The sequence below is a fragment of the Agromyces seonyuensis genome, assembly GCF_009789225.1.
In the GTDB taxonomy this organism is placed as follows: domain Bacteria; phylum Actinomycetota; class Actinomycetes; order Actinomycetales; family Microbacteriaceae; genus Agromyces; species Agromyces seonyuensis.
This window is the reverse complement of sequence record NZ_WSTA01000007.1, coordinates 1-54,755: the sequence shown is the minus strand read 5'-3', so window position 1 is coordinate 54,755 and position 54,755 is coordinate 1. Positions and strand designations below refer to the sequence as shown.

Annotated in this window: 53 protein-coding genes and 2 tRNA genes (1 of these 55 running past the window's edge); 28 read left to right on the top strand and 27 right to left on the bottom strand. The window is 72.8% G+C overall.

Annotation, left to right across the window (positions count from 1 at the left end; translation table 11 throughout):
* The 3 genes in view from GB864_RS02945 to GB864_RS02935 are tightly spaced (at most 8 nt apart) and all read left to right on the top strand, a layout consistent with a single transcriptional unit that may run on beyond the window.
* Positions 1-759, top strand: partial view of an ABC transporter permease gene (locus GB864_RS02945; protein WP_160422859.1) — the 3' portion only. The gene continues 54 nt to the left of window position 1, outside the view; the window shows 759 of its 813 coding nt (coding positions 55-813); the start codon falls outside the window, past its left edge; its stop codon occupies positions 757-759.
* The gene (locus GB864_RS02940; RefSeq protein WP_160422858.1) at positions 756-1,655 is read left to right on the top strand and encodes an ABC transporter permease; all 900 of its coding nucleotides are present in this window, start codon (positions 756-758) and stop codon (positions 1,653-1,655) included. Before GB864_RS02945 ends, GB864_RS02940 begins: the two co-directional genes overlap by 4 nt.
* Before the next feature lie 8 nt (positions 1,656-1,663).
* The gene (locus GB864_RS02935; protein ID WP_160422857.1) at positions 1,664-2,302 is read left to right on the top strand and encodes a helix-turn-helix domain-containing protein; all 639 of its coding nucleotides are present in this window, start codon (positions 1,664-1,666) and stop codon (positions 2,300-2,302) included.
* A gap of 66 nt (positions 2,303-2,368) precedes the next feature.
* Here the strand turns inward: GB864_RS02935 and GB864_RS18105 are convergent, their stop codons facing one another.
* On the bottom strand, positions 2,369-2,731 hold the full coding sequence (locus tag GB864_RS18105) for a hypothetical protein (protein ID WP_202106940.1): 363 nt from the start codon (positions 2,729-2,731) through the stop codon (positions 2,369-2,371).
* A gap of 106 nt (positions 2,732-2,837) precedes the next feature.
* On the opposite strand from GB864_RS18105, the gene GB864_RS02925 reads away from it, so the two are divergent.
* Together GB864_RS02925 and GB864_RS02920 are read left to right on the top strand one after the other, a co-directional pair.
* Entirely contained in the window at positions 2,838-3,218 is a 381-nt protein-coding gene (locus GB864_RS02925) for a cold-shock protein (RefSeq protein WP_160422856.1), read from the top strand.
* A complete protein-coding gene (locus tag GB864_RS02920) occupies positions 3,211-3,855 on the top strand; it encodes a DUF3027 domain-containing protein (protein ID WP_160422855.1) in 645 nt (214 codons plus the stop codon). Before GB864_RS02925 ends, GB864_RS02920 begins: the two co-directional genes overlap by 8 nt.
* A 6-nt stretch (positions 3,856-3,861) precedes the next feature.
* Here the strand turns inward: GB864_RS02920 and GB864_RS02915 are convergent, their stop codons facing one another.
* Together GB864_RS02915 and serC are read right to left on the bottom strand one after the other, a co-directional pair.
* Positions 3,862-4,098 carry a DUF2530 domain-containing protein gene (locus tag GB864_RS02915; RefSeq protein WP_160422854.1) on the bottom strand — a complete coding sequence of 79 codons (237 nt, stop codon included), beginning with the start codon at positions 4,096-4,098 and terminating at the stop codon, positions 3,862-3,864.
* 12 nt (positions 4,099-4,110) lie between these two features.
* Complete coding sequence (gene serC / locus GB864_RS02910) at positions 4,111-5,220, bottom strand: phosphoserine transaminase (RefSeq protein ID WP_160422853.1); 1,110 nt, start codon at positions 5,218-5,220, stop codon at positions 4,111-4,113.
* 127 nt (positions 5,221-5,347) lie between these two features.
* Here serC and GB864_RS02905 point away from each other — a divergent pair, with 127 nt between their 5' ends.
* The 5 genes from GB864_RS02905 to GB864_RS02885 all read left to right on the top strand — a co-directional run bounded on the left by GB864_RS02905 (position 5,348) and on the right by GB864_RS02885 (position 9,181).
* Positions 5,348-6,040 carry an iron-dependent transcriptional repressor DtxR gene (locus GB864_RS02905; RefSeq protein ID WP_160422852.1) on the top strand — a complete coding sequence of 231 codons (693 nt, stop codon included), beginning with the start codon at positions 5,348-5,350 and terminating at the stop codon, positions 6,038-6,040.
* A 333-nt stretch (positions 6,041-6,373) separates the two neighbouring features.
* Positions 6,374-7,273 carry a C40 family peptidase gene (locus GB864_RS02900; RefSeq protein WP_160422851.1) on the top strand — a complete coding sequence of 300 codons (900 nt, stop codon included), beginning with the start codon at positions 6,374-6,376 and terminating at the stop codon, positions 7,271-7,273.
* Between the two features lie 116 nt (positions 7,274-7,389).
* Positions 7,390-7,668 (top strand): hypothetical protein, encoded by a 279-nt coding sequence (locus GB864_RS02895; RefSeq protein WP_160422850.1) that lies wholly within the window; start codon positions 7,390-7,392, stop codon positions 7,666-7,668.
* Positions 7,637-8,131: an HNH endonuclease gene (locus GB864_RS02890; RefSeq protein ID WP_160422849.1), complete on the top strand. Its 495-nt coding sequence runs from the start codon at positions 7,637-7,639 to the stop codon at positions 8,129-8,131. Before GB864_RS02895 ends, GB864_RS02890 begins: the two co-directional genes overlap by 32 nt.
* A gap of 150 nt (positions 8,132-8,281) precedes the next feature.
* The gene (locus GB864_RS02885) at positions 8,282-9,181 is read left to right on the top strand and encodes a CHAP domain-containing protein (protein ID WP_160422848.1); all 900 of its coding nucleotides are present in this window, start codon (positions 8,282-8,284) and stop codon (positions 9,179-9,181) included.
* Positions 9,182-9,258: 77 nt separating this feature from the next.
* Here the strand turns inward: GB864_RS02885 and GB864_RS02880 are convergent, their stop codons facing one another.
* Entirely contained in the window at positions 9,259-10,287 is a 1,029-nt protein-coding gene (locus tag GB864_RS02880; protein ID WP_160422847.1) for a lactonase family protein, read from the bottom strand.
* Positions 10,288-10,494: 207 nt separating this feature from the next.
* Here GB864_RS02880 and GB864_RS02875 point away from each other — a divergent pair, with 207 nt between their 5' ends.
* Together GB864_RS02875 and GB864_RS02870 are read left to right on the top strand one after the other, a co-directional pair.
* The gene (locus tag GB864_RS02875) at positions 10,495-10,806 is read left to right on the top strand and encodes a ThuA domain-containing protein (RefSeq protein ID WP_160422846.1); all 312 of its coding nucleotides are present in this window, start codon (positions 10,495-10,497) and stop codon (positions 10,804-10,806) included.
* Positions 10,807-10,819: 13 nt separating this feature from the next.
* Positions 10,820-10,891, top strand: a tRNA-Arg gene (locus GB864_RS02870).
* A gap of 22 nt (positions 10,892-10,913) precedes the next feature.
* Here the strand turns inward: GB864_RS02870 and GB864_RS02865 are convergent.
* The gene (locus GB864_RS02865) at positions 10,914-11,261 is read right to left on the bottom strand and encodes a LysR family transcriptional regulator (RefSeq protein ID WP_160422845.1); all 348 of its coding nucleotides are present in this window, start codon (positions 11,259-11,261) and stop codon (positions 10,914-10,916) included.
* Between the two features lie 231 nt (positions 11,262-11,492).
* Here GB864_RS02865 and GB864_RS02860 point away from each other — a divergent pair, with 231 nt between their 5' ends.
* Complete coding sequence (locus tag GB864_RS02860; RefSeq protein WP_160422844.1) at positions 11,493-11,849, top strand: UBP-type zinc finger domain-containing protein; 357 nt, start codon at positions 11,493-11,495, stop codon at positions 11,847-11,849.
* A gap of 20 nt (positions 11,850-11,869) precedes the next feature.
* Here the strand turns inward: GB864_RS02860 and GB864_RS02855 are convergent, their stop codons facing one another.
* Entirely contained in the window at positions 11,870-12,565 is a 696-nt protein-coding gene (locus GB864_RS02855) for a DNA alkylation repair protein (protein ID WP_160422843.1), read from the bottom strand.
* Between the two features lie 158 nt (positions 12,566-12,723).
* Between GB864_RS02855 and GB864_RS02850 the strand changes: the two genes are divergently transcribed.
* The 3 genes from GB864_RS02850 (at position 12,724) to GB864_RS02840 (ending at position 16,656) form a co-directional block, all read left to right on the top strand.
* On the top strand, positions 12,724-13,788 hold the full coding sequence (locus GB864_RS02850; protein ID WP_160422842.1) for an agmatine deiminase family protein: 1,065 nt from the start codon (positions 12,724-12,726) through the stop codon (positions 13,786-13,788).
* A complete protein-coding gene (locus GB864_RS02845) occupies positions 13,785-15,506 on the top strand; it encodes an amidase (RefSeq protein ID WP_160422841.1) in 1,722 nt (573 codons plus the stop codon). The genes GB864_RS02850 and GB864_RS02845 overlap by 4 nt, the downstream gene beginning before the upstream one ends.
* A gap of 85 nt (positions 15,507-15,591) precedes the next feature.
* Positions 15,592-16,656, top strand: a complete 1,065-nt coding sequence (locus GB864_RS02840; RefSeq protein WP_160422840.1) for a VanZ family protein — start codon at positions 15,592-15,594, stop codon at positions 16,654-16,656.
* A gap of 49 nt (positions 16,657-16,705) precedes the next feature.
* On the opposite strand, the gene GB864_RS02835 is transcribed toward GB864_RS02840, so the two are convergent.
* Positions 16,706-17,164, bottom strand: coding sequence for a hypothetical protein (locus tag GB864_RS02835; protein WP_160422839.1), 459 nt, complete (start codon positions 17,162-17,164; stop codon positions 16,706-16,708).
* Positions 17,165-17,298: 134 nt separating this feature from the next.
* The gene (locus GB864_RS02830) at positions 17,299-17,643 is read right to left on the bottom strand and encodes a histone-like nucleoid-structuring protein Lsr2 (RefSeq protein WP_160422838.1); all 345 of its coding nucleotides are present in this window, start codon (positions 17,641-17,643) and stop codon (positions 17,299-17,301) included.
* A gap of 211 nt (positions 17,644-17,854) precedes the next feature.
* Here GB864_RS02830 and GB864_RS02825 point away from each other — a divergent pair, with 211 nt between their 5' ends.
* The gene (locus GB864_RS02825) at positions 17,855-18,712 is read left to right on the top strand and encodes a universal stress protein (protein ID WP_160422837.1); all 858 of its coding nucleotides are present in this window, start codon (positions 17,855-17,857) and stop codon (positions 18,710-18,712) included.
* Between the two features lie 86 nt (positions 18,713-18,798).
* On the opposite strand, the gene GB864_RS02820 is transcribed toward GB864_RS02825, so the two are convergent.
* Together GB864_RS02820 and GB864_RS02815 are read right to left on the bottom strand one after the other, a co-directional pair.
* Positions 18,799-19,083: a hypothetical protein gene (locus tag GB864_RS02820; protein ID WP_160422836.1), complete on the bottom strand. Its 285-nt coding sequence runs from the start codon at positions 19,081-19,083 to the stop codon at positions 18,799-18,801.
* 137 nt (positions 19,084-19,220) lie between these two features.
* Positions 19,221-19,697, bottom strand: a complete 477-nt coding sequence (locus tag GB864_RS02815) for an Lrp/AsnC family transcriptional regulator (protein ID WP_160422835.1) — start codon at positions 19,695-19,697, stop codon at positions 19,221-19,223.
* A gap of 125 nt (positions 19,698-19,822) precedes the next feature.
* Here GB864_RS02815 and ald point away from each other — a divergent pair, with 125 nt between their 5' ends.
* Positions 19,823-20,923, top strand: coding sequence for an alanine dehydrogenase (ald, locus tag GB864_RS02810; protein ID WP_160422834.1), 1,101 nt, complete (start codon positions 19,823-19,825; stop codon positions 20,921-20,923).
* A 40-nt stretch (positions 20,924-20,963) separates the two neighbouring features.
* Here the strand turns inward: ald and GB864_RS02805 are convergent, their stop codons facing one another.
* On the bottom strand, positions 20,964-21,266 hold the full coding sequence (locus GB864_RS02805; RefSeq protein WP_160422833.1) for a rhodanese-like domain-containing protein: 303 nt from the start codon (positions 21,264-21,266) through the stop codon (positions 20,964-20,966).
* 79 nt (positions 21,267-21,345) lie between these two features.
* On the opposite strand from GB864_RS02805, the gene GB864_RS02800 reads away from it, so the two are divergent.
* Positions 21,346-25,158: a DUF4011 domain-containing protein gene (locus GB864_RS02800; protein ID WP_419672757.1), complete on the top strand. Its 3,813-nt coding sequence runs from the start codon at positions 21,346-21,348 to the stop codon at positions 25,156-25,158.
* A gap of 268 nt (positions 25,159-25,426) precedes the next feature.
* Here the strand turns inward: GB864_RS02800 and mscL are convergent, their stop codons facing one another.
* The 3 genes from mscL to GB864_RS02785 all read right to left on the bottom strand — a co-directional run bounded on the left by mscL (position 25,427) and on the right by GB864_RS02785 (position 26,905).
* Entirely contained in the window at positions 25,427-25,888 is a 462-nt protein-coding gene (gene mscL, locus GB864_RS02795; protein ID WP_160422832.1) for a large conductance mechanosensitive channel protein MscL, read from the bottom strand.
* 107 nt (positions 25,889-25,995) lie between these two features.
* Positions 25,996-26,274 carry an FmdB family zinc ribbon protein gene (locus tag GB864_RS02790; RefSeq protein ID WP_160422831.1) on the bottom strand — a complete coding sequence of 93 codons (279 nt, stop codon included), beginning with the start codon at positions 26,272-26,274 and terminating at the stop codon, positions 25,996-25,998.
* 55 nt (positions 26,275-26,329) lie between these two features.
* A complete protein-coding gene (locus GB864_RS02785; protein ID WP_160422830.1) occupies positions 26,330-26,905 on the bottom strand; it encodes a 5-formyltetrahydrofolate cyclo-ligase in 576 nt (191 codons plus the stop codon).
* A 51-nt stretch (positions 26,906-26,956) separates the two neighbouring features.
* On the opposite strand from GB864_RS02785, the gene galU reads away from it, so the two are divergent.
* The 4 genes from galU to GB864_RS02765 all read left to right on the top strand — a co-directional run bounded on the left by galU (position 26,957) and on the right by GB864_RS02765 (position 29,924).
* Complete coding sequence (galU, locus tag GB864_RS02780; RefSeq protein WP_160422829.1) at positions 26,957-27,853, top strand: UTP--glucose-1-phosphate uridylyltransferase GalU; 897 nt, start codon at positions 26,957-26,959, stop codon at positions 27,851-27,853.
* Between the two features lie 2 nt (positions 27,854-27,855).
* Complete coding sequence (locus GB864_RS02775) at positions 27,856-28,515, top strand: GNAT family N-acetyltransferase (protein ID WP_160422828.1); 660 nt, start codon at positions 27,856-27,858, stop codon at positions 28,513-28,515.
* A 98-nt stretch (positions 28,516-28,613) separates the two neighbouring features.
* Complete coding sequence (locus GB864_RS02770) at positions 28,614-29,714, top strand: hypothetical protein (protein WP_160422827.1); 1,101 nt, start codon at positions 28,614-28,616, stop codon at positions 29,712-29,714.
* Between the two features lie 137 nt (positions 29,715-29,851).
* Positions 29,852-29,924, top strand: a tRNA-Ala gene (locus GB864_RS02765).
* Between the two features lie 117 nt (positions 29,925-30,041).
* On the opposite strand, the gene GB864_RS02760 is transcribed toward GB864_RS02765, so the two are convergent.
* The 3 genes from GB864_RS02760 to GB864_RS02750 all read right to left on the bottom strand — a co-directional run bounded on the left by GB864_RS02760 (position 30,042) and on the right by GB864_RS02750 (position 33,549).
* The gene (locus tag GB864_RS02760; protein ID WP_160422826.1) at positions 30,042-31,388 is read right to left on the bottom strand and encodes a M15 family metallopeptidase; all 1,347 of its coding nucleotides are present in this window, start codon (positions 31,386-31,388) and stop codon (positions 30,042-30,044) included.
* A 111-nt stretch (positions 31,389-31,499) separates the two neighbouring features.
* A complete protein-coding gene (locus GB864_RS02755) occupies positions 31,500-32,549 on the bottom strand; it encodes a class I SAM-dependent methyltransferase (protein ID WP_160422825.1) in 1,050 nt (349 codons plus the stop codon).
* 64 nt (positions 32,550-32,613) lie between these two features.
* A complete protein-coding gene (locus tag GB864_RS02750; protein WP_160422824.1) occupies positions 32,614-33,549 on the bottom strand; it encodes an aldo/keto reductase in 936 nt (311 codons plus the stop codon).
* A gap of 176 nt (positions 33,550-33,725) precedes the next feature.
* On the opposite strand from GB864_RS02750, the gene GB864_RS02745 reads away from it, so the two are divergent.
* Complete coding sequence (locus GB864_RS02745) at positions 33,726-35,231, top strand: MFS transporter (protein WP_160422823.1); 1,506 nt, start codon at positions 33,726-33,728, stop codon at positions 35,229-35,231.
* Positions 35,232-35,300: 69 nt separating this feature from the next.
* Here GB864_RS02745 and GB864_RS02740 read toward each other — a convergent pair whose 3' ends face one another.
* From GB864_RS02740 to GB864_RS02730, 3 genes are all read right to left on the bottom strand, one after another.
* Entirely contained in the window at positions 35,301-36,770 is a 1,470-nt protein-coding gene (locus tag GB864_RS02740) for an MFS transporter (RefSeq protein WP_160422822.1), read from the bottom strand.
* A gap of 150 nt (positions 36,771-36,920) precedes the next feature.
* Entirely contained in the window at positions 36,921-38,294 is a 1,374-nt protein-coding gene (locus GB864_RS02735) for a M20/M25/M40 family metallo-hydrolase (RefSeq protein ID WP_160422821.1), read from the bottom strand.
* A gap of 115 nt (positions 38,295-38,409) precedes the next feature.
* Positions 38,410-39,543, bottom strand: a complete 1,134-nt coding sequence (locus tag GB864_RS02730; RefSeq protein ID WP_160422820.1) for a helix-turn-helix transcriptional regulator — start codon at positions 39,541-39,543, stop codon at positions 38,410-38,412.
* A 156-nt stretch (positions 39,544-39,699) separates the two neighbouring features.
* Here GB864_RS02730 and GB864_RS02725 point away from each other — a divergent pair, with 156 nt between their 5' ends.
* The gene (locus GB864_RS02725) at positions 39,700-41,073 is read left to right on the top strand and encodes an FAD-binding oxidoreductase (protein ID WP_160422819.1); all 1,374 of its coding nucleotides are present in this window, start codon (positions 39,700-39,702) and stop codon (positions 41,071-41,073) included.
* A gap of 63 nt (positions 41,074-41,136) precedes the next feature.
* Here GB864_RS02725 and GB864_RS02720 read toward each other — a convergent pair whose 3' ends face one another.
* Complete coding sequence (locus tag GB864_RS02720) at positions 41,137-41,784, bottom strand: NADPH-dependent F420 reductase (RefSeq protein ID WP_336603845.1); 648 nt, start codon at positions 41,782-41,784, stop codon at positions 41,137-41,139.
* A gap of 155 nt (positions 41,785-41,939) precedes the next feature.
* On the opposite strand from GB864_RS02720, the gene GB864_RS02715 reads away from it, so the two are divergent.
* Positions 41,940-43,034 carry an LLM class flavin-dependent oxidoreductase gene (locus GB864_RS02715; protein ID WP_160422817.1) on the top strand — a complete coding sequence of 365 codons (1,095 nt, stop codon included), beginning with the start codon at positions 41,940-41,942 and terminating at the stop codon, positions 43,032-43,034.
* A 43-nt stretch (positions 43,035-43,077) separates the two neighbouring features.
* On the opposite strand, the gene GB864_RS02710 is transcribed toward GB864_RS02715, so the two are convergent.
* From GB864_RS02710 to GB864_RS02705, 3 genes are read right to left on the bottom strand one after another with little or no spacing between them, the layout of a single operon-like run.
* Entirely contained in the window at positions 43,078-43,959 is an 882-nt protein-coding gene (locus tag GB864_RS02710; RefSeq protein WP_160422816.1) for an alanyl-tRNA editing protein, read from the bottom strand.
* A gap of 24 nt (positions 43,960-43,983) precedes the next feature.
* Complete coding sequence (locus tag GB864_RS18100; protein ID WP_202106939.1) at positions 43,984-44,160, bottom strand: hypothetical protein; 177 nt, start codon at positions 44,158-44,160, stop codon at positions 43,984-43,986.
* Between the two features lie 39 nt (positions 44,161-44,199).
* Positions 44,200-45,366, bottom strand: a complete 1,167-nt coding sequence (locus GB864_RS02705; protein WP_160422815.1) for an acyl-CoA dehydrogenase family protein — start codon at positions 45,364-45,366, stop codon at positions 44,200-44,202.
* Positions 45,367-45,439: 73 nt separating this feature from the next.
* Here GB864_RS02705 and GB864_RS02700 point away from each other — a divergent pair, with 73 nt between their 5' ends.
* Positions 45,440-46,738, top strand: coding sequence for an MFS transporter (locus GB864_RS02700; RefSeq protein WP_160422814.1), 1,299 nt, complete (start codon positions 45,440-45,442; stop codon positions 46,736-46,738).
* A 117-nt stretch (positions 46,739-46,855) separates the two neighbouring features.
* Here the strand turns inward: GB864_RS02700 and GB864_RS02695 are convergent, their stop codons facing one another.
* The 3 genes from GB864_RS02695 to hrpA all read right to left on the bottom strand — a co-directional run bounded on the left by GB864_RS02695 (position 46,856) and on the right by hrpA (position 53,169).
* Entirely contained in the window at positions 46,856-47,698 is an 843-nt protein-coding gene (locus GB864_RS02695; protein ID WP_160422813.1) for an aldo/keto reductase, read from the bottom strand.
* Positions 47,699-47,715: 17 nt separating this feature from the next.
* Positions 47,716-48,927, bottom strand: a complete 1,212-nt coding sequence (locus GB864_RS02690) for an MFS transporter (protein ID WP_160422812.1) — start codon at positions 48,925-48,927, stop codon at positions 47,716-47,718.
* A gap of 276 nt (positions 48,928-49,203) precedes the next feature.
* Positions 49,204-53,169 carry an ATP-dependent RNA helicase HrpA gene (hrpA, locus tag GB864_RS02685; RefSeq protein WP_160422811.1) on the bottom strand — a complete coding sequence of 1,322 codons (3,966 nt, stop codon included), beginning with the start codon at positions 53,167-53,169 and terminating at the stop codon, positions 49,204-49,206.
* Positions 53,170-53,232: 63 nt separating this feature from the next.
* Between hrpA and GB864_RS02680 the strand changes: the two genes are divergently transcribed.
* Positions 53,233-54,066: an aldo/keto reductase gene (locus GB864_RS02680; RefSeq protein WP_160422810.1), complete on the top strand. Its 834-nt coding sequence runs from the start codon at positions 53,233-53,235 to the stop codon at positions 54,064-54,066.
* Positions 54,067-54,755: the final 689 nt, after the last annotated feature.

Sequence of the window (54,755 nt, the reverse complement as noted above, 5' to 3'; positions counted from 1 at the left end):
GTGCTCATCGCCGTGTGGTGGCTGTTCTCGATCCTGGCGTTCCAGGAGCAGGCGGGCACGTCCTTCAACCCGGTGCCCTCGCCGGCGGCCGTCTTCGATTGGCTGTTCGTGCAGGGCAACATCGCGGGGGCGTGGTCCGTCTTCCAGCCCACGATCACCGCCGCACTCATCGGGTTCGCATGGGGCAACGCGCTCGCGCTGCTGCTCTCGGCGTTCGTGCTGGTGTTCCCCCGCAGCGAGACGGTCGTCACCCAGGTCGCCGTCGTCACCTACTGCCTCCCGGTGGTCGCGGTCGGCGGCATCTCGATCGTCATCCTCGGCGGCGCCAAAGTGCCGGGCGACCCGAGCGAGACGGCGATCTTCCTCGCCGCGCTGTCGGTGTTCTTCACGACCGTCGTCGGCGCCGTGGGCGGATTCAAGTCCGCCGACAAGGCGAGCCTCGACGTCGTGCGGGTCTACGGCGGCAACCGCTGGACCCAGCTGGTCAAGGTGCGCCTCATCGCCGCGCTGCCGTCCATCCTCAACGCGCTCCAGATCGCCGTGCCCACGGCGTTCCTCGGCGCCGTGCTCGGCGAGTACATGGGCGGCATCGACCGCGGCGTCGGCCCGACGCTCATCCGCCTGCAGGGCCAGCTCGACTCGGCCGGCGTGTGGTCGGTGTTCCTGCTCACGGCCGTCGTCGCCCTCGTCGGGTACGGCATCGTCGGCCTCATCGCCAAGCTCGTGACCCCCTGGGTCTCGGGAAGGAGGACCGCATGAGCGTCCTGACCGCGCCCTCGCGGGCCGTCCGCTCGCGCGACGACACCCGGCGCGCCCTCCGCGCCGACCGGTCGCGCGCGGTCCTGCGCACGCTCGGCTCGGCGTCCCTCAACGCGCTCATCACTTTCGTCGTGGTGATCGCGCTCTGGCAGGCCGTCGTGAGCTTCACGGGCATCTCGCCGTACGTGGCCAAGGGACCCGTCGACGTCTTCCAGTTCCTCTTCGTGACGGAACCGGGCGCCGCCGCCGACGACACCGCGGCCGCGCATCGCGCCATGATGCAGCCGCTCATCGCCCAGACGCTCTCGGACGCCGCGATCGGCTTCGTCGTCGGCATGGTCATCGCGATCCTGCTCGGCGTCGCGTTCAGCCTGTCGAAGACGATCGAGGCGGGCGTCATGCCCCTCGCGCTGCTGCTGCGCACGATCCCGCTCGTGTCGATCGCGCCCGTCATCATCCTGATCACGGGGCGCGGCACGCCCGCGTCGGTCGCGGTCATCGGCACCATCGTCGTGCTCTTCCCGGCGCTCGCGAACGTGCTGTTCGGCCTCAGTCGCGCGAACCCCGAGAGCCTCGACCTCGTGAAGGTGTACGGCGGCAACCGCTTCGTCGCGCTCCTGAAGGTCAGCATCCCGGGCGCGCTGCCGTCGCTCTTCGCCGCGGCGCGCGTCTCCGTGCCGGGCGCGGTCACGGGCGCGCTGCTCGCCGAGTGGCTCTCGACCGGTCAGGGCATCGGCGGCATGATCCAGAAGTTCAGCGCGTCGGCGAAGTTCGACGAGCTCTGGGCCTCCGTCGCCGTCATCACCCTCCTGACGCTGCTGCTCTACAACCTCGTGCAGATCATCGAGGACCTGGTGCTCGCCCGCATGGGCATGGTGCCGACGAAGCAGGGCTGAGACGCGACATGACGAGCACGAGCCTCCCGGACGGCGAGGTCGCCCCGGTCCCCGTCGTCGTGGACGACGAACTCGCGGGTCGGCGCTTCGGCGCCCACCTGCGCACGCTGCGGCGGCTGCGCGGGCTCACGCTCGTGCAGCTCGCCGCGGCCACGGGACTCTCGCACCCGTTCCTCAGCCAGCTCGAGCGCGGGCTCGCGCAGCCGTCCATGTCGACGCTGCGCCGCCTCGCGGTGGCCCTCGGCACGAGCCCCATCGAGCTCGTCGCCGCGGGCGAGGCGGATCCCGCCGACGGCGGCGCCCGCATCGACCTCGTGCCGGCCGCTCCAGCGGACGGCGCCATCGCCGACTTCGCCGAGGGCGAGGGCCGGATGCTCGCGCACGGCGACCGCCCCTTCCGGCCGATCGAGTACCGCGGGGAGAACGCCGAGCCCGGCGAGGTCTTCCGGCACGCGGAGGACGAGTTCCTGCACGTGCTCGAGGGCGTGCTCGTCCTCGAGCTCGACGGCGAGGTCCGCGAGCTCGGCGTCGGCGACTCCGCCTACTTCGCCGGCGGCGTCGACCACCGCTGGTGGAGCGAGCGCGGGCCGTACCGGCTGCTCATCGTGAAGCAGCGCCCGTCGCTGCCGGCGCCCGTCGCCCGATAGCACCGTCTTCGCGAAGCGCGCCGCGCCGGGTATCCGCGCCGTGGAGAACGGGCCGAGAAGCCGCGCTCAGCGGCGCTTCGGCGAGTTCTTCTTGCGGCTCGAGCCGCCCTGGCCGCGGTTCGCGCTCTTGGCGGCACGTTCGGCGTCGGCCTGCGCCGTCGTGGCGGCGGCCGCCTCCTTGCGCCGGCGCACGGTGCTCGTGATGAGCAGGGCGATGAGCAGCGCGAAGGCGAGCGGCAGCCCGAACCACGGCAGCATGATGACGACCGGCCAGACCCCCGTCATCGCCCAGCCGTCGACCTCGGCGTTCACCGACGAGCCGATGATGACCGCCACGAACGCGAGGATCGACACGCCGATCGTCGCCGCGACCATGTAGGCGAGGATGCGCTCGACGCGCGAGTCGGAGACGGGACGGGTTTCACTCACCCGCCAAGGATACGCCGACGGGCTCGGGCGCCGGACGCCCCGGTAGAATGGGTATTCCTGACCCGCGCGCTCCGGCGCGACGATCGTGAACGAGGTACGCCGCAACATGCCCACTGGCAAGGTCAAGTTCTTCAACGAGGACCGGGGATTCGGGTTCATCTCGGGCGACGACGGCGCCCAGGTGTTCCTGCACGCCTCGGCCGTCCCGGCCGGTGTCACGGTCAAGCCCGGAATGAAGCTCGAGTACGGCGTCGCCGACGGCCGCAAAGGCCCCGAGGCGCTCTCCGTGCGCGTCCTCGAAGACGGCCCGAGCGTCGTGAAGCTGCGCCGCAAGGACGCGAACGACATGGCCGTCGTCGTCGGCGACCTCATCACGATGCTCGACGCGCTCTCCGGCGACCTGCGTCACGGCCGTTACCCGGCGAACGACAAGTCCCGCCGCATCGCGGCGATGCTGCGCAAAGTCGCGGACGACTTCGATGTCTGACGAGACGGCGGCGCCGGCCGAGCGCGGCGCCGATGAGGCCGAGGCGGCCGAGGCCGGGGCGCTCGCGGCCGAGACGGCCGACGTCGTCGACGAACCGCCCGTCGAGGCGGAGGCCGCCCCCGACGAGGTGCTGCTCACCGCGGTCGACGTGGCGCGCGAGGCGCTGCACGCGATCACGGCGCCCGAGAGCGTCGGCGAGCCCGTCGGCCACACCGTCGAGGGCGAGCACCTGCTCTCGCTCCACTTCGCGACGAACCTCGCGGGTTACCCCGGCTGGCACTGGACGGTCACGCTCGCGCGGCTGCCCGAGGGCGACCCCCAGGTGCTCGAGACCGAGCTCGTGCCCGGCGAGGGCGCGCTGCTCGCGCCCGCGTGGGTGCCGTGGGCCGAGCGCATGGCCGAGTACCGCGCGCAGCAGGAGGCCGCTGCGGCCGAGGCCGCCGCGCGCGGCGAGGAGCCGCCCGCCGACGAGTTCGCGGACCACGACGACTCGGACGACGACGACTCGGACGACGACGACTCGGACGACGAGGATGACTCGGACGACGAGGATGACTCGGACGACGAGGATGACTCGGACGACGAGGATGACTCGGACGACGAGGATGACTCGGACGACGAGGACGACCGGGACTGAGCCGGCTCAGCGCTCGCTGCGCAGCAGCAGCACCGCGAGCCCGACGAAGCCCAGCACCACGCCGACGATCGCGGCGGTGAGCCACCAGCCGAGCCCGTCGGCGTCGAGGGGACCGTAGGCGAAGCCGGCGACCGTCGCGGCGAGCATCCAGAGCAGCGTTCCGACGGCGACGGGCACGCGCACGTCGACCCGCGCCGGCTCCGGTGCGGGCCGGCGCGTCCCGTCGACGTCGAGGAAACCCATCAGGGCGGCAGGCTACCGGCGTTCGAGGACGTAGTCGAGCGACGCGATGAGCTTGCGCACGTCGTCGGGGTCGATCGCGGCGAAGGTCGCGATCCGCAGCTGGTTGCGGCCGAGCTTGCGGTAGGGCTCCGTGTCGACGATGCCGTTGGCCCGCAGGGTCTTCGCGACGGCGGCGGCGTCGACCGAGTCGTCGAAGTCGATCGTGACGACGACCTGCGACCGGTCGGCCGGGTCGGCGACGAAGGGGGTCGCGATCTCGCTGCGCTCGGCCCAGTCGTAGAGCAGCCCGCTCGACTCGGCGGTGCGCGCGGCGGCCCAGGCGAGTCCGCCATTGCCGTTCAGCCACTGCAGCTGCGACTCGAGCAGCAGGAGCGTCGTCAGCGCAGGCGTGTTGAGCGTCTGCTCGAGACGCGAGTTGTCGACGGCCTGCTTGAGGCTGAGGAAGTCGGGGATGTACCGACCGCTCGCCGCGATGGTCTCGATGCGCTCGATGGCCGCGGGGGAGAGGAGGGCGAACCAGATGCCGCCGTCCGAGGCGAAGTTCTTCTGCGGGGCGAAGTAGTAGGCGTCGAACTGGGTCGGGTCGACGAGCACGCCGCCGGCGGCGCTCGTGGCGTCGATGACGGTCAGCGCGCCGGCGTCGCCCGCGACCCGCGTGACCGGGGCCATGACGCCCGTCGAGGTCTCGTTCTGGGGCCAGCCGTAGAGGTCGACGCCCGCGACGGCCTCGGCGCTCGCGCGGGTGCCGGCGGGGGCCGTGCGCACGTCGGGGGCCTCGAGCCACGGCGCGCCGGCGGCCTTGGCGAACTTCGAACCGAACTCGCCGAAGCTCGCGAGCTGGGCGCGCTGCTCGATGAGGCCGAATGCGGCGGCATCCCAGAACGCGGTCGAGCCGCCGTTGCCGAGCACGACCTCGTAGCCGTCGGGGAGCGAGAAGAGCTCGCCGAGGCCGGCGCGGACGCGGCCGACGAGCTGCTTGACGGGCGCCTGCCGGTGCGACGTCCCGAGGATCGCGGCGTTCGCGACGAGGTGCTCGAGCTGCTCGCCCCGGACCTTGGACGGCCCGCAGCCGAATCGGCCGTCGGCGGGCAGGAATTCGCGCGGGATCTCGATCGTCGACATGCGCTCGATTCTACGACCGGCGCTCGAACGGGCGACGCCGCGTGACGCCGCCCCGCGGCGGGCGCGACACGCCCGGGCGCGCGTCGCGGCTTGCTAGGCTGGCAGGACGCTCGGACGGAGGAATTGCGTGACGGATCTGATCGACACGACGGAGATGTATCTCCGCACCATCCTCGACCTCGAGGAGGAGAACATCGTGCCGCTCCGTGCCCGCATCTCCGAGCGGCTGGGGCATTCCGGCCCGACCGTCTCGCAGACCGTCGCCCGCATGGAGCGCGACGGACTCGTCGTCGTCTCCGGCGACCGTCACCTCGAGCTCACGCCCTCGGGTCGGGCGAAGGCCGTGCACGTCATGCGCAAGCACCGGCTCGCCGAGCGGCTGCTCGCCGACGTCATCGGGCTCGAATGGGAGTACGTGCACGACGAGGCCTGCCGCTGGGAGCACGTGATGAGCGAGCAGGTCGAGCGTCGACTCATCGACATCCTGGGCGGGCCGACGGAGTCGCCGTACGGCAACCCGATCCCCGGCCTCGAAGAGCTCGGCGTCGAGCCGGCCGAACCGTTCCTCGACGGCGTCGAGAACCTCGTCGCCGCACTCGACGGCGAGACCGCCCCCGTGACGGCCGTGCTGCGCCGTCTCGCGGAGCCGGTGCAGTTCGACCCCGAGTTGCTCGCGCAGTTCAAGGAGGCTGGCATCCTGCCGGGGGCGACGGCGACGTTCACCGGGCGCGGCGCGTTCATCCACATCGCGGTCGAGGGTGCCGAGAGCGGACTCGAGGTGCCGGTCGAGGTCGCCTCGCACCTCTTTATCGCGCGCTGATCGCCGCGCCGGCGCCTGGCCCCGACACGGCTCGCTCCTGGCTCCCACGCTGAGCGGTGCATCGTTTCATCGCTTGACCGGGAGTTCCTGAGCGAACGTCCGCCGGGCGCGGCATCGGCGCTAGCTGGGAATCCCGTGCAAGCGGCACCCCTCGATTGAGGATTCCTCCGAGGGCGGGGCTATCGTCGTCGAGTTCGCGGAACAACCCGACGCGGAACGCGACCGAGGCGCCCCCTTGCCGTCCCTCGGTCAGAGGAACACCGATGCGCAGTGCGCGCGGAACGGCGAGGCGCACCGATCCGGTGTCGTCGCGGGGGCGACGGAGGTCCCCCCTTGCAGAACCCGATCACCCAGGATGAGCGCGCCCTCGAGTCGCTCGCCGTTCCCGCCCGGACGGGCCTGCCCGTCCCAGTCCGCAGCCAAGGCGACTTGGCCGCGGTCGTGCCGTCGCGCTCCGCGCGTCGCGCTCGAACCCGTGCCCGCGGTCGCGGTCGTCTCGCCGGTCTCGCCGTCGCCGCGGCCACCACCGGCATGCTCGCGACCGTCGCGGTGCCCGCCTACGCGGCCGGCCCCGTCGACCCCGCGATGCGCGGCATCGACCCCGCGGCCGCCGCGATGAGCGTCACGGCGCTCTCGCGCGAAGCCGCCCAGACGCTCGACGTCGAGGACACCGCCGCGATCGCCGCGGAGTCCGGCGAGGGCTACGCCGTCGTCGACGGCGACACGATCCGCGCCCAGGAGGCCGCCGCGGCCGCTGCTGCGGAGGCCGCCCGTCAGGCCGAACTCGCCCGTCAGGCCGAAGCCGCCCGCCAGGCAGAGGCCGCGGCCGCCGCGTCCGCAGCGGCGACGGCCGCGTCGTCGTCGTCCGCCGTCTACGCGGCCCCGTCGACGAGCTACAGCGTCAGCGCGGTGTACCAGACGGCGCTGCAGTACCAGGGCGTGCCGTATCTCTTCGGCGGTGCGACGCCCGCGGGCTTCGACTGCTCCGGCTTCGTCAGCTACGTCTTCGCCCAGTACGGCATCTCCATGCCGCACTCGGTGACCGGCATCGCGGCCATGGGCACGCCCATCTCGATTTCCGAAGCCCAGCCCGGCGACCTGATCGTGATGGACGGTCACATCGGCTTCTACGCCGGCAACGGCAACATCCTCCACGCGCCGTACGCCGGTGCGAGCGTGCGCGTGCAGGCGCTGTGGACGAGCGCCTATTCGGTCGTCCGCATCAACGGCTGAGGTGCGAACGGCGGACGAACCGGGCATGTCTCCCGGTCGTCCGCCGCGCGCCGCATCTTCCCCTCGGCGCCGTTCCGGCATAGCCTGAGACCGATTCCGAGTACCGGAGGGGCGAAATGGGGAAGGCGCAGGGCATCCGTTCCAAGGATGAGCGCGCGCAATTCCGCCATCGTCCGGCGCAACGCTTCGGCGTGCGCCACCCCCGACGTGCTGCAACGGGCACCGCCATTCCGGCGGTGCCCGTTCTGCGTTTCCGGGGACCGGAGTGCGCGGCGACGGATGCCCGGATCGGCATCGCGGCGCACGGGATCGATCGCCCGTTCCGCGGCTGGAAGCCATCCAGCACCGATCGAAAGGCACTGCATGCGCACCCTCGTGCTCAACGCCGGATATGAACCGCTCGCGGTCGTCTCGTACCGCCGCGCGCTCCTGCTCGTCCTCCACGGCAAGGCCGTGGTGCTGCAAGCGGCCGGACGGCCGGTCTGCTCGGCGAGCGGCCAGTGGGATCGGCCCTCGGTCATCCTGCTGACCCGCTACATCCGGCAGGTCCACTCACGCACGATCCCGGTCACGCGGCGCGGGGTCCTGCGCCGCGACGAGCACCGGTGCGCATACTGCGGGAAGTCGGCCTCGACGATCGACCACGTCCTGCCCCGCTCGCGCGGCGGCGCCGACTCGTGGGAGAACCTCGTCGCGTGCTGCCTCCGGTGCAACAACGTCAAGAGCGACCGCACCCCCGCCGAAGTCGGCTGGGAGCTGCGCACGACGCCTGGGGCGCCCAACGGGAGATCGTGGCTGATCGGCGGTTTCGAGCGTTCCCAGCCGGAGTGGGACGAGTACCTGGAGACGGCCGCCTGAGCGTCTACCGCGCGGGCCCGCTCGAAGCGGATCCGCGCGACGCCGTGACCTCGCCGTGACAAATCGGAATCACTGGCCTATCGTGGGTCGAGCCCGCGGGCGCCCCGGTGTGAACCGGAAGCCCCGAGTCGGTGAACCCGAGGAGTACGAGTGACGAGCCACGAGGCAGGTGTCGACGCGACGGAAGGTCGCGGCACGCACCGGCAGTCGGGAGGCCGGCAGGAGACCGCGCACCGACCCGCGAAACCCACCCGAGCCGAACGACGTGCTGCGGCGCGCGCGGCCCGCATCGAGGCCGCCGTCGCGGCCCGCCCCGATCTGAAGCGCAAGCGCGGCGCCCTGCGCGTGGTCGGCACGGCGCTCCTGGTGCCGGCGATGCTCGGCACGGTGGCATTGCCCGCCTACGCGTTCCTGCCCGGCCTCGGCGGCGACGAGCACTCCCAGCTCTTCGACCTGACCTCCGCCGGCGCCCAGGACGTGAGCGTCTCCGGCCTCGCGACCAATGCGCCGACCACGGCTGAGGACGGCTACTCGGTCGTCACGGCCGAGGACATCGAGCGCGCCCGCCGCGAAGAGGCGGCCGCCGAGGCAGCGCGTTGGCAGGCCGAAGTGGCGGCACGCGCCGGCACCGGCTCGTACGCGACGATCGGCGTGCAGGCCGAAGGCGACGACTACCCCTGGTGGAACACCGCCGCCGACTCGCAGCTCTCACCGCTCGGCTACTACACGCGCGAATGCGTCGACTTCGTGGCCTGGCGGCTCAACCGCGACCGCGGCACCACCGGTCCGTACTGGTTCACGAACAACATGTCGGGCACGGGCAGCGCGTACTCGTGGGCCGACGCCTGGGTCCGCAACGGCTGGCCGACCTCGAACGAACCCGTCGTCGGCGCGGTGGCCTGGTTCACGTACAACCACGTCGCCTACGTGCAGTCCATTCCGGGCGACGGCACGGTCGTGATCGAGGAATACAACCAGAACAGCGATCACTCGTACCACCGTCGGGTCATCCCGGCGAACTCGGTGCTCTACCTCTACCCGCCCGCCTGAGTCGGGTGAGCTGCGAACGGCCGGTCCTTCGGACCGGCCGTCGCTCGTTTCCGGGACGTCGCACGCGCGACGGCGGCTCAGTCGGTCAGGCGCAGTACGCAGGCCGGTGCCGGCGTCGAGACGGTCGACGCGACGTGCGTGGGCACACCGTCCTCGTCGAGCGCGACGATCGCGATCGAGTCGGAGGCCTGGTCCGCGACGAGGGCGAACCGCTCATCGGCGGTGAGTTCGAGGTCGCGGGGATGCCGGCCTCCGGTCGGCACCGCGCCGACGGGTTCGAGGGTGCGCTCCGCGCGATCGTACCGGAAGGCTCGCAGCGAATCGGTGGAACGGTCGCCGACGAGGACGATGCCGCCCGACGTCATCCGGATCGCCGAGAGGCCGAGCCCGTGCGGGTCGTCGCCGGCGCTCGCGAAGACGGCGCCGAGTTCGACGCCCGCATCCAGGTCGACGACGGCGACGGTGCGGTCGAGTTCGCACGCGACGATCGCGATGCGGCGCTCGGTTCCGGGGACGAGCACGAGATGGCGCGGGCCGGCGCCGCCGTGCAGGAGCACGGTGCGGCGGTGCTCGAGCGTGTCGAGGGCGTGCACGTGCACGGCGTCGCCGCCGAGATCGACGACGAGGAGCTCGCCGGCAGCGGCGTCGACGACGATCTGGTGGGCGTGGGACGCCTCCTGCCGCGCGAGAACGGGACCGGTGCCCTCATAGGTCACGACGGGGTCGGCGATGCCGGGGCCGGTCGAGGTCAGCGGATGCACGGTGAGCGAGCCGCTCGAGTAGTTGGCGACGTACGCGGCCGCCGGGTCGCCGCCGACCGCGACGTGGCACGGGTCGGCGCCCGCACCCACCGGATGCCCGTCGGGCGAGAGGGCGTCGCCCTCGATGCGCCAGGCGCTCACGAGGCCCTCGGACAACTCGTGGACGACGACGAGTTCGTCGATGCCGGGCACGCTCGCGAGGAACTGCGGGTTCGGGCCGACGTCGACGGGGGCGCCGAGCCGAGCGGTGCCGTCGGCGTCGACGTCGAGGGGGCGGATGCCCGCGGCCGGGCTGCCGAGCATCCCCGTCGTCGATGCGCCGATCCAGAACCTCGTGCCCGCCATGCTCCGCCTTCCGTCCGCGTCGTCGCGTGCTCAGCGCCGAACCTCCGCAAGGCTACTCGCCGCCGGGTTCGACATCGGCCGGGTCGTCGGGGATGATCGGTGCATGACCCGACGACGTGTCTGCATTCCGAGCCGCCCCCGAGCGGCATCCGCCATCGACCCGATCGCGTCGAGGCGACGCTCCTCGGCGGCCCGCGGCGGTCGGCGGTGAGCGGGAAGCAGCGCGTCCTCGTGCTCGTCGGTCCGGCCGACGCGGTCGGCGCGAAGGACTGCGTCGAGCGCGGCGAGAACATCACGGGGATGCTCGTCGCCCAGGGCTACGAGGTCGAGTGGTGCGCGTCCGCAGCGCCGTACGCCGACGAATCGCGGCTCGCACGGGCCGATCTCGTCGTGGATGCCACGGGCACGGGCATCCGCGCCGCCGACCTCGTCGATCCGCGTGCGCGGCATGCGGTGCTCGCCGGACTCGCCTGGGCGTCGGCCCCGGTGCTGCCCGGAACGCCGGTCGCGCCCCGCTAGAATCGACCGGTCAGCCTCTGTAGCTCAATGGAAGAGCAGTTCCGTCCTAAGGAAAGGGTTGGGGGTTCGAGTCCCTCCAGGGGCACCGAGTCGGGCGATCGCCGCGGTCAGCGGCCCTGCCGCTTCTTGTAGGGCTTCGGCTGGCCCTTGACCACGGGCGTGCGCCCCTTGCCTTTCGACGCCTTGGCCTTGCCGCCCGCCGGCACGACGGGCTTGGGCGGGGGCGGGGGCGCCGCGGCGATCTCGGCCCGAGCGGTGTCGAGGAAGAGTGTTCCCGCCGGGGTGAGCTGCGTCTTGGCGCGGTCGCGTGCGAAGAGCGGCTGCCCGACCTCCCGTTCGAGCTTCTCGATCGAGGAGTAGAGGGAGGCGAGGGGGATGCCGAGCGATTCGGCCGCCTTCGGGAAGTGCCCTCGCTCGGCGACGGTGACGAACCGGATGAGCAGATTGGTGTCCATGATCGCCTTTCATCGGCCCGCGGCGGTCGGCACGAGGAGCGTGCGTCGAGCATCCCGGCCCCCTCCACGATAGGCGCTCCGCTCGGGCTGGAGCGGCCCTGGGCGCCGGGCTCGCCTTCGGCAGGCTGAGGTTTTCTCCGGAGGGGCTGGCCCGCGTCGCATCCGCGGCGTTACCCTCGGCTTCGTGCCGACGGCGTTCGAACCGTCCGCCGCCGCGACCGAGGGGGACTGATGGAGCAGATCGATCCGGCCATCGCGCCGTCGGGCACCGGCTGCGTGGAGTGCGACGCCGACGGCGGCTGGTGGCTGCACCTGCGCCGTTGCACGGCGTGCGGGCACATCGGCTGCTGCGACTCGTCGCCCCGCAAGCACGCGCGGGCGCACTCGGCCGAGACCGGGCATCGGGTCATCCGCACGTTCGAGCCCGGCGAGGACTGGTTCTGGGACTACGTCGCCGAGGACTACGTCGACGGAGCGCCGCTCGCGCCGCCCGAGCACCGCCCCGATGAGGAGACCGTCCCGGGGCCTTCGGGCCGGGTGCCGGATGACTGGAAGGACATCCTGCGGGCGCTCAAGGCCGCCGGCTGAGCCGATCGTCGACGCTCGGGTCAGCGCAGCGCGCGGAGGCGCGCACGCTCGTCGGGCGGGTAGTGCTCGATCGCCGCGCGGAGCGCCTCCCGGGGCATCCCGGCGGCGCGCTCGTCCAGGAACGCCGTGAGCCGGTCGCGGTCGACGTCGCCCGCGGCCCGCAGCACCCATCCGACGGCCTTGGCCACGTAGGGAGCCTCGTCCTGCGCGAGGCGCCCGGCGATCGCATACGCATCCTCGAGCTCGCCGCGCTTCAGGAACGCGAAGCACGCGACGAGCGCGGTGCGCCGTTCCGGCCAGAACGCGGATGCCGCGAGCCGATGCATCGGAGCGCGGTCGCGTTCGAGCAGCCGGCCGCCGACGACCTGCTGCGCGGCGAGGTCGACGAGGTCCCACTGGTCGATGCGGTCGTGGCGGCGAAGGTAGAGGTCGTAGAGCGCGGCGCGGCGTTCGTCGCCGGTGCGGCGGGCCGCCGCCGACTTGCCCATGATGCTGCAGGCGAGTGCGCGCACCTCGTGCGTCGGCACCTCGAGCAGGGTCTCGAGCTCCGTCTCGGGCAGGTCGAGCGCCGTCTTCCCGAGCTCGAACACCGCCCCCATCCGCACGCCGATGAACGGCGCCTCCGGGTCCGGTGGGAAGTAGCGCCGATACTTCTCGCGCTCGGCGTCGCTCGCCATCGACTCGAGCTCGGCGACGAGCCCCGCCGCGTCCGTCATCGCATCCCCCTCGCTCGCCGCCAGCGTAGGCGTCGGGCGGCTCGCCCGCCTCCGTCGCGGCGGTGTAGGTTGACCGCACCCGACCCGCCCGGCCGGACCCGATCGCCCGGACCGCCGCGGCGACCGCCGGCGATCGGGGACCGAGAGCGAGGTGCCGGATGGCCTGGCGGATGCCCGCGGAGACCGATCCGCACGAACGCACCTGGATGGCGTTCCCCCGCGAGGGATACACCCTCGGTGCGAACGACGCCGAGCGCGAGGAGGGCTACGCGGCGTGGGCGGCGACGGCCCGGGCCGTCGCCGAGTTCGAACCGGTGACGATGGTCGTCGACCCGAGCGAGCGGGTCCGCGCGCGGCGGATGCTCGGCGGCACGGACGCGATCGAGCTGGTCGAGGCGCCCCTCGACGAGTTCTGGATGCGCGACTTCGGCCCGACGTTCGTCCTCGACGACGAGCGGCCGGGCGTCCTCGGCGCCGTCACCTGGACGTTCAACGGATGGGGCGCCCCGGACTGGGCGGACTGGGAGCTCTCGGCGCGAATCGGCGCGTTCGTCGCGGAGCGCGTCGGCGCCGAACGCGTGGACTCCGATCTCGTGAACGAGGGCGGCGGCATCCACGTCGACGGCGCGGGCACCGTGCTGCTCACCGAGACCGTGCAACTCGATCCCCGCCGCAACCCCGGCGCGACGAAGGCCGGCGTCGAGGCCGAGCTCGCCCGCACGATCGGGGCGACGCGGGCGATCTGGCTGCCGCGCGGGCTCGAGCGCGACTACGACGAGTTCGGCACGAACGGCCACGTCGACATCGTCGCGACGATGCCGGCGCCCGGCCGCCTCCTGCTGCACGAGCAGGCCGACCCGTCGCACCCCGACCATGCCGTCACCGAGGCGCTCCGCGACCTCCTCGCGGACGAGCGCGACGCCGCGGGCCGGCCCTTCGAGGTCACGGCGCTGCCCGCGCCCGCGACGCTCGCCGACGAGCACGGCCCGCTCGACTGGAGCTACGTCAACCACCTCGTCGTCAACGGCGGCGTCGTGGCGTGCGGCTTCGGCGACGAGGTCGCGGATGCCCGTGCCCGCGGCATCCTCGAAGCGGCCTACCCCGGGCGCCGTGTCGTGAGCGTCGACGCCCGGCCGATCTTCGCGCGCGGCGGCGGCGTGCACTGCATCACCCAGCAGCAGCCCGCAGTCCCCGCGGCCGGGACCGGCGGCGGCACCCGATGATCGACGTCGTCGAGGCATCCATCGCCCGGTTGCGTGCCGCCCTCGAGGCGGGCGAGGCGACGAGCGTCGAGCTCGTCACCGCCTACCTCGACCGGATCGACGCGTACGACGTCCCGGGCACGGCCACCGCCCTGAACGCCGTCGTCGTGCGCAACCCCGGCGCGCTCGCCGAAGCGGCGGCCTCCGACGCGCGCCGTGCCGCAGGCGCGGTGCGCGGGCCGCTCGACGGCATCCCGTACACCGCGAAGGACAGCTACCTGGTGCGCGCGCTCACCGCCGCGGCCGGCAGTCCCGCGTTCGCCGACCTCGTCGCGCAGCGCGACGCCTTCACGATCGAGCGGCTGCGGGCCGGCGGCGCGATCTGCCTCGGGCTCACGAACATGCCGCCCATGGCCAACGGCGGCATGCAGCGCGGCCTCTTCGGCCGTGCGGAGAGCCCGTACTCGGCAGACTGGCTCCCGGCGCCGTTCGCGTCCGGTTCGTCCAACGGCTCGGGCGTCGCGACCGCGGCGAGCTTCTCGGCCTTCGGGCTCGGCGAGGAGACGTGGTCGAGCGGCCGCGGCCCGGCGTCCAACAACGGGCTCTGCGCGTATACGCCCTCGCGCGGCGTCATCTCGGTGCGCGGCAACTGGCCGCTCGTGCCGACGATGGACGTCGTCGTGCCCCACACCCGCACGATGGCGGACCTGCTCGAGGTGCTCGACGTCGTCGTGGCCGACGACCGGGAGACCCGCGGGGACTTCTGGCGCGCGCAGCCGTGGGTGCCGATCCCGCCCGCGTCGTCGGTGCGCCCCGCGGACTACCGGGCGCTCGCGGCGGCGACCGACGACGACGCCCGGGCCGCGGTCGCCGGGCTCCGCATCGGCGTGCCCGCGATGTACGTGAACGCCGACGAGGATGCCGGGACGGCCGAGCATCCCGGCATCGGCGGCCCCACGGGGCGGCGCATCGAGACGCGGGCGTCGGTGCTCGAACGCTGGGCGGCAGCGCGTGCCGTGCTGGAGGGCGCCGGCGCCGAGGTCGTCGTCGTGGACTTCCCGCTCGTCTCGAACTACGAGGGCGACCGGCCGGGCGCCCCGACGATCGCCACGCGCGGGCTCGTGTCGCCCGAGTACCTCCGGCGCGAGATCCTCGACCTCTCCGCGTGGGCGTGGGACGACTTCCTGGCGGCGAACGGCGACCCGGCGTTCCCGGGCCTGGCCGCGGTGGACGGCGCACGCATCTTCCCGCATCCGCTCGGCGCCCTGCCCGACCGTTATACGGGCTTCGACGACGACATCGCCGAATACCCGGCGCACGTGCGCGCGCATCCGATCGCCGGCTTCGCCGACATCCCGGAACTGGCCGACGGCGTCCGCGGGCTCGAGCGCACCCGCCGGCTCGACCTCGAGGACTGGATGGACGAGGTCCGGCTCGACGCGCTCGCGTTCCCCGCGGTCGCCGACGTCGGCCGGGCCGATATGGACGTCGACGCGGCCGCGGCCGACGCAGGCTGGCGCAACGGCGTGTGGGTGGCCAACGGCAACCTCGCGATCCGCCACCTCGGCGTGCCGACCGTCACCGTCCCCATGGGGCGCTTGGCCGACATCGGGATGCCCGTGGGACTGACGCTCGCGGGCCGCGCCTACGACGACGCTCGCCTGCTCGGGCTCGCGAGCGCGTTCGAGCGCCTCGCGCCGTGGCGCGACGAGCCGCCGCGGACGCCCCGGCTCGACTGAGCCGTCGTGCTCCGCCCGGTTCGGGCGGATGCCCGCCCGCCCCTACCCTGGAACCCGTGCCCGAACCCCGATGGAGGCCTTCGCAATGGATCGACTGACGCCCGGAATCCTCGCGCTCGTCCTCGGCGGGGTGCTGGCGGCGGCCGTGCTGGTGCCGGCGGTGGTGCTCGAGATCCGGCGCCGCGGCACCATCGGCCCCGCACGGCTCGTCGGCTGGAGTTCACTCCTCGTCTACGGCATCGCCCTGCTCGCGTACACGCTCCTGCCGCTGCCGGCTCCCGGCGAACTGGTATGCGCGCCGGCGAACCTGCACTCGTTCCAGTTCCTCGAGAGCATCGGTGCCGACCGGATCGCCGGCTCGTCGCTCATCGGCAGCGCGGCACTGCAGCAGTACGCGCTCAACGTGCTGCTGTTCGTGCCGCTCGGGTTCCTGCTGCGCGCGCACTTCGGTCAGGGACTCGTCTTCACGATGTTCACGGGCCTCGCGGTCTCGATGGCCGTCGAGGCGACGCAGGCGACCGGCGTGTGGTGGGTCTACGACTGCGCCTACCGGGTCTTCGACGTCGACGACCTCGCCGCGAACGGGCTCGGCGTGCTGCTCGGGTCGCTGCTCGCCTGGATGCTGCTGCCGTACCGCCGCTCGACGGCGCCCGACCCGGCGGCGCCGCGCCCGGTGACGGCGGGCCGGCGGTTCCTCGGCATGGCCCTCGACTGGGTCATCGTCGGCGGGCTCGGGGCGGTGCTGGACCTCGCCGCGATGCTCGCGGTCCGGCTCATCCGGCCCGAGGCGACAGGAGCGGGCTGGTGGCTCGGCGATGCGATCGTGCTCGTCGCCGCGGCGATCTGGACGATCCGACGAGGATCGACCCCCGGTGAGACGGCCCTGCTCCTCGTCGGCACGGGCGGTCGCGGCCGCCGCCGGCTCAGCCGCCTCGTGCGCTTCGCCGCGGGCGTCGGCGGCTTCCAGCTGCTGCTGGTCGTCGACGCCGACTGGGCCGCCGTGCTCGTCGGACTGGTGAGCGTCGGCGCCGTGTTCGCGACCCGGGACCGGCGCGGGCTCGCCGCGCTCGTCGCGGGGATGGGCGTCGCCGACGCGCGCACGGCCCCGGTCGCGACCGCAGCGCCGGAGCGCGTGCACGCGACGGTCTGAGCGCCCGGTCCGAGCGCCCGGTCCGGGCGCCCGTGTTCCGCGTCCGGGTTCAGCGCGCGAACAGCTCGGCGACGATCACGACGAGCATCGCCGCCGCGACCCAGAGGTCGGTCCACATGGCGAGCGTCTCGCGCCCGCTGCGTTCCGCCCGACCGAGGTGCCCGATGCCCGCGGCGGCCAGGAACACGACGCCGGCGCCCGCCCCGGGGACGATCCAGCCGGGCACGAATGCGGACACCGCGGCGACGAGCCCGATGCCGAGGTTCGCGAATCCGAGCTCGCGCACGAGGACGTCGGCCGTCGACTCGTGGACGCGCAGCAGTTGCAGCGTCCGTGCCGGATCGAGGACCTGCGTGAACCCGGCCAGGAGCAGCCGGGTGCCGATTCCCCAGAACAGCAGCCACTTCCCGAAGATCGGGAGCAGGTCGCCGTTGCCGCCCAGCCATTCGATCGCGGTGCAGCCGACCGGCAGCAAGAGCGTCTGCGCGAGCACGACGAATGCGTACATGGCCGTATTCGACCACGTCCGGGGAATCCCCGTCGGCGGCTCGCTGGCGCATTCCCGAGAACAGTAGAACGACCCGCCGGAATTCCCGGCGGGTCGTCCATTCAGGCGGCCCGGTATTCGGATGCCGCGGGCGGTCAGTGTGCTGCGGCGTAGGCATCCAGAACGGTCGCGGGAACACGGCCGCGCGACGACACGGAATGCCCGTTCGCATTCGCCCATTCGCGGATCGCCGCGAGTTCCTTCGGGCTCTTGCCGCCGCCGCCCTTGCGGGCGCTCGGGGTGGACTGCGGCGCGAAGACGAGTCGGGAAGCCTTGATGTAGGGGGCGAGCGCGGCGCGCAGCTCCTCGGCGTGCGCTTCGGTCAGATCGATCTGATAGCGCTTGCCGTCGAGGGAGAAATCGACCGACTCACCGGCTCCGGCCTCGAGCACGGTGCCGTCCAGGTCGTCGACGAGCTGTTCGATGATTCGTTTCGACATACGCGGAATGCTATTCGCAATCGATGCAATTCCGACATCCAATCGCGAGGGAATTCCGATTTCCGGGGAATCCGTTTCGGAGACGGCGGGAAATGCGAGCCCCCGCGGTCGAGGAACTCGCACTCGGATGCTCGGGAACGGGATTTCCGAGCGCGCGTTCGGCTGCGCGGCGTAGATTCGAAGGCGACCGATCGGAAGAGGGGTTCGAAAGATGGTTGGACGGATCGTCGCCGGAGTCAACGGCTCGCCTGCGGACGAACGGACGGTGCGGTGGGCGGCGGAGCGCGCGTCCGCGCTGGGGGAGTCGCTCGAGCTCGTGCACGTGATCGACGGGGTCATCGGCGCGGGGGGCTCCGGAAGCTTCCTCATCCAGGCGCAGTCGGCCGCGAGCGAGTTCCTCGGCAACGGCGAGCGCCTGGCGCGCGAGATCGACCCCGAGCTCGACGTCGTGCAGACGATCGAGCAGGGCGATCCGTTCCGCATCATCGGCACCAAGGCCCGCGACGCCGACGCGCTCGTCGTCGGCAGCGACTGGACGGGCGGCGAGCGTGCATCGACGCGCGGGACGCGCAGCCTGAAGTTCGCGGCCGTCGCCGATGTGCCCGTCGTGGTGGTGCCCGACATCGACGTGCACGAGCGCGCCGCGGTCGTCGTCGGCGTCGACGGGTCGGAGCAGGCTCAGCGGGCGCTGGCATTCGCGGCGGGGGAGGCGGTGCGCCTCGGGGTGCCGCTGCACGCCGTGCACGCCTGGGTCGTGCCGCTGCTCTCCGATGCGAACTACGGGTTCGAGTTCACGTACCAGCCCGAATACGCCGCCGACCTCGAGGAGGGTGCGACGGCGGAGCTCGACACCGCGCTCGAGGGCGTCCTGGAGCGGCATCCGGGGCTCGACCTGCGCAAGCTCGTCGTGCAGGAGGACGCCGTGACGGCGCTCGTCGAGGCGGCGCGGGAGGCGAGCCTCGTCGTGGTCGGTTCCCACGGCCGCGGTGCGTTCGCTCGGCTCTTCCTCGGCAGCGTGAGCCACGGCGTGCTCACCAACCTGGTCTCGCCGGTCGCGGTCATCCGCTGACCTGCCCAGGGCCGAGTTCGCGGCCCGCACGACGAACGAGGCATCCGTCGACCGACGGATGCCTCGAGCGTCGTGGTGCGGTCGGCCTACTTGAAGTCGCAGGTGCGCTGCCAGGCCTCCACGTAGGCGAGGTCGTTGGCGCCGAGACGGAGGCGGCCTCGGGCGTGGCCGACGAGGCCGCCGACGCGGCGCGCGTGCTCGACGACCTCGACGGGCAGCGGCGCCCGGAGGTCGGCGACGACGCGCCGCTTGAGCTCGCGGTCGAGGGACGGCCACCAGAGGCCGATCGACGGCAGGGTCGGCTCGGCGACGCGGTGGGGCAAGTCGGCGGGGATGCGGTGCTGGGGGATGTGATGCACGACGGTGGACATCGGGTCTCCTTCACGGCCGGTTCGTCTTCGGACCGGCCGGAGGCAGCGTACGACGAACCGGGGACGGCGGCGACCTTCCTGGGGAAACCGACAGCTTTCGCAGGGAAACCGAAAGGTCCGCTCCCGGGCGGACCGCATCAGTCGAGGAACCGGTCCGATCCGGTGTGGTGATCGAAGACGAGGTTCGTCTCGGTGAGGGCGACGGCGGGGTTGGCCGAGAGGTTCTTCAGCACGAACTGGCGCACGTGATCGCTGTCGCGGACGCGCACATGCACGAGGAAGTCCTCGGTGCCGCCGAGGAAGAAGAGCTGCGCGACCTCGGGCTCGCGGCGCAGCTCCTCCGAGATCTGCTCCATGAGGTGTCGGGCACCGGGGCGGATGCGCACGCTCACGAGCGCCTGGAGCGTCGCGCCGAGCGCCGCCGGCGAGACCTCGGCCGTGAAGCGCCGGATGACGCCCCGCTCCACGAGCGAGCGCACCCGGGCGTGGCAGGTCGACGGCGCGATGCCGACGCGGCGGGCGAGTTCCGAGTTCGGCATCCGGGCGTCCTGCTGGAGCAGGCCGATGAGCGCGCGATCGGTCTCGTCGAGGCCGAGGTTCGGTACGGTGGGCATGGGAGGGGCCGCCTTCGGAACGATCACGTCGATTCGGAGCATTATGCCGAACGATGTTCGGCTACGCTTTCCGATCTTCGCACGATGCTCCACTATTTGCGCACCTGCACCGACGAGGAGTCACCATGCTGATCGGCGTTCCGTCCGAGACCAAGAACCACGAGTACCGGGTCGCCGCGACCCCGGCGGGCGTGCACACCCTGGCCGGCCGCGGTCACCGCGTGCTCGTCCAGGCGGGCGCAGGTGCCGGCAGCGGGTTCGACGACGCCGCCTACTCCGCCGCCGGCGCAGAGATCGTCGAGACCGCAGCCGAGGCGTGGGCCGCCGAGCTCGTCCTCAAGGTGAAGGAGCCGACGCCCGCCGAGTACGGCTTCCTCCGCGAGGACCTCGTGCTCTTCACCTACCTCCACCTCGCGGCCGACCGGCCGCTCACCGAGGCGCTCCTCGCCGCCGGCACGACGTCGATCGCGTACGAGACCGTGCAGCTGCCCGACCGATCCCTCCCGCTGCTGACGCCCATGAGCGAGGTCGCGGGCCGGCTCGCGCCCATCGTCGGGTCGGGCAGCCTCCTGAAGGCGGCCGGCGGCCGGGGCATCCTGCCCTCGGGCGTGCCCGGCACCGACCGTGCCCGCGCGGTCGTCATCGGCGGCGGCGTCGCCGGCGAGCACGCCGCGCGCATCGCCCTCGGGCTCGGCTTCGACGTCACGGTGCTCGACGTGTCCCTCGCGCGGCTCCGGGAGCTCGATGCCCGCTTCGACGGGCGCGTGCGCACCCTCGCGTCGACGCCGTACGAGATCGCCCGTGCGGTCTCCGGGGCCGACCTCGTCGTCGGGTCGGTGCTGATCCCCGGCGCCGCCGCACCCAAGCTCGTGACGCTCGACATGGTGGCCACGATGCGCCCCGGCAGCGTGCTCGTCGACATCGCGATCGACCAGGGCGGCTGCTTCGAAGGGTCGCGACCGACGACCCACGACGACCCGACGTTCCGCGTGCACGACGTGCTGTACTACTGCGTCGCCAACATGCCCGGCGCCGTGCCGGCGACCTCGACGCCCGCGCTCACGAACGCGACGCTGCCCTACGCGGTGCGGATCGCCGACCTCGGCGCCCCGGCCGCGCTCGCCGCCGACCCGGCGCTCGCGCTCGGCCTCTCGACGCAGGACGGCCGCCTCGTCAACGCCGCCGTGGCCGAAGCCCACGGGCTCGCGTTCTCGCCCGCTCGGTGAGCGTGACCGGATGCCCGTGCGACGGGCATCCGGAGCAGAATCAGGCGCCCGCGACGACCGGGAGGCCCTGGCCCTGCCAGGCGTCGATGCCGCCCGACATGTTCACGGCCTCGTACCCCTGCACCTCGAGGAACTGCGTCGCCTGCGCGCTGCGCCCGCCGACGAGGCACATGACGTAGACCGTCTCGTCGACCGGCAGCTCGGAGAAGCGCGCGACGAGTTCGCCGAGCGGGATGTGGTGGGCGCCCTCGACGTGGCGCTCCGCCCACTCCGAGGGCTCGCGGACGTCGAGGATGTAGGCGCCGTCCTGGGCGTGGACCTCGGCGGGGGTGATGGACTGCATCGGCTGCTCCGTTCGGGACTGGTACCACCACGCTAGGCGATGCCGCCCGGACGGTCGCCGGGCGCCGGGGATCGGACGGATGCGGCGAATACGCCGAAACCCCCCTGCGCTGCCGGGAAAGCGGCGCCCGTCTCGTAGGGTTTCCGTTGTGCGGCGGCTCGACGGTTCAGAGGGTGCGGACGGAATCCCGTTCGACACCGATGGCGATACTGCCCTGGCGTTCGCCCCCGAGTACGCCGACGCTCGCAGCGCCGCGCCGGAGAGCGTGACGACGGGGGCCCCCGACGAGCATCCGGTCGACCTCGTCGAGGCGACCCGCGAGCGGTGGCGGGACGAACTGGCCGCCGTCGGCGGCCGCTCGCCGTTGCTCCGCTTCGCCGACGACGAGCGCACGCGGATCGAGCTCTCGACCACCCATCCCGGCGGCCTGCCGCAATTCATCACCGGCAACTCGACGCACCTCTCGAACCTCATCCGCGACGAACTGGCGCTCCGCGCCGCCAAGCTCGCCGCAGGCGCCATCACCGACAAGGGCATCGAGCTGCGCTCGGTGCGCGGCATCGACTCCGTCTTCCTCGCGATCGGCCTCGCGAAATGGCAGCGCGGCGAAGACGCGTACCTCGCCCCGGTCCTGCTGTGGCCGCTCGCCATCCGCCGGTACGGGCGCGACTTCGAGCTCAAACTCAAGGGCCAGCCGTTCCTGAACCCGGCGCTCGCCCGCGAGCTCGCCGACCAGTTCCGCATCTCGCTCGACGCCGACGCGTTCGTCGCCCTCGCGATCTCGAACGGGGCGTTCAAGCCGCAGCCCGTCATCGACCGCCTGCGCGGCCTCACGGCGCACCTGCCGTGGTTCCAGGTCGCCCCGCGGCTCGTGGTGTCGAACTTCGCCGAGGCGGGGCCGGCGATGGCGCGGGATGCCCAGCGACTGGGGCATCCGCTCATCGACGCCGTCGCCGGCGACTCCCGGGCCCGCGCGCGGTTCGCGCAGCGCGACGAGCCCGTCGCGCTCGTGCCCTCGGACGAGCGCCCGCCCTCGACCGACTCGCTGCTCCTCGCCGCCGACGCCGAGCAGGAGCAGGTCGTCGCCGAGATCGCCGCGGGGCGCTCGATCGTCGTCTCGACGCTGCCCGGCACCGGCGGCACCCAGACCGTCGTCAACGCCATCGGCGCCCTCGTCGCGGCGGACCGCCGCGTGCTCGTCGTCGGCCCCCGCCGCTCGAGCCTCGAGGGCATCGCGCACCGGCTCGCGCAGGTCGGCCTCGGTGGCGCCGCCGTGACGAACTCGGGACTGCGCCGCGACCTCATCGCCTCGATCTCGCGCAACGAGAAGGCCGAGCAGCCGCGCATCGCCGACGTCGACGACGCGCTCGTGCGCCTGCGCAAGGTGCTCGTCGACTACCGGGCGGCGCTCTCGCGCACCGACGCCGCGCTCGGCATCTCGGTGCTCGACGCGCTCGGCGAGCTCGCCCGGCTCGCCCTGCAGCCGACGGCGCCGCGCACCTCCGCACGGCTCGACCGCGACTGCCTCGCGGAGCTCGCGACCGGCCGTGAGCGCGTCGCCGCGCAGCTCGCGCGCGCTGCGGAGCTCGGCGAGTTCCGCTACGGCCCGGGCGACTCGCCCTGGTACGGAGCCGCGTTCCACACGAGCGAGGAAGCGGAGACCGCGCACAAGCTCGCGCAGCAGCTCTCCCGCACGGGCGTGCCGCGTCTCGTCGACCGCGCCGAGCAGCTCATCGCCGACACCCGGCTGCGTCCCTTCGAATCGGTCGCCGAGCTCGGCGTCTTCCTGCGGCTCCTCCTCGACATCAAGACCACGCTCGACCGCTTCCAGCCCTCCGTCTACGACCGGCCGCTCGGCGAGCTCATCGCGGCGACCGCGCCGCGCCGCGAGGTGAAGATGAGCGGCGCCCACCGGCGCCAGTTCCGGCGGCTCGCGCTCGAGTACGTGCGCCCCGGCGCCTCGGTCGGCGACCTGCACGACGCGCTCCGACGTGTCCAGCAGCAGCGCACCCTGTGGCAGCGCTACACGACCGCGGGCGCGATCCCGGCCGTCCCCGTCGGCATCGACGACGTCTTCGCCTCCTACGAGCGCATCGAGGCCGATCTCGCGGTCCTCGACGCACCGCTCGGCATCGAGGGCTCGCCGCAGCGCCTCGCCGCCCGGCCGCTGCGCGAACTCCGCACCATGCTCGAGGGGCTCGCGGCCGAGAGCGAGGTGCTCGCGAACCTCCAGGAGCGCACCGCCGTGCTGCAGGAGCTGCGCGGCTTCGGTCTCGACCCGCTCCTCGTCGACCTCTCCAAGCGGCACGTGCCGGCCGGCGAGGTCGGCGCCGAGCTCGAGCTCGCCTGGTGGCAGTCGGGGCTCGAGCACCTGCTCGCCGAGGAGCGCGCACTGCTCGGCGCCAACACCGCCGTCCTCGACCGTCTCGAGGCCGACTTCCGCCTCGTCGACCAGGCGCACGCCGACAGCGCCGGCCCGAAGCTCGCGTGGAAGCTCGCGGAGAGCTGGAAGATCGGGCTCGTCGACCACCCCGAGGAGGCGGCCGAGCTCCGCGGGCTGCTCCGGGGCGACCGGGTGGGCGCCCGCTCCGTCGTCGAGAGCGCGCCGCATCTGTTCCGCTCGCTCGCGCCCGTGTGGCTCTCGAGCCCCTACGAGGTCCCCGCGATCCCCGACGAGCTCGCCTTCGACACCGTCATCCTCGTGGATGCCGGTGCCGCGACGTTCGCCGAGAGCCTCGGCGCGATCCGCCGCGCGGGCCAGGTCGTGGCCGTCGGCGATCCCGTGACCCAGACCCCGACGCCGTTCGAGACCGGACTCCGCGACGGCCCAGCCGGTCCCCGCACGACGGGCGAGGAGGTCGAGGGGCTCCACGCCGAGTCGGCGTTCGCACGGCTCTCCGAACTGCTCCCGCGGCTCGAGCTGACCCGCAGCTACCGCGCCGGCGGCGAGGACCTCGCGGAACTCGTCAACCGCCGCTTCTACGACGGCCGCATCGAGTCGCTGCCCTGGGCGGGGAGCTTCCTCGGGCACGGCTCGCTGAACCTCCACTTCGTCGAGGGCAACGGGCTGCCCGACCGCGAATCCGGCACCGTCGAGTCCGTCGACAACGAGGTCGTCAAGGTCGTCGAGCTCGTCATGGACCACGCCGTGAAGCGGCCGACCGAGTCGCTCATGGTCATCACGGCGAGCCCGCGCCATGCGACGCGCGTGCACCAGGCGGTGCTCTCGGCCTTCGCGAAGCGCACCGATCTCACCGACTTCATCCTGAAGGACCGCGCCGAGCCGTTCACGGTGCTCACCCTCGAGCAGGCGGTCGCGCAGAGCCGCGACCGCGTCATCTTCTCGGTCGGCTTCGGCCGGACCCCGCACGGCCGATTGCTCTCGACCTTCGGCCCGCTCGGCGAGCCGGGCGGCGATCGTCTCCTCGCGGTCGGGATGACGCGCGCCCGCCGCTCGATGGACATCGTCGCGGCGTTCCACGCGGACCACATCGACGACGCCCGGCAGTCGCACGGCGTGCTGGCGCTGCGCGACATCCTGCAGCAGACGGAGGCACGGCAGGCCGGCGCCCCGGCCGCGGCCGCCGACGACCGCGAGCCGATGCTGCTCGACCTCGCCGCGCGGCTCGGCAAGCGCGGCATCCGCGTCACGCTCGGGCACCGCGGCCGGCTGGCCCTCGCGGCCTCGCACGCCGGGCGCGCGGTCGTCGTCGAGACGGATGCCGCCCTCGCCGATCTCGACCTGCGAGAGGCGCTGCGACTGCGTCCGGCGATGCTCCGCGGGCTCGGGTGGTACTACCTCCGCGTGCACAGCTTCGAGCTGTTCGCGAACCCGGAGTCGGTCGCCGAGCGGGTCGCGGCGCTGCTCGGCAAGCCGCGTTCGGATGCCTGAGCCGACGGCCGACCGCCCGGACGCCGGCGCGTCCGACGGGGACGGCACGATCGCAGGCACGGAGCATCCGGCGGAGGAACCTCGGCAGCGCGTCATCCGCGCACGCGGCTCCCGGCGCGCGAGGCTCACGCCAGCGCCGGGGTCCGATCCCGCGCCGGAGTCGGCGGTGCCGGGCTCCCACGACGACGACCGCCCCGCCGCGCGGGGCGCGGGCGGGGCGGACGACGACCGGATCGCGCGGGAGAAGCCCCCGCACTGGTGAGTCCGGTTACGCGGAGTGCGAGCCGTGAGTGCCGGAGGCGCCCGACGACTGCTCGGCGAGCAGATCGCGGATCTGGATGAGCAGTTCGGTCTCGCTGAGCGGGACCTCGGGCTCGACGACGCCGGCGGCGAGGGCAGCGGCCCTCGCCTTGGCCTCCTGGCGCTCCTTGAGCTTGTTCATCGGCATCACGAACGCGAAGTACACGACGACCGCCACGGCCAGGAAGTTGATGATCGCACCGATCACGAGGCCGAACGAGAAGGTCGTCTCGCCCCCGGTGAGCGTCGGCACCTGGAAGACGAGCGCCTGGTCGAGCGTCTCCGCCTGGAAGATGAGCGCGATGAGCGGGTTGACGATGCCGCTGACGATCGCGTTGACGATGGTCGTGAACGCGGCGCCGATGACCACGGCGACCGCCAGGTCGATCACGTTGCCGCGGGCGATGAAGTCCCGGAATCCCTTGAGCATCCTGCTCCCTCTGTGGTCGACGGACCCGTCGGTCGGGTCCGGAACCGTCCACGCTAGCGAATCCGGCGGAACGGGGGACGAGGGGTTGACGAACGCGCGGGCGCCGGTCAGCCGGCGGCGGCGGCGCTCGACGAGGAGGACGACGACCCGGACGACGAGCCGGCGGACGACGCCGAGGAGCCCGACGACGACGAGGACGACGTCGAGGCGGCACGCGAGTCGGTGCGGTAGAAGCCGGAGCCGTTGAACGTCACGCCGACCGCGGAGAAGAGCTTGCGGAGCTTGCCGCCGCAGGCGGGGCACTCCGTGAGCGAGGCGTCGCTGAAGGACTGCTGGATGTCGAAGGCGTCGTTGCACACGGTGCAGCGGTAGGAGTACGTGGGCATTCGGGGGATTCTCTTCCGGATATCGTCGTTCGCGGCCGTTCGGGCGGGAGGACCGTCAGAACTCCAGCGTGCGCGTGGGCGTCACGACGCCGTCGACGGGCTGGTCGTGCACCTCGCGGGGCACCGACTCGACCACTTCGGAATCGAAGACGACGGCGTACACCGGAGGACATTTTCCCATCGAACCCAGGGTTTTGTCGAAATAGCCCCGACCCCAGCCCAGGCGCAGGCCCGTCGAGTCGATCGCGGCGGCCGGCACGATGATGAGGTCGACGTCGTTGATGGCCATCGGGCCGAGCAGTTCGCCCTCGGCCTCGGGCACGCCCGTGATGCCCGTGATCTCGGTCTGCTCCTCGCCGACCGTCCAGTCGAGCAGGCCGTCCTCCCGGGAGATCGGGAACAGCACGCGGATGCCTCGGGCCTCGGCCCAGTTCACGAACGGCCGCACGTCGGGTTCGGAGGGCATCGACAGGTAGGCGGACAGCGACGTCGCACCGTGCTGCTCGACGAGCGACTGCAGCCGCTCGGTGATGCCCGCCGATGCGGCGTCCCGCTCGTGCTGGCTCATGTTCTGACGGCGCTCGCGCAGTTCGGCGCGGAGGATCCGCTTCTCGACGTCCGGGTCGGGCATGGGCCTCATCCTAGGCCGCGTGCCCCGGGGACCGCCCGGTAGGCTCTCGCCATGACGAAGATCACCAAGGCCGTCATCCCTGCGGCCGGACTCGGCACCCGCTTCCTCCCGGCGACGAAGGCCCTCCCGAAAGAGATGCTCCCGGTCGTCGACAAGCCGGCCATCCAGTACGTGGTCGAAGAGGCCGTCGCGGCGGGACTCGACGACGTCCTCGTCATCCTCGGGCGCAACAAGAACGCCCTGGAGAACCACTTCGACCGCGTCGCGGAACTCGAGCACACCCTCGAGCAGAAGGGCGACGCCGCCAAGCTCGGCCGCGTCCAGGAGTCCTCGGCGCTCGCCGACATCCACTACGTCCGCCAGGGCGACCCGAAGGGGCTCGGCCACGCCGTGCACCGGGCGAAGAAGCACGTCGGCGACGAGCCGTTCGCGGTGCTCCTCGGCGACGACCTCATCGACGAGCGCGACCCGCTGCTCTCCCGCATGATCGAGGAGCACGACCGTCGCGATGCCACGATCATCGCGCTCCTCGAAGTCGAGCCCGATCAGATCCACCTCTACGGCGCCGCCGAGGTCGAGCAGACCGACGACCCCGACGTCGTCCGCGTCACGGGCCTCGTCGAGAAGCCCGACGCCGACGTCGCTCCGTCGAACCTCGCGATCATCGGCCGCTACGTCATCAAGCCCGAGGTGTTCGGCATCCTCGAGCACACAGCCCCCGGCAAGGGCGGTGAGATCCAGCTCACCGACGCCCTCATGGAGATGGCGAACGACGTCGAGGGCACCGGCGGCGTCTACGGCGTCGTGTTCCGCGGTCGTCGCTACGACACCGGCGACAAGCTCGACTACATCAAGGCCGTCGTGCAGATCGCGGCGGAACGCCCCGACCTCGGCTCCGACCTGCGCGCCTGGCTGGCGTCGTACGTCGCCGGCTTCGAGCAGAGCTGAGGATGGCACCCCTCCCCGTGCCGACATTGCGCGACGGCGACGTCGTGCTCCGGCCGATCCGTCTGCGCGACGGCCGCGTGCTCGAACGCAAGCTGCTCGAGGATCGCGTCTGGCTGCGGCGCTGGGAGGCGACCTATCCCGGAGGGTCGAGCGTCATCGACACCCGGGCGAGCATCCGCAATCTGCTCGCCCACGCTCGGTCCGGGCACGCGCTGCCGTTCGTCGTCGAGTACGGCGGGGAGTTCGCAGGGCAGCTGAACGTCTCCGCGATCACGTACGGCTCGCTCGCCTCGGCGTCGATCGGGTACTGGGTGTCGAGCACACTCGCGGGGCGCTCGATCACGCCGACGGCGGTGGCGCTCGCGACCGACTACTGCTTCTTCGAACTCGGGCTGCACCGCATGGAGATCTGCATCCGGCCCGAGAACGAGCCGTCGCTGCGCGTCGTCGCGAAGCTCGGCTGGCGCTACGAGGGGCTGCGGCGTCGGTTCATCCACATCGACGGGGATTGGCGCGACCACTACGCCTTCGGCCTCGTTCGCGAGGAAGTGCCGGGCGGTGTGCTGCGGCGCTGGCAGGAGGGTCGCGTTCCGGTGGGCGTCTCGACGCCGTGGCCCGAGGACGTCGCCGCCGCGAGCGTGCCGCTCCGCCTCGATCGGTGAGTCCGGCCGCCCCCAGTTCTGGGGAGTCGGCGTCCCATTGCCGGGACACGCCCGCTCGGCTGGCGCGGTGAAGCCCGTCTGATTCGTATCGTCGATCCATGGACGGGATCGGCGGGGGCGTGCTGGTGGTGATCGCCGCGGCACTCTGGGTGGCGTATCTGCTGCCGAGCTGGTTCCGCCGCCGGCAGTATCTCGCCACTGAGCGCAACGCCGTCCGGCTCCAGCAGACGCTGCGGATCCTCGCCGAGACGTCCGAGACGCCCGAGGCGGTGCAGGTCGAGGCGACCGCGCGCGAGGTCGCCAAGCAGCGTCGCCGCCTCAAGCGGTTGCAGCAGGAGCAGGACCGCGCCGCCGACCGCCGGGTCGACGCCCTCGTCGCCGCGGGCAGCGTCGTGTACGGGCCGTCCGAGGGCGCGAGCGTCGTCGAGCCGGTCGACGGCGTCGTCGAGTCCACGGCCGACGTCGCGCCCGCCGCGGGGGCCCCGGCCCCGGCTGAGATGCTCCCCGGCTCCGATGCTCCGGACGTCGAGACCGCCGGACCGGTCGTGCCCGCCGCCGGTCTCGAGCGGGCGCTGCGCGCCCGGGCCGCGCTCCGACGCGGGCGCCTGGCGTGCACGACGATGCTCCTGAGCTCGCTCGCGGGAGCGGGCGTCGGCGTCAGCATCCTGCTCGACGGCGGACTGGTCGTGGGCGGCATCCTGATCGGCGCGGGCTCGCTCTTCGCCCTGTTCGCCTGGTCGGGCCTGCGGACGCTCGCGCGGCGACGCATCACGGCGCCCGCCGCCGTGCCGGCCGTGCCCGCGGCGCCGACGGTCGAACGTTCGACCGCCGCCGACGACGAGCCGTTCGACGTGGATGCGGGGGAGGGCGAGGAGCACGCATGGACGCCGCAGCCGCTGCCGAGGCCGCTCACGCTCTCGCGGGGCACCGTGGCGGCGATGGCCATGGCCTCCGTCGAGGAGGCGGCCCGCCTCACGGCCGCGACCAAGTCCGCGGAGTTCGAGCGTCGCGCCGCCGAGCTCGAGCCGGAAGTGCCCGCACTGCCGGCCGCGGCCGAACGCCGCGAGCCCGAGCCCGAGGCTCCCGCAGCTCCTGCGGCAACGCTGAGCCCGTACGCCCGCATGGGCTACGTCGACGAGTCCGCCGCAGGTTTCGAGGGTCTCGACTCCGTGCTGGCACGTCGTCGCAACGCCGGTTGAGCCGGTCTCGATCCCGCTGCGCCGCCGGTCCGTCGAGGCATCCTCGAGGTCGGGCCGTCTCGGTGTGCCGGGGAGGCGCGGTGGGGGCCGGGTGGTCAGAACCACCCTCGGGAGCGTGCTAAAGTCGTACACGGCTCGGGCCCATGGCGCAGTTGGTAGCGCGTCTCGTTCGCAATGAGAAGGTCGGGGGTTCGAATCCCCCTGGGTCCACACTGAGCATGAAGGCCGGCACCGGAAGGTGCCGGCCTTCATCGTTTCCAGCGTCCCGTTCCGGCGTCAGTTCCGCGCGTCGTGCTCCCTCGGTTCCGGCCGCCGGCCGGCCGGTGCTCACTCCGCGTAGACGGACGTGATGCCGAGGTACTCCTCGAGGGAGAGCCCGCTCGCGTGCACCGCTGTCGCCGTGTCGACCCCGAGGTAGCGCAGGTGCCACGGCTCCCACACGTAGCCGGTGACGGCCTCCTTACCGGGCGGGTAACGCACGATGAAGCCGAACCGGTGGGCGTTGTCGGCGACCCACTGCCCCTCCGCGGTGCTGCCGAACGACTCGGCGATCGTGTTGAGGTCGAACGTGAGCCCCGTCTGGTGCTCGCTGTGGCCGGGCCGCGCGGAGTGGCGGTCGGCGCCCGCGCGGCCCTCGTTCGCGACGTACCGGTTGTAGATCGCGGACTGGGAGTCGTAGGAGCGGAAACCGCTCGAGATGTACAGGTCGAGGCCCTGCGCGGCGGCTTCGGCGCGCATCGCCTCGAACGCTGCGATGGTCTCCGAGGTCAGTCCGTTCCCGAAGGAACGCGGCAGCCCGTAGGTCTTGTTCACGACGAGGATGCCTTGGATGTAGGTGGGCTCCACGTTCTCGCCGCCGCTCTCGCCGCCGGCCGGCGGGGCGGTGCGTGCCCGTTCCTCGGCGGCCTGCTCGGCCGCGGCGCGGGCGGCTTCGGCGGCAGCCTGCGAGGCCGTCACGGCGCTCCAGGCGTCGCGGTAGGCGGCGAGGCGTCCTGCGGCATCCGCCAGTGCGGCGTCGTCGGCGAGGGCGGCGACGGCCGCGCTGTACACGGCCCGGGATTCGGCCGAGGCGAGTTCGGGGAGGGCGGCCGCCGTGCCGTGCGCGTGGGCCGCGCCGAGCAGTGCCGACAGCGCGGCCTCTGCGTCGTCGCTCGCGGTGTCGAGCCGGGCGACGGCGGCGCGCTGGGTCGCGGCCCGTGTCTCGAGGGCGACCGCGTCGGCGTCGAGGTCCTCGGACGCCCGCACCCGTTCGGCGCGTCCCTCGGGAAGTTCCGGCGAGGAGGCGTCCAGCTCGGCCGTGGGGGCCAGGATCGTCGCCGCGCGGCCGTCCGCACCGACGGCGAGCCCGGCCGCTTCGGCGAGGGCGCTGAGCGCGGTGCCGAGGCCGTCGAGCGACGACGGGTCGGCGAGCAGCGCCGGATCCGCCGCCGCGTGTGCGGTGGCACCGGCGTCGTGGGTCCGGACGGCGAGTTCGAGCGCCGCGGCGTAGTCGCCTGCCGCATCTGCTGCCTCGGCGGCGCTCGCCTCGTGCGCCTCCGCAGCCTCCTCGAACCGGGCGAGCGCGAGGGCGTCGGAATGGACGAGGGTGCCGCGGACGCCCGCGATGACGGAGACTCCGAGGAGCAGGGCGAGGCCGGTCGCGGCGATCGCGCGGTCTCGGGTCCTCGGGCGCATGCGCTCACCGTAGTGCGGCGTCGCTCGCCTCGGCGAGGTCCGCGTTCGGGGGTGCGGGAGCCGGGGACGCGGCGACCGGTGATGCGGCGGCCGGGACGTGGACGGAGACCGTCACCCTTCGAGCCGGTACAGGCGGAAGAAGTCGTGCTCGATCGGCAGTTCGGCGAAGCGCGTGAAGCCGGCTTCGATCGCGAGCCGGTTCACGGTGGATGCGCGCAGGACCGTGCCGAGGGCGGCCGACGGCTGCTCGGCCATCGAGGCCGGCAGGCAGTGGAGCACGCTCCAGCCGTACATGAGGCGTTCGACCGCGTCGCCCGGCGCCGTGAACTCGTCGGCGACCCGCTCGTCGAGCACGAGGAGCGCGCCGTCGTCGGCGAGCGAACCCCGCGCGGCGCGCAGCACGCCGACCGGGTCGGCCACATCGTGCAGCGCCTCGAGGATCAGGACGAGGTCGAACGCTCCGTCGAGCGAGGCGGCGTCGGCGAGTTCGAAGCGCATGTCGGAGCCGGCCTCGGCCGCGTGGCGGGCGGCGTCCTCGATCGAGCCCGGGTCGAGGTCGACGCCGACGACGTCGGCATGGGGGAACGCCCGGCCGAGGGCGATCGTCGACCACCCCTCGCCGCAGCCGAGGTCGGCGATGCGCGGCGAGGGCGCGTCCCGTAGCCGGTCGACGAGATCGCGGGCGGCGCCGAGCCAGGCATCCGGGAGTTCGAGGCTGAACGCCGGGCGGTTGATGCCCGCCTGTCCGTGCCGGAAGGCGGCGCCGTAGTGGGCGTACGGCACACCGGTGCCGGTCCGATACGCCGCGATGAGCTCGTCGAGGGCGATGCCGACGCCGGCGAGCAGCGAGCCGAACGGCGCGGCGTGCGCCGGATGCGCGGGGTCGACGAGCACGGGGACGTGCGCGTCGGGGAGCGCGAAGCGGCCGTCGGGCAGCGCGTCGAGGATGCCCGCGACGGCCTGCTGCTCGCACCACTCGCGCGCGTAGCGGGGGGCGATGTCGGCGGCCGTCGCAAGGCCGTCGGGAGTCAGCGGGCCGGTCTCGGCGAGCGTGCGGTAGAGGCCGAGGGCGTCGCCGAGGCGCACCGAGTACAGCTCGAGCGCGCCGAGCGCCGCCTCGGCGAGGCGGTCGGCGAGGGCCGTCGTGCGGTCGTCGTCCATGGGGCCACCCTGGGGGAGGCGCGGCCGACGCCGCCACCGCTTCGTGACGATCGACGCGCCGCGGTCAGGTCCACGGGCGGGCGCCCCTGGCCGCCCAGTACTCGGCGGCTGGGACGGCGCAGGCGGCGAGCGTCGCCTCGTCGAGCGGCAGCGGCCGGGCGGTGTCGTTGGCGCGCAACTGCTCGGGCGCGACGGCCCCGCTCAGCACGGTCTCGGCCCACGGCCGGCCGAGGGCCGCGCCGATCGCGAGCGCGTCGAGGGAGAGTCCGTGGTCGGCTGCGAGGGCGGCGAGCCCAGGCACCGCCTCGGCGTCGAGCAGTCGGCCGTTGGCGAGCGCTTCTTTGACGACGACCGCCCAGCCCGCATCGGCCGCTTCCGCGAGCGCCGGACCGACCGAGGACTCGAGCAGGTTCCACGTCGACTGCACGACCGAGAAGGGCGTATCCGGCAGGTCGAGGGCCATCCGCACCGCGTCGGCCTGCTTCGGCCCGCTCGTCGAGAGGCCGACGCGCACGCCGCGATCCGCCAGGCCGCGCAGTGCGTCGAGCAGGCCGGGGTCGTCGAACGCGGGGCTGTCCGAGGTGAGGGAGTGCACGAGGTAGCGGTCCGGCGTCGTGCCGAGGGCGCCGAGGGTCTCCGGCCACTGCCGGCGGAGCATCGCCGTGCTGTGCTCCTTGACCTCGTGGACCTCGGCGTCCATCCGCCACCCGCCGACGTAGGCGTACCCCCACTTCGACTCGATCGTGAGGCGCGAGCGCCGCTCGGGATGCGCGCGTAGCCAGCTCCCCAGGAACGCCTCGGCGCGACCGTACGAGCGTGCCGCGTCGATGAAGCGGAGGCCCAGCGACCAGGCCTCTTCGAGCACGTCGTGCGCCCTGGACTCGAGCTCCGGCACCGATCGATCGGCGCCCGCGCCGAGGTCGCGATCGCGTCCGTCCGTGATGTAGGCCGGACGGCCGACCGCGGCCAATCCGATCCCCAATCGCGCTGCGCCCGTCATCCGCGTCCCCTCGTCGGCCGCCCGGTCCGCCGCCCCCGGCGGACCTCGCAGTCAGGGTAGCGCCGCGGCGGCGCTGCGCGCGGGCGCGGCACGGGGCATCCGCTCGCGGCCTGCCGACGAGACCGACGAGACCGACGGCGGGCGTAGGCTGGCCGGGCGGACTGGGGGGAGCGCGGATGAGCGACGAGACGACGCACGCACGGCCGGCACGGGAGGAACCCCCGAAGACGCGCGACATCCCGCTGACGCGCAACCGCAAGTGGCAGGCCTACTGGGTGGCCGTCTCCGTCGCCGCGATCACGATCCTCGACCTGTCGAAGGTGAACGTCGCGCTGCCCTCGATCGAGACCGCCCTCGGCGCGGGCTCCACCGAGCTCCAGCTCATCGTCGCCGGGTACGTGCTGACCTTCGGCCTCGTCCTCGTGCCGATGGGGCGCCTCGGCGATCAGCGCTCCCGCAAGGCGCTCTTCATCGTGGGACTCAGCCTCTTCGGCCTTACGAGCCTCGTCGCCGCCCTCGCGCCGAACGCGACGGTGCTGCTCATCGCGCGCCTCGCGCAGGGCGTCGCGGCGGGCATCCAGATGCCCCAGGTGCTCGGCCTCGTGCAGCAGCTCTTCCAGGGGCGCGAGCGCGGCACCGCGTTCGGCCTCTTCGGCGCGACGATCGGCATCGCGACGGCCTTCGGCCCGACGCTCGGCGGGCTGCTCATCGCCCTCGGCGGCCCGACCGACGGCTGGCGCTGGATCTTCTGGATCAACGTGCCCCTCGTGCTCATCGCGATCGCCCTCGCGATCTGGGTGCTGCCGCAGACCCGCACGCGCTCGTCGCGGGCGCTCCAGCTCGACCCCGTGGGCATCCTCATCTTCGCCGTCACGGTGCTCGCCCTCATGTGGCCCTTCCTCTTCACGACCGGCACGTCGGCCGACAACCCGGCGCGGTGGTGGCTGCTCGTCGTGTTCGTGCTCGGCCTCGCGCTGTTCATCTGGTGGGAGCAGCGCTACGCCGCGAGCGGCAAGAGCCCGCTGATCCCGCCGGCGCTGTTCTCGATCACCTCGTGGCGCAACGGCACGCTGCTCGTCGCCGTGTACTTCGCGGGGATGCCCGCGGCGTTCCTGCTCACGACGCTCTACCTCCAGAACGGGCTCGGGCTCGAGCCGCTCTACGCGGGCATGGTCACGATCGGCTTCGCGCTGACGTCGGCGGTCACGTCCTGGTACGGCGGGAAGCTCGTCGAGCGGTTCGGCCGGCCCCTCGTGGTGCTCGGCCTCATCGTGCTGCTCGCCGGGTTCGCGCTGCTCGTGCTGCTCGCGATCCTCACCCCGGCTGAGATCACGCCGTGGGCGATGGCGGGCGCGATGGTGATCGCCGGCGCCGGCGGCGGATTCGTCGTCTCCCCGAACCAGACGCTGACGCTCGCCGAGGTGCCGGTTCGCCAGGGCGGCCTCGCCGGGTCGGTCGGGCAGCTCGGCCAGCGCATCGGCACCGCGATCGGCTCAGCCGTGACGCTCTCGCTCTTCTACTCGACGATCGCGGGCGAGCCGTCGAGCGAGTCGCAGCTCTCGGTCTACCACCACGCCTACGGCGTCGGCATGGCCGGCGTCGCCGTCTTCATCGGCATCGCGTTCGTCGTGTCGGTCGTCGACCTCGGCGCGCGCCGCAAGGCGCAGTCGCGCGCGCTCTGACGGGCGCGACCCCGAGACGAGGCGAGGATGCCCGCGCGGGCCGCGCGAGCATCCTCGGGGTCGCTCGGGTCAGGAGGCGACGGGCGCCTCGAGCGCGTCGTCCTCGACGGGCGTCGGGTCGGCGAAGGCGAGCTTCGGCACGAACGCGAGCACGATCGCGCAGACCACCGCGGTGCCGCCGCAGACGAGCCACACGGTGAGGTAGCCGCTGAACGAGCCGGCGGTCGAGTGCGAGCCCCCGCCGACGTGCGAGAGCAGCGCGATGCCGAACACGCACGACGCGATCGCGCCGCCGACGGTCTTCACGGAGTTCGTGAGTCCCGTCGCCACGCCCGTCTGCGTCGGCGGAGCGGCCGCGGCGGCGGCGGCCGGCAGGGCCGCGACGAGCGCGCCCGAACCGATGCCGACGATGACCATGTTCGTCATCACCTGGGCGTAGTCGCCGTGGAAGGGCACGAACAACAGATACCCGGCCGCGACCAGCAACGACGCGCAGATGAGGGCGACGCGGGGCGCGACGAAGCGCGTGACCACGGGGAAGAGCAGCGCGCCGACCGTCATCGCGAGCACGTAGCCGCCGATGAGGAGGGAGGTGGCGAAGCCCTCGGTGCCGAGTCCGTAGCCGACCTCGGTCGGATCCGTGCGGGCGAACGTCGACAGGGGCGCCTGTGCGCCCAGCACGCTGACGCCGAAGAGGCCGGCGGTGACGAACACGGGCCAGAGCGCGGGGTTCCGGAACATGCGCACGTCGATGAGCGGGTCGGGGTGGCGCAGCTCCCACTTCGCGAACGGCCACACGAGCAGCAGGCCGAGTGCGACGAGCGACCACGAGAGCAGGTCTGCCGGGCCGTTGAGGCGCAGGAAGCTGAGGCCGCCCGTGAGGGCGAGGAGCGCCAGCGAGATGAGCGTGAGGCCCGTCGTGTCGAGCTTGCCGCCCGTGAGCTCGGGCGATTCCTTGACCCCGAAGAGGATCACGAAGAAGCACAGCGCGACCGCGATCGCCGGCACGAGCAGCACGATCTGGAGCGGCAGGGAGTCGATGAGCGCCCCGCCGAGCAGCGCGCCCGCGATCGCGCCGAACTCGAGGAACGCCACGAGGATGCCTGCCGCGCGGCGCGTGATCGCCGCGGGGCGCGGGGTGCTGCGCGAGCGCGACCAGATGAGCGCGATCTCGAGCGGCAGCCAGACGACGTAGAAGCCCTGCAGCGCCCACGCCACGAGGAACACCCAGAACTCGTCGGAGAAGACGAGGGCGAACGAGGCGATCGCCGTCACGGCCGTCGAGATGACGAGCATCTTCCTGTGGCCGACCATGTCGCCGAGCTTCGCGAACGCCGGCACGACGAGCGCCGAGAGCATGAGCTGCGACCCCTCGAGCCAGTTCACGTCGGCGTCGTGCACGCCGAGGTGGCGCGCGATGTCGGTCAGTAGGGGCGTGTAGTAGCCCTGGATGATGCCGCTCGTGAACTCGACGAACGCGAGGAAGCCGATGATCGCGGCGAAGGACGTCGTCGCTCGGCTGAGGGTGCTGCGGGACACTGGGGCTCCTGGGGGACGGGAGAGCTCGGCCGGCCCGCCGGGGGAGGCGCGTCGGTCGTCGGGGTGAGAACACTGTACGCGGTGCGTGTTACCGCGCCGTCACCGCGGCAGCCGATCGCCGAATGCGCCGGACGGGCGGCCCGGGGGGCGTCAGCGCGGCAGCGACACGATGAGCGCGCGGTGGAACCGCTCGCCGCGCTCGAGGCTGTCGACGGTGACGCGCTCGTCGACCCCGTGCACGCTCGCGCGCTGCGCCGACGACATCGACAGGGGTGCGAATCGGTAGACCGAGCCCGAGTAGCGGTGGAAGAAGCGGGCGTCCGAGGCCGCCATCATGAGGTACGGCGCGGTGACGGTGCCCGGGTAGGACGCCCCGACGGCGGCCTCGATGAGTCCGAACTGCGCGTTGTCGGTCGCCGACTGCGGCGACGGGTCGCTGCCCTCCACGACCACGACGTCGACCTTCGGGTCGCGGATGCGGCGACGGACGCGCGCCGCCGTGCCGTCGACGGTCTCCCCGGGGGCGATGCGGAGGTTCACGATCGCGCCCGCCTGCGAGGGCAGCACGTTGGCGGCGGTGCCGCCGTCGAGCATCGTCGGCGCGACGGTCGTGCGCACGAGCGCGGCGGGCTCGCCGCCGAGCCGGGCGAAGACCCGTGCCGTCAGCCACGGCCAGCCCGCGAGCACCTTGAGCGCGACGCCGCCGAGGCCGCGGGCGTGCGGCGCGAAGCGCTGCAGCATCACGGTCACCGCGCGCGGGGTGCGCGCCGGGAACGTGCCGGGGGTGAGCCGGTCCACCGCGCGGGCGACGCGGCCGACGGCCGTGATCGTGGGCGGCGCCGAGGCGTGCCCGCCGTCGCCGCGGGCGCTGAGGCGCAGGGTCGCGATGCCCTTCTCGCCGACGCCGACCATCGCGGCCGTGGCCGTGACGAACGGCAGCGGCGCGTCGACGACGGCACCGCCCTCGTCGACGATGAGCCAGGGCCGGATGCCCCGCTCGTGCAGGAGATCGCTGATCGCGACGGCCGCGAGGCCGTAGACCTCCTCGTTGCCGCCGAAGCTGAGGTAGACGTCCTGGGCGGGCTCGTGCCCCGCGGCGAGCAGGTTCTCGACGGCGTCGAGCACGACGACGAGCGGACCCTTGTCGTCGAGGGCGCCGCGGCCGTAGACGATCCCGTCCGCGATGCGCCCCTCGAACGGCGGGAAGCGCCAGTCGTCGCTCTCGTCGACGGGCACGACGTCGTAGTGGGCCATGAGCACGAGCGGCTTCGCATCGGATGCCCCGGGCCAGCGGAACAGGAGGCCGAAGTCGGTCACCCGCTCGAGCTCGAGCCGTTCGTGGACGAGCGGGTAGAGCTCCGCGAGGGAGGCGACGAGCGCCTCGAACGGCTCGGGTCCGCGTTCGGCGAGCTCGGCGGAGACGGTCGCGTGCCGGATGAGCTGCGACAGCCGCTCGCCGATGCCGGGCCGGGCGGGAGCGGCGAGGGGGTCGGAGCCGTTCGAATCGGGTGCTGCGGGGGACATGCGGAAACCCTACGTCCGCGCGCCGCCCGGTGCCGCATCGCCGCCGCCCGGGCGAGTGCCGACGGCGTGATCGTCGCGGTGCGGCCGTCACGACCAGGTCGTCACGACCAGGTCGTCACGACCCGGCCGTGTACCACCCGGCCGGTCCGAGGGCGTTGCCCGCGCGCGGCACGTACTGGTCGAAGTAGACCCGTGCCACGAGCTCGCGTCGCGAGCCCACCCCGGCCTTGTCGAAGACCGACTTCAGGTGGTCCTGCACGGTGTACGGGGAGAGGTGCAGCGACGCGGCGATCTCCCGGGTGTCGGCGCCCCGCAGCACGGCGCCCACGACATCGCGTTCGCGCGCGGTGAGGCCGAAGGCGTCGGCCACGAGGTCGAGGACCTCCTGCGGGCGCGCCTCCTCGATCGTGACCACGACGTCCCCGGCGCGCTCCCCGCCGCCGCCGAGCGGCGCGGCCTGCAGCACGAGCCAGACGCCGTCGGCGGTGCGGGCGCGGATGCGGGGCATCCGATCGCTCTCGCCGCGGGCGAAGCGCCGGGCCCCCGTCGCGAGCCCGTGCACGATGAAGCGGGGGTCCCCGCCGCCCGGCGCGAGTCCCATGCGGGCGAGGTGCGCCTCGGCGCCCGGGCTCGACGCGGCGATCCTGTCGTCGGCGTCGATGATGACGACGGCCGGACCGCCGCCGGACTCGGTGCGATCCCCGCCGTGCTGGGCGAGGAGCCCGGTGCGCAGGCCGCGGGCGAATGCCGGCGCGAGCTCGGCGAGCAGTGCCAGCTCGTCGTGATCGAAGTCCGGTTCGCCGGCCCCCCGGAACATCGCGAGCGACCCCCAGGCGCCGCTGCGCTCGGCGAACACCGTGCGCGCCTCGTCGCCGAAGTCGAAGCGCGGCAGCACGACCTCCGACATGCGCGGCGAGCGGTCGAGGTCGCCGCCGGTCGACTGGGCGACGCTCACGCTCGTGCGGCCCGCCGCGAGCATCGCCGTGAACGCGGTCGGCTCGAGCCCGCCGTACTCGACCTTCGCCCAAGGCACGTCGGCGTCGTTGCGCTCCTCGAGCGCCCCGAGCTTCCGGGTGCTCGACACCATCGTGGTCGCCGGATCGAGGGTGGAGAGGCACCCCGCGACGAAGGGCACGGCCTGCTGCAGCGCAGCGCTCGCCTCGTCGATGAACTGCAGCAGCGGCAAGCCGGCGCGCGAGAGCACGTCGACGTCGCTGCGGACGCGCGCGAAGGCGATGGCCGTGCTCATGCGCACAGTGTGGCCCGGTGCGGGCCGAGCCGCCATCCCAGTGATCTGGGGGGAGCGAATTCCCCTGCCATCTGGGATGCCGGCGGCGCCGTCGCCCGAGGATCCTCCTCGGCAGGGCGTCCGAACGGATGCCCGCACGAACCGGAGGAACTCCCCATGACCATCCCCGATCTCGCCCTCGACCCCCGGGCCGTCCGGCTCCGCGACGCCCTCGGCGCGCGCATCCTGCTCCCCGGCGACGACGGCTTCGACGCCGCCCGGATGCCGTGGAACGTCGCGTTCGACCAGCGGCCCATCGCGGTCGCCCGGCCCGAGACGGCGGAGGACGTCGTCGACGTCGTGCGCGCCGCGGTCGCCGCCGGGCTGCGCATCGCACCCCAGGCGACCGGTCACGCCGCCGGCGCGCTCGCCGGCACCGCACTCGGCGACGTCGTGCTCGTCTCGCTCGCCGGGCTCCGCGGTGCCGTCGTCGACCCCGTCGCCCGCACGGCGCGGGTGCTCGGCGGCTCCCAGTGGAACGACGTCCTCGAGGCGGCCGCACCGCACGGGCTCACCGCCCTGCACGGCAGCGCGGGCGACGTCGGCGTCGTCGGCTACAGCCTCTCCGGGGGGCTCTCCTTCTACGCCCGTGCGCACGGCCTCGCGATCAACTCGGTCCGCGCCGTGCAGGTCGTCCTCGCCGACGGCGCGCTCGTGCGGGCGAGCCGCGACGAGCATCCGGACCTGTTCTGGGCGCTGCGCGGCGGCTCGGGCGCCTTCGGCATCGTCGTCTCGATCGAGCTCGACCTGCTCGCGCAGCCAGAGGTCTTCGCGGGGATGCTCCTCTGGGACGCGTCGCGCGCGGCCGAGGTGTCGGCGGCGTGGGCCGCGTTCACGCGAGCGGCGCCGGAGAGCGCCACGACGACGCTGCGCATCCTGCACTTCCCGCCGATGCCGGACCTGCCGCCGTTCCTGAGCGGCCGCGACCTCGTCGTCGTCGACGGCGCGATCCTCGAGTCCGACGAAGGTGCTGCGACGCTCCTCGAGCCCCTCCGCGCCCTCGGGCCCGAGGTCGACACGTTCGCACCGATGCCCGCCGCTGCCCTCGTGCAGGTGCATCTGGACCCGCCCGGGCCGACCCCGGCGCTCACCGCGCACGTCGTGCTCGGCGGCCTGCCCGACGACGCGGTGTCGAAGTTCGTCGAGATCGGCACGGCGCCCGGGCTCTTCATCACCGAGCTGCGCCACCTCGGCGGCGCGATCCGCCGTCCGGCCCTCGACGGCGGCGCCGTGACCGCGATCGACGGCGAGTATCTCGCGCACACCATCGCCGTGGTCCCCGTGCCGGAGGCGGCGGTCCAGGCCGCTGCCGCCGTGCAGGCCGGCATCGCGGCGTTCTCACCGTGGCGGGTCGACGCGCTCGCGCTCACCTTCGTCGACGGGCCGCTCGTGGACCGCTCGCACGGCTTCGGCACCGCCCTCGGGCGGCTGCGGGAGATCAAGGCCGCCGTCGATCCCGACGGCGTGTTCGTCGCAGCGCACCCCGTGTGAGCGCTCGGCCGTCCGGGCGGACCGCTCGGGCGGCCGGCGCGGGCCGGGCCCAGCCGTCCGCGCTCAGGCGGCGTGCTGCCGTCGCTCGGCGAGGCGGCGCAGCTCGTCGGCGTCGAGCTCGCGGCCGAAGACCGGTCCGCCGGGTTCGAGGAGCACGCCGCACGCGAGGGGGCCGAGGTCGACGGCGTCGAAGCCGATGTCGTCGACGATCGCGGCGACCGCCGCGCGGGCATCCGGATCGTCGCCGGCGACGGCGAGCGCCCGCCGCAGCGGGTCGCCCTCGGGCAGGGCGTCGTCCTCCATCTCGTGGTAGCCGAGGTGGTTGAGCGACTTCACGAGGCGGGCGCGGGGGTTCAGATCGGCGTGGATGACGCTCGTCGGTCGGCCGTCCGCCTCGATGGCGGGGATCGTGCCGTCGATCGGCGGCCAGTAGTTCATGGCGTCGACGACGACCGTGCCGTCGAAACGGTCCCACGGCACCGTGTCGGCCTTGCCGAACGGCACCGCGACGACGACGACGTCCGCGTCGGCGACCTCGTCGGGGCTCGCGACCCGGGCTCCGGGGGCGACGACGCTCACGAGCAGCTCGAGGGCGGTCTGCCGCGGCGAACCCGCGATCCGCACCTCGTACCCCGCGCCCACGAGCAGCCGGGCGAGGGCGGTGCCCACCTTCCCGGCGCCGTAGATCCCGATGACCGCTCGTCGTTCCACTGTTCCACTCTCGCTTCCGCCCCCGAGTTGCGCAACGCGGCGCACCGGTCGGGCATTCCGTGCGCGCAGTCGGGCGAGCGGCATAGGCTCGTGCGGGTACGGGTCGCATCGGGGGGATGCCGCCGGGCGACGCCCGGGCCCGGGAGGGAGCTGCGATGCCGGAGCAGGTGGAGTTCGGACTGGATACGTTCGGCGATGTCACGTTCGATCTCGAAGGGCGGCGGCTCTCGCACGCCGAGACGATCCGGAACGCCGTCGAACAGGCGGTGCTCGCCGACTCGCTCGGCCTGGACTTCTTCGGCGTCGGGGAGCACCACCGCGAGGAGTTCGCGATCTCCGCGCCGGAGGTCGTGCTCGCGGCGATCGCCTCGCGCACCGAGCGCATCCACCTCGGCAGCGCCGTGACGGTGCTGAGCTCCGACGACCCCGTGCGCGTGTTCCAGCGCTTCAGCGAACTCGATGCGGTCTCGAACGGCCGCGCGGAGGTCGTCCTCGGCCGCGGCTCCTTCATCGAGTCGTTCCCGCTCTTCGGCTACGACCTCGCCGCCTACCAGGAGCTCTTCGACGAGAAGCTCGAGCTGTTCGCCGCCATCCGCGACGGCGGCCCGATCACGTGGACCGGTCGGCTCCGTTCGCCGCTCGAGGGGCAGCGGATCTTCCCGCCCATCGAGGGCGACCGGAAGCTCATGACGTGGGTCGGCGTCGGCGGCAGCCCGGAGTCCGTCGTGCGGGCGGCCCGCTACGGCCTGCCGCTCATGCTGGCGATCATCGGCGGCAGCCCCGCGCGCTTCGCGCCGCTCTCCGAGCTGTACCGCAAGGCGCTCGCGCAGTTCGGGCACGCGCCGCTGCCCGTGGGCATCCATTCGCCGGGCCACCTCGCGGAGACCGACCAGCAGGCCAAGGACGAGGTCTGGCCGAACTACCGCGACCTGATGAACCGCATCGGCCGCGAGCGCGGCTGGGGCGAGGCGACGCGCTCGCAGTTCGAGGGGGAGGCCGGCCCCAACGGGGCGATGTTCGCCGGAGCGCCCGAGACCGTGGCGCAGAAGGCGGCGCGCGCGATCATCGCGGTGGGCGCGAGCCGCTTCGACCTGAAGTTCTCGAACGGCACGCTGCCGCACGAGTGGATGCTCCGCTCGATCCGGCTGTACGCGACCGAGGTCGTGCCGCGCGTGCGGGAGCTGCTCGCCGAGCGCGGCTACGAGCCGCCCGCGGCGATCGTCCCGCCGATCGTGGGCTCGTCGGAGTAGCCGGAGCAGCGGGAGCAGGGGGCGCCCGCGTCGCGCCCCGCGCTCAGCGCGAGGACGACATCACGAGCACCGGCGTGCCCGCGTCGTCGTCGAGCGTGAAGCCGACGCGGAGCCCGGCGAGCTCGGCCGTCGAGTGCACGTGGGTGCCGCCGCAGGGGATGCGCACCGTGCCCTCGGGCAGTTCGGCCACCCACTCGCGGCGGTCGGCGAGGGCGTCGCCGGCGCGCTCGATGCGGATCGGCGCGGCGGCGTCGACCCAGATCGCGAGCCGCGCCTCGACCCGGCGCTCGATCTCCGCGAGGGCGTCGACGAGACCTTCGGTCTGGAACCCCGCGCGCCGCAGCGACTTGTTCAGCCGGTAGCGGTCGAGCGAGCCGCCCTCGAGGATGCGCGAGCGTTCGATCGCGAGGCCGTCGAAGTCGGGGGTGCCGAGGCCGTCGGTGCGCGGCTGCTTGCTCCAGCGGTCGGCGACGGCGAGGTTGAGGGCGAGGGACGCGAGGTGGCACGCGGTGTGCCCGAGCGAGAGCGCCGCGCGCAGTTCGGGGTCGACCTGGAAGCCGACCGCGTCGCCCTCCTGCAGTGCGCCCGCATCGGCCGCATCCACGACGTGCACGACGACGGATGCCCAGCCCTCGGCGCCCGGCCGCACCGGGACGTCGTCGCCGACGAAGAGGGACGCGCCGTCGGTCGCGCCGACGATCGCGTCCACGATGGGGATGCGTCGCGACCCGTCGCCGCCCAGGACGAACTCCGCCCGATCGGCGCTCTGGTCCGGCCAGCGGGCGTCGACGGGATGCACCGGAGTTTCATCCGTCAGCACGGCGGCGCGACCGTCGGGCAGTGCTTCGACGTGCCGCACGACGGACTCGCCGTCGAGCGCGCCGGTCGGATAGGCGACGAGCGTGCCGCTGCGCGGGAGGGTCATCTCAACCCGGGAGGCGTCGGCGCGTCAGTTCTTCTGGCTCTGACCGAGCACGTGGAACGGGATCGCGAGCGAGGCCGAGACGAGCAGGATGCCGAGGATGAAGATCGGCGCCTCGAAGCCGACGACGGCGAACGCCGCGGAGAACAGCCACACGCCGAGGCTGAAGAGGCCGAACATGATCACCCAAAGCACGCCGTTCATCGCCGCCGCCTCTCTATTCTCGGAAAAACCTCTTCGACTCTAGTCGACGGCGCCGACCGCGCCCATCCAGGCGGCGGCCACCGTCGAGTGCGCCGACTCGTCGTCGGAGGGATGGAACACGCCGGCGAGCACGTCCCGGTACAGGCGCCCGAGCTCGTTCCCCGCGAAGTACGAGGAGCCGCCGGCGACCCGGACGGCCTCGTCGACGGTGCGCTTGGCGGTCTCCGTCGAGCGCACCTTCATCGCCGAGAGCCGGGCGAACCACTTCGCGCCATGGTCGACCTGCCGGTCGACGTCGCGCGCGAGGGAGGTCAGCTGGGGCGCGATCGCATCCTGGTCGATGATCGCGCCGGCGATGCGATGGCGGATGTCGGGGTCGTCGCTGAGCGGCGCCCCGCCGGCCTTCATCGAGGTCCGTCGCTTCGCCGCGGCGATCGCGAGTTCGATCGCCCGGTCGCCGATGCCCGAGTAGACGGCGGCGAGCAGCAGCTCGAAGCACGCGAAGATGCCGAACACGAACGGGTCGGGGTTCGGGCCCGGGTCGAGCCGGCGGACGATGCGGTCGGCGCTCGCGGGCGCCTCGGTCAGGATCGTCGTGCGCGACTGGCTCGCGCGCATTCCCATCGTGTCCCAGTCGTCGAGCACCTCGACGGCGTCGGTGCGCTCGACGAAGCCGTAGACGATCTTCGGCGCATCGGCCGACTCCGAGTCGAGCCCCATCGTGCCGAGGCGGGTCCACGCGGGCGAGAGCGACGTGAAGATCTTGCGCCCGCTGAAGCGGTAGCCGCCGTCGCCGTCGGGCGCGGCGGTCGAGCGCGAGCCGAAGAGCATGAGGTCGTTGCCGGCCTCGCTGATGCCGAAGGCGAAGAGCTCGCCGGCGCCCGCCTCGCGCTGCAGGAACGCGAGGGCGTCGTCGCCCCGGTCGGCGAGCACCTTCGCGACGCCCGTCCACACGAGGTGCATGTTGATCGCGAGGGCCGTCGCGGGGGCGGCGGATGCCAGGCGCGCCTGCGCGCGCACCGCATCCTCGAGCGACCAGCCGAACCCGCCGTGCTCGAGCGGCACGAGCACCCGGGGGTACCCGATCGCGACGAGCTCGGCGAGGTCTTCGTCGAAGAAGCGGTTCTCGCGGTCGTACACCGCCGCCCGCTCCCGGAACCGGGCGAGCAGGTCGTCATCCAGCAGTGCGTCTTCGGGGCCGGCCATGGGCCCACGCTAGCGGGCCGGGGGTGTGGACGGCCCTGCCGAGTGCGGGGGCGGTCGCCCCTAGGGTGATCGGGTGCCCACCGAGGAGATCACCGACGCCTCGCCCGCCCGCGGCCTCGGCCGCCCGTTCGCGAACCTCCTCACGGCGGCCCTCGCCTCGAATCTCGGCGACGGCATCGTGCGCACGCTCGTGCCGCTCCTGGCCGCCCGCCTGACCGACGACCCGTTCCTCATCGGCCTCGTCGCCGCGTTCGCGATGCTGCCGTGGCTGCTCTTCGCGATCCCCTCCGGCATCGTCGTCGACCGCATCGACCGTCGGGCGGCGCTCGCGATCGCGCAGGCCGTGCGCGTCCTCCTCTCGGTGCTCCTCTTCGTGCTCGCGCTGACCAGCCGCCTCGACATCCTCTGGCTCCTCGGCGTCGTGTTCGTGTACGGCGTCTTCGAGACGCTCTACGACGGCGCGAGCCGCGCGATCCCGCCGTCGATCGTGCCGGCGGCGAGCCTGCCGCGCGCGAACGGCCGGCTCGAGGCGGGCGAGCAGATCACCCAGCAGTTCCTCGCCGGCCCCCTGACGTCGCTGCTGTTCGCGGTCTCGGTGCTCATCCCGATCGGCGCACCGGCGGTGTGCTTCCTGCTCGCCGGCGTGCTCGCCCTGCTGCTGCCGCGCGCGGCCTCCGGCCGCCAGCACGTCGTCGCCGACGAGCTGCGGGTGCCCTGGCACCGTCAGTTCGCCGACGGCTGGCGCTTCATCACGCGCAGCCGGATGCTCGTGACGCTCTGGATCGTCTCGACGATCGGCGGGCTCGCGTGCTCGTTCGCGCTCGCGAGCTGGGTGCTCTACCTGCTCGGACCGCTCGGCCTGCCCGAGGCGTTCTTCGGCTTCGCGGCGCTCTCCGGCGTCGCCGGGGCGCTCGTCGGCGCGGCGCTCGCCCACCGCGCGCAGGCCCGTTTCGGCCTCGGCGTCGCGATGGCGGCCGCGAACGTGCTCATCGGCCTCGCGCTGCTCGTGGCGGGCATCCCGAACCTCTGGGTCGTGCTCGCCGCGAACGCGCTGCTCTCGCTCGCGATCACGGTGTGGAACATCCTCGTGATGTCGCTGCGCCAGTCGATGATCCCCGGCCGGCTGCTCGGCCGGGTGCACGGCACCTGGCGCACGCTGCTCTGGGGCGCGATGCCGCTCGGCAGCCTGCTCGGCGGGCTCGTCGCCCGCGTCGACCTCGCGCTGCCCTTCCTCATCGGCGGTGCCGTCTCGGTGCTCGTCGCGGCGGCGTCGTGGCGCTTCCTCACCGGACTGCCGGAGCCGGAGGCGGCGCGTGCGGCGCTGGAGGCTTCGGAAGCGGAGAACTCGGCGGAGAACCCGCGGGTCGAGTAGCCACGAAGGAGCGTCTCGAGACCGCGCACCCTGCTCACGGGTCTCGATACGGCGCTTCGCGCCGACTCGACCGGCGGAAAGGTGCGGCGCCTCGCGCCGACTCGACCGGCGGACTGGTCAGTCGAAGTCCGGGTTCCGACCCGTCCGTTCGCCGGACTCGAGCCCTGCGATGCCCGCGAGGTCGTCGTCGTCGAGTTCGAAGTCGAACAGCGCGAGGTTCTCGGCGATGCGCGCGGGGCTCGACGCCTTCGGCAGCAGCACGCGACCGTGCTGCACGTGCCAGCGCAGCACGACCTGGGCGGCGGTGCGCCCGTGCTTGTCGGCGATGGCCCGGAGCACGGGCGGGGTCGCATCCCCGATCACCCGCCCGCGGGCGAGCGGCGACCAGGCCTCGATCAGGATTCCCCGCTCCGCGCACCAGGCCGAGAGCCCGGTCTGCGGCAGCCACGGGTGGCACTCGACCTGGTCGACGACGGGGAGGACGCCGGTCTCGTCGTCGAGGCGCTGCAGGTGCGCGGCGTGGAAGTTCGAGACGCCGATCGAGGCGACCCGGCCCTCCTCGCGCAGCCGCACGAGCGCGCGCCAGGTATCGACGTACCGGTCGGCCGACGGCACCGGCCAGTGGATCAGATAGAGATCGAGCCGGTCGAGGCCGAGGAGGTCCATCGAGTGCTCGAACGCGCGCAGCGTCTCGTCGAAGCCGTGGTCGGCGTTCCACACCTTGCTCGTCACGAACAACTCGTCACGCGCGACGCCGCGGTCGGCCGCCGCCCGCACCGCCTCGCCGACACCCGCCTCGTTCCCGTAGAGCGCGGCGGTGTCGAGGTGGCGGTACCCGGCGTCGATCGCGTCGAGGCAGAGCCGCCCGGTGTCCTCGGCGGGGATCTTGTAGGTGCCGAACCCGACCTGCGGGATCGTGCGGCCGTCGGAGAGCGGCAGGAGCGGGGCGGGTGCGGACATGGAGGCCTCCGGTCGGATCAGCTGGGCTGCACGGGCACCGGTTCGGTGTCGGGGATGGGGCTGGCGTCGCGGCCGCGCAGGTCGGGGTGCCAGCGGTGGCCGAGGAGCGGCACGAGGAAGCCGAAGAAGGCGAACCCGGTGGCGATCCAGAAGGCGCCGACCGATCCGTAGCCGTCGATCATGAAGCCGGCGAACGCCGATCCGAGCGCCGCGCCGATGAGCTGGCCGGTGCCGATCCAGCCGTAGGCCTCCGCGGTGTCGCTGAACTTCACGCTCGAGGAGACGGTCGCGAAGATGACGGCGAGCACGGGGGCGATGCCGATGCCCGCGATGAACAGGGAGACCGAGAGCCACCAGAAATCGAGCACGAACGCGGCGAGCGCCATGCCGAAGAACACGATGAACATGCGGCGCGCCATCGCCCACTGGCTGATCGGACGGGTGCCGAAGAGCAGACCGCCCGCGAGCGAGCCGACGGAGAAGATGCCGAGCACGAGACCCGCGCGCGCGTCGCCCTCGCCGAAGACCGACACGACGCCCGCCTCGATCGCCGAGCAGGCGCCGATGAGGAGGAAGCCGACGATCGTGCCGAGCAGCACCGGCGGTCGGCCGAGCACGACGCCGAACTTGCGCTTCGAACGCGGGATGCGCACGCGCCCGAGTTCGGGGGAGGCGATGAACCACGCGCCGCCGCCGACCATGAGCACGACGGCGGCGAGGATCGCCGCCATGGGGGAGACCTGGGTCGCGATGAGCGTCGTCACCACGGGGCCGACGACCCAGATGATCTCCTGCGCCGAGGCATCCAGCGAGAAGAGCGGCGTGAGCTGGCGGGAGTTGACCATCTTCGGGTAGATGGTGCGCACCGCCGGCTGGATCGGCGGGTAGAAGAGGCCGGAGATCAGCGCGAGCACGACGTACACCCAGAGGGCGAACGAATCGAAGAGGCCGATCGTGACGATCGCGAGCGCACTCACCGCCGTCGTGACGATGAGCACGGGGCGCATGCCGAGCCGGCCCATGAGCCGGCTCGTGAGCGGGCCCGAGATCGCCTGGCCGATCGAGGTCGCCGCGAGCACCAGGCCCGCCGAGCCGTACGAGCCGGTGATGTGCTCGATATGGATGAGGAATGCGAGCGCGAGCATCCCGCCGGGGAATCGCGCGACGAGCTGCGCCGCGATGATCCGCGCGACGCCGGGAGACTTCAGCAGAGTCGAATAGGCCCCCATGGGCATCCAATCTATCGACGTGTTCAGGGGAAACGGGGGTGCCGTCGGCATGACCTCGTCGGTCGAACCGCGACCTCGCTGGTCGAGTAGGCCCGCCAGGGCCGTATCGAGACCGCGTGAGACGGTCTCGATACGCGCTCCGCGCTACTCGACCCGCGATGAGCGGGTCGACTCGAACGTTGGCCGACGGCCGCGCCTACGACCCGTTGAGCGTGCCGCGGATGCATCGCAGGAGGAACGTCGAGCTCCGCGCGATCGGGACGCGGAGGTCCGAGGTCATGAGAGCGCCTTCCGGATGCGCGGCAGCGAGACGGTCTCGGCCGTGCCGAGCTCCTGCGCGAACAGGCTCACGCGCAGCTCCTCGAGCAGCCATCGCACGCGCACGAGCCGCTCGGGCGCGTCCTGGGGCAGCGGGATGACGCCGCCCGCGTCCGTGAAGAGCTTCGTCGCCTGTTCGACCTCGACGAGCCGCGCGCGATCGCGGCCGGGGTTGTCGACGAGCCGGCCGACACGGCGCTCGATCGCCTGCAGGTACCGGGCGAGGTGGCGCAGCCGCTCGAGGCCGACGGCCGAGACGAAGCCGGGGAAGACGAGTCCGGCGATCTGCGCCCGCGCGTCGGCGAGGGGCGCCATCAGTTGGATGCTCGACGCCTTCGTGATCGCCTTCTCCGCGGCGCGGGCCGCGGTGAGCACGGCGGCGGTCTGCGCGACGCCGGCGTAGACGGCATCCATGACGGTCTGCGACACCGCATCGCGCACGGCGTCGAACTCGACGCGGGTCGCGAGCAGGCCGTCGGGGTGCAGGCGGCGCAGCTCGGCGTCGATCGCCGCGAGCAGCACGTCGTCGAGCAGCGCCTTCGTCGAGGGGTAGGGGCTCGCGCCGAGGGCGAGCTTCTCCTGATTGGTCAGGTGCTCCTGCACGTAGGAGGTCGGCGACGGGGTCGCGAGGGCGAGCAGGCGCCGGATGCCTCGCGGCGTCGCCGCATCGCGGTCGGCCGGCGTGGCGAGCAGCCTGAGCGAGACCGAGGCGCCGTCGTCGACGATCGCGGGGTAGGCGCGGATGAGGTTGCCGGCCTGGCGGGCGTCGACGTACTCGGGGATGCGGTCCCACTCCCAGGCGGTGACGCCCGAGCGCTCGGGAATCGACGGTCCGACCGCGCTCGCCGGGGCGCCGGGCTGGGGACCGCGCCCGCGCGCACCCCGTCCGCCGCTTCCGCCCGGCTCGGTGAGGCTGCGTGCGACGGCCTCGGTCGAGCGTCCGGCGAGCGCCGCCTGAAGAGCGCGGAGGTCGTCGTCGCCCCCGACGCGCTTGCCGCGCTCGTCGACGGCGCGGAAGTGCATGCGCAGGTGGGCGGGCACGCGCTCGAGGTCGAAGTCGCTCGCGTCGACGGGCGTGTAGGTGAGCTTGCGGATGAGGTGGGCGAGGGTCGCCGTGAACGGCCGCGTAGCATCGGGCTCGGCCGGGAGCTCGGCGACGAGCTTGTCGGCCCACTCGGCGGCGGGCACGACGGAGCGCCGGATGACCTTCGGCAGTGCGCGGAGCAGCGCGGTGACGAGCTCCGCGCGGAGCCCGGGCACCTGCCAGTCGAAGCCGCCGGGCTCGAGGCGCGGCAGCAGCACGAGCGGCACGACCACCGAGACGCCGTCATCCGGATGCCCCGGCTCGAAGCGGTACTCGAGGCGCAGCCGCTGGTCGCCCTGCCGCCACTCGGCGGGGTAGGCGGTGCGGTCCTCCTCGGCCTCGTCGGGCACGAGGTCGGCGCGCGTCATGGTGAGGAGGTCGGGGGTCGCCCGCGCGGCGCCGCGCCACCAGCGCTCGAACCCGCGCGTCGTCGACACGTCGGCGGGCACGCGGGCGTCGTAGAACGCGAACACCGTCTCGTCGCCGAGCAGCAGGTCGCGCCGACGCGTGCGCTCCTCGATCGAGGCGAGCTCGCCGAGCAGCGCCGTGTTCTTGCGCGCGAACCCGAACACCCGCTGGTCCAGTTTCGAGGGGTCCCACTCGCGCTGCACGAGCGCGTGCCGGATGAACAGCTCGCGGGCGAGCGGCTCGTTGACCCGCGCGAGCTGCAAGCGCCGCTTCGGCACGATCGGCACGCCGAACAGCAGCACCTTCTCGTCGGCGACGGCCGAACCGGCGCGGGCATCCCAGCGCGGTTCGGAGTACGAGCGCTTCACGAGGTCGCCCGCGAGCGGCTCAGCCCAGGCCGGGTCGATCGAGGCGTTCATGCGGGCGAACAGCCGGCTCGTCTCGACGAGCTCGGCGCTCATGACGGCCTGCGGTGGCTTCTTCGCGAGCGTCGAGCCCGGGAAGACCTGGAACCGCGTGCCGCGGGCGCCGAGGTACTCGCGCCCCGCGCGCTGCCGCTCGCCGCGGTTCTTCGGCTGCGCCTTCGGTTCGCCCGAGACGCGGTCGTCGCGGAGGCCGATCTGCGAGAGCAGCCCGGAGAGCAGGGCGCGGTGCACGGCGTCCGGGGCCGCGGTCGCCCCGCCGTCGGCGGGCGCGGGCAGCAGCTTCAGACCGAGCGGCTTCGAGAGGCCGACGAGCTGGCGGAAGAGGTCGTGCCACTCGCGCACGCGCAGGTAGTTGAGGAACTCCTGCTTGCACATGCGCCGGAACGCGCTCGAGCCGAGCTCGCGCTGCTTCACCTCGAGGTGGTTCCAGAGGTTCAGCAGCGTCAGGAAGTCGCTCGTCGGGTCGGCGAAGCGCGCGTGCATCGCGTCCGCCTCGCCGCGGCGCTCGAGCGGGCGCTCGCGGGGGTCTTGGATAGTGAGGCCCGCGACGATCGCGAGCACCTCGCGCGACACGCCCTGGGTCTTCGACTCGATGACCATGCGGCCGAACCGCGGCTCGATCGGCAGGCGCGAGAGCTGCGTGCCGATGCGGGTGAGGCGCGGGGCGCGGGAGCGCGCGGCCGTCTCGTCGCCGACCTCGATCGCGCCGAGCTCGCCGAGCAGTCCGAGGCCGTCGGTGACGCCGCGCGGGTCGGGCGGGGTGAGGAAGGGGAACGCCGTCACCTCGCCGAGGTCGAGCGAGGCCATCTGCAGGATGACCGCCGCGAGGTTCGTGCGCAGGATCTCGGGGTCGGTGTACTCGGGGCGGCGCTCGAAGTCCTCCTCCGAGTACAGGCGGATCGCGATGCCGTCGCTCGTGCGGCCCGCGCGGCCGGAGCGCTGGTTCGCGCTCGCCTGCGAGATCGCCTCGATGGGCAGGCGCTGCACCTTCGCGCGCGCCGAGTAACGGGAGATGCGCGCCGTGCCGGCGTCGACGACGTACTTGATGCCCGGCACGGTGAGGCTCGTCTCGGCGACGTTCGTGGCGAGCACGATGCGGCGACGGAGCCCGACGACGGAGGTCGGCTCGAACACCCGGTGCTGGTCGGCGGAGGAGAGCCGGCCGTAGAGGGGGAGCACCTCGGTCGTGCCGTACCCGGCCGACCGGCCCGAGTAGTGCCCGCGCACGGCGTCCTCCGCGTCGCGGATCTCCTGCTCGCCCGAGAGGAAGACGAGCACGTCGCCGGATGCCTCGCGGTCGAGTTCGTCGAGGGCGCCGAGGATGCCCGTGATCGCGTCGCGGTCGTCGTCGGTGCCGGGGTCGACGTCGTCGGAGGTCGCGCCTTCGGCGTCGTCGCCGGTCAGCGGGCGGTAGCGCACCTCGACGGGATAGGTGCGGCCCGACACCTCGATGATGGGCGCGGGCGTGCCGTCGGGCTCCGCGAAGTGGGCGGCGAAGCGTTCGGGGTCGATGGTCGCCGACGTGACGATGATCTTGAGGTCGGGGCGCTTCGGCAGCAGGGTCTTGAGATACCCGAGCAGGAAGTCGATGTTGAGCGATCGCTCGTGCGCCTCGTCGACGATGATCGTGTCGTACTTGCGCAGCAGCCGGTCGCGGTGGATCTCGTTCAGCAGGATGCCGTCGGTCATCACCTTGATCTCGGTCGACGCCGAGGCCTTGTCGGTGAATCGCACCTGGTAGCCGACGCGGTCGCCGACCTCGCTGCCGAGCTCCTCGGCGATGCGCTCCGCGATGGTGCGGGCCGCGAGCCGGCGCGGCTGCGTGTGCCCGATCGAGGTGCGCCCGAGGGTCAGGCAGATCTTCGGCAGCTGCGTCGTCTTGCCCGAGCCGGTCGCGCCCGCGACGATGACCACCTGGTGGTCCCGGATGGCGTCGGTGATCTCGCCCCGCTGCGCGGAGACCGGCAGCTCGGGCGGGAAGACGATCTCGTCGACGTTCGCGGGCATAGCGGACCAGTCTATCGAGCTTCCCGGGGAGTCCCGGCGCCCGCGACGGGGGAGGATTGCTCCATGACTTCGGTACCTGAACTGCAGCTCAACGACGGCAACACCATCCCCCAGCTCGGCTTCGGCGTCTTCAAGGTCGACCCCGCCGAGACGGAGCGCATCGTCACCGATGCCCTCGAGGTCGGCTACCGCCACATCGACACCGCGCGCATCTACGGCAACGAGGAGGGCGTGGGCCGCGCGATCGCGACGTCGGGTATCCCGCGCGAGGAGCTCTTCATCACCACGAAACTCTGGATCGACGACCTCGAGTCGGAGGCGAGCGTCACCGCGGCGTTCGAGGCGAGCCTCGCTCGCCTCGGCCTCGACTACCTCGACCTCTACCTGATCCACTGGCCTGCGCCGGAGCGCGATCAGTACGTCGGCGCGTGGAAGGCGCTCGTGGAACTGCGCAAGTCGGGCAAGGTGCGCTCGATCGGCGTCTCGAACTTCCTGCCCGAGCATCTCGAGCGCATCATCGCCGAGACCGGCGTCGTGCCGGCCGTCGACCAGATCGAGTCGCACCCCGCGCACCAGCAGCCCGAGGTCGAGGCCTTCGCCGCCGCGCACGACATCAAGATCGAGTCGTGGGGCCCGCTCGGCCAGGGCAAGTACCCGCTCTTCGAGGAGCCGGCCGTCGCGGCCGCCGCGGCGGCGCACGGCAAGACTCCGGCGCAGGTCGTCATCCGCTGGCACCTGCAGCAGGGTCACATCGTGTTCCCGAAATCGAACCGCCGCGAGCGCATGGCCGAGAACTTCGACGTCTTCGACTTCGTGCTCACGTCGGCCGAGCAGGAGGCGATCACCGCCCTCGAGCGGGAGGGGCGCGTGAGCGCGCACCCCTCCGAGGTCAACTGACGGCCCTCGGCTGACGGCAGACCGGATGTCGCGCGGCGTCGCCCCCAGGGGCGACGCCGCGTTCGCGTCCGTGCGTGCTTCCGTCGGTCGAGCCCGCTCCCGTCGGTCGAGCCCGCTCCCGTCGGTCGAGCCCGCTTCCGTCGGTCGAGCGTGCTTCCGTCGGTCGAGCGCGCTTCCGTCGGTCGAGCGCGCTTCCGTCGGTCGAGTAGGCGCGAAGCGCCGTATCGAGACCCGGCGAGCCGCTCCGGGAAGGCCGGACCGATCCGTTCCGGAGCGCAGATCCGCGGGATTCCGCGGGACACGCCCGGGATGCGTACTCCGATTTGGCCGATCGGCCCGCTGCACGTAATGTTCTTACTCGTCACCCCAAAGGTGCGGCAAGCGGAAGAGCTGAGAAGCCCCGCAGCCGGCCTCAAGCGGGACCATCGAGTCGCCCAAGTTTGCGATCTTGCACCAAGACGACTACGATGATGATTCCGACCTTCTCCCAGGCGCCGAACTTCGGTGACTGGCAAGTCGTGCGCTCGGCGCCGGCAGTCGGAGACAAACGAAGCCCTCAGTGAACGCCGTCCAACGGCGGGAGCTTTGCGGTGTCCGTTCCTTGAGAACTCAACAGCGTGCACTATGTTCAATGCCAATTTATTGAACCCCGGTCTGGTTTTGCCAGACGGGATTCCTTTGGATTGATG

Coding starts and splice junctions, on each gene's coding strand:
- GB864_RS02940 (WP_160422858.1), top strand. CDS start 756: ATGAGCGTCCTGACCGCGCCCTCGCGGGCCGTCCGCTCGCGCGACGAC.
- GB864_RS02935 (WP_160422857.1), top strand. CDS start 1,664: ATGACGAGCACGAGCCTCCCGGACGGCGAGGTCGCCCCGGTCCCCGTC.
- GB864_RS02925 (WP_160422856.1), top strand. CDS start 2,838: ATGCCCACTGGCAAGGTCAAGTTCTTCAACGAGGACCGGGGATTCGGG.
- GB864_RS02920 (WP_160422855.1), top strand. CDS start 3,211: ATGTCTGACGAGACGGCGGCGCCGGCCGAGCGCGGCGCCGATGAGGCC.
- GB864_RS02915 (WP_160422854.1), bottom strand. CDS start 4,098: ATGGGTTTCCTCGACGTCGACGGGACGCGCCGGCCCGCACCGGAGCCG.
- serC (WP_160422853.1), bottom strand. CDS start 5,220: ATGTCGACGATCGAGATCCCGCGCGAATTCCTGCCCGCCGACGGCCGA.
- GB864_RS02895 (WP_160422850.1), top strand. CDS start 7,390: ATGGGGAAGGCGCAGGGCATCCGTTCCAAGGATGAGCGCGCGCAATTC.
- GB864_RS02890 (WP_160422849.1), top strand. CDS start 7,637: ATGCGCACCCTCGTGCTCAACGCCGGATATGAACCGCTCGCGGTCGTC.
- GB864_RS02880 (WP_160422847.1), bottom strand. CDS start 10,287: ATGGCGGGCACGAGGTTCTGGATCGGCGCATCGACGACGGGGATGCTC.
- GB864_RS02865 (WP_160422845.1), bottom strand. CDS start 11,261: ATGGACACCAATCTGCTCATCCGGTTCGTCACCGTCGCCGAGCGAGGG.
- GB864_RS02860 (WP_160422844.1), top strand. CDS start 11,493: ATGGAGCAGATCGATCCGGCCATCGCGCCGTCGGGCACCGGCTGCGTG.
- GB864_RS02855 (WP_160422843.1), bottom strand. CDS start 12,565: ATGACGGACGCGGCGGGGCTCGTCGCCGAGCTCGAGTCGATGGCGAGC.
- GB864_RS02850 (WP_160422842.1), top strand. CDS start 12,724: ATGGCCTGGCGGATGCCCGCGGAGACCGATCCGCACGAACGCACCTGG.
- GB864_RS02845 (WP_160422841.1), top strand. CDS start 13,785: ATGATCGACGTCGTCGAGGCATCCATCGCCCGGTTGCGTGCCGCCCTC.
- GB864_RS02840 (WP_160422840.1), top strand. CDS start 15,592: ATGGATCGACTGACGCCCGGAATCCTCGCGCTCGTCCTCGGCGGGGTG.
- GB864_RS02835 (WP_160422839.1), bottom strand. CDS start 17,164: ATGTACGCATTCGTCGTGCTCGCGCAGACGCTCTTGCTGCCGGTCGGC.
- GB864_RS02830 (WP_160422838.1), bottom strand. CDS start 17,643: ATGTCGAAACGAATCATCGAACAGCTCGTCGACGACCTGGACGGCACC.
- GB864_RS02825 (WP_160422837.1), top strand. CDS start 17,855: ATGGTTGGACGGATCGTCGCCGGAGTCAACGGCTCGCCTGCGGACGAA.
- GB864_RS02820 (WP_160422836.1), bottom strand. CDS start 19,083: ATGTCCACCGTCGTGCATCACATCCCCCAGCACCGCATCCCCGCCGAC.
- GB864_RS02815 (WP_160422835.1), bottom strand. CDS start 19,697: ATGCCCACCGTACCGAACCTCGGCCTCGACGAGACCGATCGCGCGCTC.
- ald (WP_160422834.1), top strand. CDS start 19,823: ATGCTGATCGGCGTTCCGTCCGAGACCAAGAACCACGAGTACCGGGTC.
- GB864_RS02805 (WP_160422833.1), bottom strand. CDS start 21,266: ATGCAGTCCATCACCCCCGCCGAGGTCCACGCCCAGGACGGCGCCTAC.
- GB864_RS02800 (WP_419672757.1), top strand. CDS start 21,346: ATGCGGCGAATACGCCGAAACCCCCCTGCGCTGCCGGGAAAGCGGCGC.
- mscL (WP_160422832.1), bottom strand. CDS start 25,888: ATGCTCAAGGGATTCCGGGACTTCATCGCCCGCGGCAACGTGATCGAC.
- GB864_RS02790 (WP_160422831.1), bottom strand. CDS start 26,274: ATGCCCACGTACTCCTACCGCTGCACCGTGTGCAACGACGCCTTCGAC.
- GB864_RS02785 (WP_160422830.1), bottom strand. CDS start 26,905: ATGCCCGACCCGGACGTCGAGAAGCGGATCCTCCGCGCCGAACTGCGC.
- galU (WP_160422829.1), top strand. CDS start 26,957: ATGACGAAGATCACCAAGGCCGTCATCCCTGCGGCCGGACTCGGCACC.
- GB864_RS02775 (WP_160422828.1), top strand. CDS start 27,856: ATGGCACCCCTCCCCGTGCCGACATTGCGCGACGGCGACGTCGTGCTC.
- GB864_RS02770 (WP_160422827.1), top strand. CDS start 28,614: ATGGACGGGATCGGCGGGGGCGTGCTGGTGGTGATCGCCGCGGCACTC.
- GB864_RS02760 (WP_160422826.1), bottom strand. CDS start 31,388: ATGCGCCCGAGGACCCGAGACCGCGCGATCGCCGCGACCGGCCTCGCC.
- GB864_RS02755 (WP_160422825.1), bottom strand. CDS start 32,549: ATGGACGACGACCGCACGACGGCCCTCGCCGACCGCCTCGCCGAGGCG.
- GB864_RS02750 (WP_160422824.1), bottom strand. CDS start 33,549: ATGACGGGCGCAGCGCGATTGGGGATCGGATTGGCCGCGGTCGGCCGT.
- GB864_RS02745 (WP_160422823.1), top strand. CDS start 33,726: ATGAGCGACGAGACGACGCACGCACGGCCGGCACGGGAGGAACCCCCG.
- GB864_RS02735 (WP_160422821.1), bottom strand. CDS start 38,294: ATGTCCCCCGCAGCACCCGATTCGAACGGCTCCGACCCCCTCGCCGCT.
- GB864_RS02730 (WP_160422820.1), bottom strand. CDS start 39,543: ATGAGCACGGCCATCGCCTTCGCGCGCGTCCGCAGCGACGTCGACGTG.
- GB864_RS02725 (WP_160422819.1), top strand. CDS start 39,700: ATGACCATCCCCGATCTCGCCCTCGACCCCCGGGCCGTCCGGCTCCGC.
- GB864_RS02715 (WP_160422817.1), top strand. CDS start 41,940: ATGCCGGAGCAGGTGGAGTTCGGACTGGATACGTTCGGCGATGTCACG.
- GB864_RS02710 (WP_160422816.1), bottom strand. CDS start 43,959: ATGACCCTCCCGCGCAGCGGCACGCTCGTCGCCTATCCGACCGGCGCG.
- GB864_RS18100 (WP_202106939.1), bottom strand. CDS start 44,160: ATGAACGGCGTGCTTTGGGTGATCATGTTCGGCCTCTTCAGCCTCGGC.
- GB864_RS02705 (WP_160422815.1), bottom strand. CDS start 45,366: ATGGCCGGCCCCGAAGACGCACTGCTGGATGACGACCTGCTCGCCCGG.
- GB864_RS02695 (WP_160422813.1), bottom strand. CDS start 47,698: ATGTCCGCACCCGCCCCGCTCCTGCCGCTCTCCGACGGCCGCACGATC.
- GB864_RS02690 (WP_160422812.1), bottom strand. CDS start 48,927: ATGGGGGCCTATTCGACTCTGCTGAAGTCTCCCGGCGTCGCGCGGATC.
- hrpA (WP_160422811.1), bottom strand. CDS start 53,169: ATGCCCGCGAACGTCGACGAGATCGTCTTCCCGCCCGAGCTGCCGGTC.
- GB864_RS02680 (WP_160422810.1), top strand. CDS start 53,233: ATGACTTCGGTACCTGAACTGCAGCTCAACGACGGCAACACCATCCCC.